The sequence below is a fragment of the Rhodococcus sp. 14-2470-1b genome (assembly GCF_002259415.1).
Classification (GTDB): domain Bacteria; phylum Actinomycetota; class Actinomycetes; order Mycobacteriales; family Mycobacteriaceae; genus Rhodococcoides.
The window spans coordinates 112,619-169,679 of the sequence record NZ_NPFY01000006.1 but is presented as its reverse complement, the minus strand read 5'-3'; the positions used below and the strand labels follow the sequence as shown (position 1 = coordinate 169,679).

Sequence of the window (57,061 nt, the reverse complement as noted above, 5' to 3'; positions counted from 1 at the left end):
AACTGCGGGCTTTCCACACCAAGCACGGCATCGCGACCGAGGCCTGGAGCCCGCTCGGCTCCGGCACGGTTCTCGAAGAGCCGGCTTTGAAGCCGATCGCCGACGCTCACAGCGTCACCCCGGCACAGGTCATTCTGCGCTGGCACATCCAGCTCGGTAACGTCGTGATCCCCAAGTCGGTCACCCCCGAGCGCATCGCGAGCAACTTCGACGTGTTCGGCTTCGAGCTGTCGAACGACGAGATCCAGCAGATCAACGCTCTCGACTCTGCTGACGGCCGCACCGGCCCGGATCCGGACAAGTTCTCGTCCTGATTCCCATTCACACACGCGCGGACGCAGATCCCAGGGTCTGCGTCCGCGCGTGTGTAGGTGGGCCGGCTCTCGGCGCTTATGCTGAGCGGCATGGCACCGCTGACGGGGAAAACGATCGCGCTGACGGCCGAGCGTCGGGCCGACGAGTTCGCGACTCTTCTCGAGCGCCGGGGCGCCCGGACCGTGCACGTTCCCGCGATTCACGTACTTCCCCTCGTCGACGATTCCGATCTGCGCGAGAAGACCGAAGGCATCATCGCGAACCCGCCGGAGCTGGTCGTCATCAGCACCGGTATCGGTTTCCGCGGCTGGCTCGACGCCGCGGAGACGTGGGATTCTCGTGACGCGCTGCTGAACGCCCTCGGGAATTCCCGCATCATTGCACGAGGCCCCAAGGCGCGCGGCGCGATTCGCGGCGCCGGACTCCGCGAAGTCTGGTCCCCGACCACCGAGGCGTCGCAGGAAGTAGCCGATCACCTCGAGTCCGAGGGGATCGCGGGCGTGGATGTCGCAGTGCAGCTTCACGGCACCATCACCGAATGGGAGCCGACGATTCATCTGAGCGACGCCCTCGAGCGGCTCGGTGCCGACGTGCGCGCCATCCCTGTGTACCGCTGGATTCGCCCACTCGATCAACAGCCGCTAATCGACCTGCTCGCCAAGATCCTGAACCACGAGGTCGACGCCGTCACGTTCACCAGCGCACCGGCGGTCGCTTCGCTTCTGTCGACGGCCAAGGACAACGGACTGCTCGACGAGTTTCTCACCGCTCTGCGCGGTCCTGTCGCTGCGATCTGCGTCGGGCCGGTCACGTCGGCGCCGCTGGATGCTCTGGATGTTCCGACGCGTATGCCGGAACGGGCGAGGTTGGGTTCGCTGGCGAAGTACGTGGTCGACGTCCTCCGTTGTGAGTGAAAATGTAGGCCCTGGGCCACATTTCCACTCACGTGTCGAAGAGTGAGGTCAGAGCCGGGGCCACGTCCCGGTAGGTGCTGACCGTTCGAATCCGGCCGTGGCCGAGACGAGCGAGATCGCGGCCGAGTTCGACGTCGTTCTCACCGGACATGTCCAGCAGAACATCGAGCCTGGGGATCGTCGCGGCGACGTACCGCGGATCCGGTCCGGCGTTGTGTACGCAGTCCGAGAGCAACAACACTCGCTTGTCCGGCGCGGACACTCCGCGCAGCAGCGTCGCTGCGGTGTCCAGCGCGAACTGCACGTTCGTCAGTCCACGAGCCGGGATGCTCAGCACGGTGTCGAGAATCCCGAGCGGGGTCGTCGGATCGCCGAACCGGGCGAGCACGGCGGCGTCGGACCAGAAGGCGACGACAGCTAGATCGTCCGCGTTCAGCTCACCCGCCACCGCACCCACCGTCGCCGCCGCGGTACGTACCCGTTCCCCCTTCATCGATCCCGAGATGTCGACGACGAGAACGATCGACCTCTTGGTGTGCAGCCGCTCGCGTACGACGATGTCGTCGTCCTCGGGATACGGGTTGGCTGCGAGCACGTCGATCGTTCGGTCCATGTCGAGTTCGTCGGAGCCGTCGCGGTAGCGTAGCGACGTCAGTTCGCCGATTCCGCGTCGGGCGCGGACGTCGCGTCGCGGACGTCGAACCGCCAAGCGCGCTGCGATCTTCCGGGCTCTGGCCCGCGTCGCCGCGTCGACGGTCGTATCCTCGCTTGCTTCGCGCAACGTGACGATCTCGGCGGACTCGTCGGTGAAGCCCGGAGCCGACGGATTGTTCTCACCGGCAGCGTGTCCGGGGCGACCGCGGCCGTCGGCGACGAGAACGGCTCCACCGGCGCCCGGGCGGAACAACGACGGTGATTCGGTGAGCTGTTTGGGTTTGCGGCGCAACGGCTTCAGCGCCGAGGTCTTCGAGCTCGGTCGACGGACGGGCGAATCAGCCGGTACTGCTCTTCAACCCGGAGCGGCGGCGGCAGGCCGGAGCAGGAAATGGTCTTCCCATATGCGGTGCAGGATCGTTTCCGGCGTGGCGTCGGCGGTGTCGTCGACGTGGATACGCCCGGACAGGGCGACGTAGACGGCGTCGAGCATCACTTGTCGGTAGTTGTCGGGTAGGTCGCGCGGGGGATCGATGTCGGTGACGTCGGGGACCGTCACCTCGCGCAACGACGCCAGTTGCCAGGCCACGAGCGTCAGATCGATCGCTCCTCGAACGCTGCTGCCCTGGGTGATGTCCTCGTGTTCACGAGTCGCCCGGGTGATGGCGACGGCGTCTGCGATCAGTCTCAGCGAGTCCGATTCGGTTCTCAGGGCTACGATTCCGCGCTCGGCCTCGGCGTCCTGGTATCCGATGGCCAAGCGGCACAACCGGTCGTGCACGCTGGTGGAGAGTCGAGTGGTGCCGACGTTGTCGTACGGGTTCATCGACGCCACCACTCGGAACGACGGCAGTGCGGACACGGTTCCGACGCGGGGGATGGTGATTCTGCGTTCGGCCATGGCCGTCAGCAGAGTGTTGAGCGTGTCCTCGGGGGCGCGATTGAACTCCTCGACGTACAGGAAACCGCCGGTACGCATGGCCTCGACCAGTGGTCCCGGTATGAAGTTGTCCTCACTGTAGTCCTCCCGGAGAACCCGAGAAGGATTGTGATGCCCGACGATTCGAGCCGGCGTCAGGTCTGCGTTGCCCTCGACGAACAGCAGCGGGATGCCCCAGTCCGCCGTGATGGCACCGAGCAGTGTGGATTTGCTGGTGCCGGGCGGGCCCTCGATCAGCAGGTCCCGTCCGGCGGCCACAGCAGCCAGCAGCAGGTCGAGTTCACGGTCCCGCCCGACGATGTGCGCCGCGATCCGGCGGCGCACATCGATGATCGACGTCAGAAGCGTCATTTGTTGTCGACGGCGATGATGTCTGCGCCTTCCTCGGCGAGCCGGAGTGCGTGGCTGCGGCCTTGGTTTCGTGCAGCTCCGGTGATGAAAGCGACCTTGCCTTCGAGTGTTCCGGTCATTTGATCACCGATCCGGCGTCGACGGGCAACTGGACGCCGGTGATGTAGCGAGCGTCGTCGGACACCAGGAAGGCGATGGCATTGGAGATGTCGACGGGTTCGACCCACTCGATCGGGAGTGCGTTGAGCGTTTTGAACGCGGCGCCCGCATCTTCTTTGGTGGGGTTCGGAGTGTCCGGCATGAACAGGTTGTACGTTTCGGAGTTGTGGATCATGTCGGTGTTCACCGAGGTGGGATGCACCGAGTTCACGCGAATGTCGAACGGTGCCAGTTCGTTTGCGAAGGTCTTGACCAGGCCTACCACTCCATGTTTGGCGGCGACGTAGTGCGCGAGGTTGGCCAGGCCCTTGATTCCGGCGGTGGAACTGGTCAGCACGATCGCGCCCCCGTTTCCGCCCGCCTTGAGGTGCGGCACGGCGGCGCGGACGGTCTTGAACACGCCGGTGAGATTGATCGCGATCATCTCGTCCCAGACGTCGTCCGTCAGGTCTTCGAGCGGTGCGAACGTGGCGATGCCTGCATTTGCGAGAACGATGTCGAGACGGCCCAGTTCGGCCACGCCGTCGTCGACGGCCTTCGTGACCTGCGCAGTGTCACGGACATCGGCTTTGGTGGCGACGATCCGTCGATCCAAGGCTTCGACCTGGCGGACCGTCTCGGCGAGGTCCTCCTCGGTGGCGAGCGGATATCCGACGGAGCCGACCTGCTCGCAGATGTCGATCGCGATGATGTCGGCACCTTCCTGGGCCAGTTTCAGCGCGTGGCTTCTGCCCTGGCCGCGTGCGGCCCCGGTGATGAATGCAACTTTCCCGTCGAGCTTTCCCATGTGCGAACTTCCTTGTTCGTGTGAGGTGAAAACCTGTGCGAGCGCTGAACGTTCACGCACCGAGGCGGTACGTTCCGCGGCAGGACGCCCAAGATGGAGGGCATGCAAAGAAACCTATCCGACACTCAGTGCAGAAGTGGGCGATTTGCTTGAATTTTCTACGTGTAACCGGCGGTTTCGTGTAACAACCGGATCCGGAACGGCACTACCGACTTCGAATTCGCACTTGTGCAGATCGAATCGGCAGAATCACCAGCACAAGTGCGAACTCGGCGACCTATCCGCTGCTGAGGGTGTCGAGGAGTTCGGTCACTGCGGCTCGGCCGGCGCGGTTGGCGCCGATGGTGCTGGCGGAGGGACCGTAGCCGAGGAGGTGGACGCGGTGGTTGGCTGCGACGCGGGTGGCGAGGCGTCCGTCCATGACGATACCGCCGCCGTGGCCGCGGAGTCGCAGGGGTGCCAGATGGTCGAGTGCGCTGCGGAAGCCGGTGGCCCAGAGGATGACGTCGGCGTCGACGAAGGAGCCGTCGGCCCAGCGCACTCCGGCGGGTTCGATGGCGCTGAACATCGGTAGCCGGTGGAGGGCGCCACGGTCGCGTGCTGCCTTCAGTCTATCGGTCAGCAGGAGACCGGTGACGGAGACGACGGATCCCGGTGGCAGCCCGGCGCGGACGCGGTCTTCCACCATCGCGACGGCAGCGCGTCCTGCGTCGGGTCCGAAGTCGCTGTCGCGGAACTCGGGTTCGCGCCGGGTCACCCAGGTCGTGGAGGTGACGAGGGAGATCTCGTCGAGCAGTTGGACGGCGGAGATGCCGCCGCCGACGACAACGACGTGCTTGCCGGCGAACTCGTCGGCCGTGCGGTAGTCCTTGGTGTGGAGTTGGCGTCCGGTGAACGTCTCGGCGCCGGGGTAGCGGGGGACGAAGGGTTTCTCCCAGGTTCCGGTTGCGTTGATCAGCCCGCGAGCCGAGAGCACGATGTCCTCCGACTCGACTCGGAAACGAGGGTCGCGGTCGCAGACCACGGTGACGGTGACCGGTCGTCGAACCTGCAGGTCGAACTTCTCTTCGTAGACCTCGTAGTAGCGCGGAACGGCTTCGGCGGCGATCACTCCGTCCGGGTTTTCGTCGGTCAGTACCTCGGCGAACTCCATGCCTGGCAGGTCGTGAACTCGGTTGACGGTGCTGAGGGTCAGCGACGGCCACCGGTACTGCCATGCGCCCCCGGCGGCGGGAGATCTGTCGAGCATGACGAATCCTTCGCCGGCCGCCATGCCGGCTCGGCGGAGGTGATAGCCGGCGGACAGGCCCGCTTGGCCGGCTCCGATGACGGCCACATCTGTTTCGATCACGTTCACCAGTAGATCAGCCCGCAGTCGGCGCTCACATCTACCCATGAGTAACGTCTGATCTCATGATCGGACAGACTCGTGACGGAGATGTCGTCACCCTCGAGCTCCAACGCCCCGAGCGTCGCAACGCTCTGAACACCCAGCTGTGCGTGGCACTTCGTGAGGGGATCGAGAAGGCCGTCGCCGACGATGCCCGCGTCATCGTCATCACCGGCCAGGGCACCAGCTTCTGTGCGGGTGCGGACCTGGACGGCGACGATTTCGCGAAGGCGTTTCCGGAGGCTCTCGAATCCCTGCTCAGAGCGGTCGACGGCGCACCCGTCCCCGTCATCGCAGCGATCAACGGACCGGCCGTCGGTGCGGGAACGCAGCTCGCGATCGCGAGTGATCTGCGGGTCGTGGCCGACGGTGCGTTCTTCGAGATCCCGTCGACGCGGCTCGGCATTGCCGTCAACAACTGGACGATCAAGCGGCTTGCGTCGCTCGCCGGCGGCAGCGTCGCCCGAACGATCCTGATGGGCGGCGAGCGGCTCGACGCCGACCGCGCCTACACCAGCGGTCTCGCGAACAAGCGCGGCGACCTCGCGGTGGCGATGGAGTGGGCGTCGGCGATCACCGAACTCGCGCCGCTGGCATTGAAGCACCTCAAGCTCGTCTTCAACGACGACGGCACGCACGACGAGCCGACGCGGGAACAGTGGGACGCGTTCGGTGCTGCGTGGACGAGCGAGGACATGAAGGAAGCGCGGCGCGCCCGCACCGAGAAGCGCAAGCCGAAATTCCAGGGCCGTTGAGGTGCCAGGGCCGGTGACACTCGGCGCACCCGACACGGGTGACACCGCCTGGCTGCTCGTTTGCACCGCGATGGTGCTGTTGATGACGCCGGGGCTCGCGTTCTTCTACGGCGGCATGGTGCGCGCCAAGAGTGTGCTGAACATGATGATGATGAGCCTGTCGGCCATCGCCGTCGTGTGGGTGCTGTGGTTGCTGTTCGGGTTCGGAATGGTGTTCGGTGACGGTGTGCTGGGCGGCTGGATCGGCAATCCGCTGCAGTTCGTCGGGCTCGGTGATCTGCTGGGCGGAACGTATTCCGGTGATGCCGTGTCGATTCCGCTCGTCGGGACCGTCCCTGGCTTGGTGTTCGCGGCGTTCCAGGCGGGGTTCGCGATGGTCACGGTCGCGCTCATTTCCGGCGCCGTCGCGGACAGGATGCGGTTCGTGCCATGGGTTCTGTTCGCAGGACTGTGGGCGACGCTCGTGTACTTCCCGGTGGCGCACTGGGTGTTCTCTCTCGACGGACTGGTCGCCGAGACCGGCGGGTGGATTTCGAACGCCCTGGGAGCGGTCGACTTCGCGGGAGGGACCGCCGTCGAGATCAACGCGGGTATGGCGGGTCTGGTTCTCGCACTCGTCGTCGGCAACCGTCGGGGATGGCCGCGAGAAGCGATGCGGCCGCACAATCTTCCCGCCGTCATGCTCGGTGCGGGGTTGCTGTGGTTCGGGTGGTTCGGCTTCAATGCAGGCTCGGCGCTGGCAGCGGACGGTGTCGCTGCCGTCGCGTTGGTCAACACGCTCGGGGCGGGCGCGATGTCCATGGCGGCGTGGCTCGTGGTCGAGAAGATCCGCGACGGCAAGGCCACCTCCTTCGGTGCTGCATCAGGAGTCGTCGCGGGACTCGTGGCGATCACGCCGTCCTGTACGGCGGTGACGCCGATCGGTGCCGCGGGTATCGGTATCGCAGCGGGAGCATTGTGTGCGCTTGCAATCGGCCTGAAGTACCGCTTCGGTTACGACGATTCGCTCGACGTCGTCGGTGTGCATCTCGTCGGCGGAATCGTCGGCACTCTGATGATCGGATTGCTGGCGAGCGCAGACATGCCGGCAGGCGTCGACGGCCTGTTCTACGGCGGCGGACTGCATCAGCTGTGGGTTCAGTTCGTTGCGGTGGTCGCGGTGATGGCCTACACCGGCGTCGTGACCGCCCTGATTGCACTCGGAATCAAAGCCGTCATGGGTGTCCGTGCCGACGCCCAACACGAAGCCGACGGGTTGGACGAACACGAGCACGCGGAGTCGGCGTACGACTTCGCCGTCGGTCACGGTGGGTCCAATGGGCCGGGCTTGTTCGGCAAGAAATAGGATGGCGATTACCGGCCCTTGAATCTACGAAATCCGTTCTGTCCCTTTGAGGTAGAGCTGATCTACTGTTAACGCTATGGATGCGCTCCGTCTCTCTGCCGTCCAGTATGCGGACTCGCTCCGCGCCGTAGCTTTGCGCCGCACCCAGAAGGGGTGTGTGGAGCAGACATCGGAAGACGGGGAACATGAAGATCGGTAGATTCGCAGCAACGTCGGCATTGGTCATCGCCGCAATGACGACCGCAATGGGGACGTCCTACGCGGACCCGGCGCCCGCTCCCGCGCCCGTGGGGTGGAACGTCACCGCACAGGGGGATCAGGTGCTGGTCGACACCTCCGCAGGCACCCTGAGCAACGAGAACAATCACCTGGTCGTCCGCGACGCAGGCGGAGCCCTCGTCGATTCGGTGCCGCTGTCCATCGCGTTCGAGGGACTCGCGCACCCCGTTGCCGCGGAGATCGACGGCAACCACGCCGTGCTCACCGCCGACGCGTCGCCCGCGGCCGCGACGCCGGTGTCGACGCAGATTCCGGGCCTGCAGCAGGTCGACCTGCCCGCTGCAGTCGCAGGAGTCAAGGACAACCTGAGCCTGTCGGCGTCCGTCGGTGGATTCCTCGGTGCAGCAACGGGACTCGTCGGTGGCTGCCTGCTCGGCGCAGTCGCCGTCGGCGTCGTCTCGGCACCCGCAGCTCTGCTCTTCGGCGCAGGACCGCTTGCGGGGTGCATCGGCGGAGCACTGCTGCTCGGCTCCACGGCATCGCTCGCCGGAACGGCCATCGGCGGTCTGTCCGCACTCGCCAGCAACGCGGGACCGTTCATCACGCTGCTGAACGCACCGCCCGTCAAGAAGTAACTCCTGCGTCTTGCTCCGGCCCACCGGGCCGGAGCAGGATGTAGCGGTGAATCCTGGGGAGCAGGACGGTGCACGCCTTCGATACGACGCCGACGACGGAACACGTCGGGACGTCGCGCTGACGCCGGAACTCGGCAGGCTGACGCTCGGACGGTCCGTACAGGCGGACGTGTCCTTCCCCGACGACCACGAGGTCTCTCGCCTGCATGCGACGGTCGAGTGGATGGGCGGCCACTGGACCATCGTCGACGACGGGCTTTCGCGCAACGGCACCTTCGTCGGCGGAGACCGGTTGGCAGGGCGGCGGCGGCTCCGACACGGCGACACCATCCGCATCGGCACGTCGCTGCTGACCTTCCACGACTTCTCCGGCGTCGGCGACGAGGCCACGCGCATCGCATCCGACATGCCCAGTACTCGGTCACTCACCGAGACGCAACGGGCTGTCCTCGTCGCACTGTGCAGGCCGTACAAGCACAACGCGACCTTCGCGAACCCGTCGTCGAACCAGGAGATCGCGTCGGAGATATTCCTGAGCGTCGACGCCGTCAAGACGCATCTGAGGGTGCTGTTCGCCAAGTTCGGCGTGGAGGACTTACCCCAGAATCAGAAGCGCGTCCGGCTGGCCGAACGCGCCATGCACAGCGGGGTCATCTCACAACGCGACCTCTAGGACGCGCCTAGCCCCATCGCGACGCGAGGCCGGGTCCGCTTGCGCGACGAGCGTGGCCACGGCGTCGGCGACCTCACCGGCACGTTCCAGGATGACCATGTGACCGGCCTTCTCCACGGTCACCATCCGCGCCGCGGGCAGGAAGTCGGCGATGACGCGAGAATGGCGTATCGGCGTCATCAGGTCGTCGGACCCGCACAGGACCAGCGTCGGGACCACGGCGAGAGCCGGCAGGTTCTCCGATTCGTCGAATTCGTGCAGCGATCCGAGGAATCCCGCCATGGTCACCACCGACGTTTCGTTCAACATCGCCGACGCCAAGGCGACCACCCGCGGGCTGACCCGTCGCGATCCGCAGCCTGCTGCCCGCACGATGGGCGCGCAGATTCCCCTGCTCAGGCGCTTCGACGCGGCCATGGCGCTCGGTGCGCGTCGGACAGCGGTGCGGAACATCGACACGACGGGGTGGGCGAGACAGGCACCGAGGCCCTCCTCGGCGATGCCGTTCGCGGCGGAGGCGATCAAACCGACGCCGACGAGGCGACTGCCCAGCTCGGCGAGGTGCTGGCGGGCGTAGGACATCGCTGTCATTCCGCCCATCGAATGGCCGATCACGACGTATCGGCCGGTGGGCACCATCGCCCGAATCACGGCGCCGAGGTCGCGTCCGAGTTGTTCGATCGTGTACGTCGACGCATCGGCAGCCGCCGACGAGCCATGCCCACGGTGGTCGTAGAACACCATCCGCACTTCGTCGGCCCAGGTCTTCCGCAGCTGGTCGCGGACGTCGAACCACGATTCTTTCGCGAGACAGTGGCCGTGAACGAACACCACGGTGAGCGGTGCATCGCGGCGGCCGGTCTCGTACACCGAGAGCGCAGTGCCGTCGTCCGTCACGACGGTGCTTCGTCCGTACGTTCGTTCGCTCATGTTGGTCTCCGTTTCCGGCCGCTGTGTAGGGCTATTCGCCGACGCGTGACGTGCTGTTACTTCCTTGTTCATCGTGCGTTTCTCCACGCGGAAACACAGCAACCCGGAGAGGTGAGCAGCTGACCCTCAGGGATGGGCTCTCCTCACCCTGGGGTGGGTATCGACCAAGCCGCATCCGCCGCAGGATCGAACTACACACAAGGCGCTTCGGTGAGTCAGGGAGGACTTCGACGATGACGAACGACATCGTGGACATGCTCGAATCGCGGGTTCCGCTGGCGGTCGGCGGCGATCGACGAGCCCTCGAGGATGTCATTGCGCTGGTCAGGCCCAGGCTTGCTCGTTACTGTGCAACACGTTTGGGGAATCTGGATGTGGCGGCGGACGACGTGGTGCAAGATGTGTGTCTGGCATTGGTGACGGCAATTCCCAAGTACCGCGACATGGGCAAGCCGTTCATGGCCTTCGTCTACGGCATCGCTGCGCACAAACTTGCCGACGCCGGCCGCAAAGCCACTCTGCGACGGTCGTATTCGCTGGACTCGGTGCTCGACGAGCCGTCCACCGACGACACGCCGGAAGAGCATGCGATCGAAGGCGAATTCCGCAGCGAAGCAATGGCATTGATGGCAACGCTGCCTCCCCGTCACCGCAAGATCATTCTGATGCGGGTGGTGTGGGGCATGACCGCTCCGCAAACGGGTCGAGCGCTCGGTATGAGCGCCGGTGCGGTACGCGTTGCCCAGCACCGGGCCATGAATCAACTTCGAGCTGAAATGGCGAACTTCGTACTGCTCAGTGCGTGACGGTCTTCCGTATGGTTGCCTACTGGGCATGACACAGGGGGACGAAGTACGGAAACGTCGACCGACACCGGCGCAATACGTGGTGGCAGGCAGTGTCGTCGCCTTCGCTGTCGCGGTCTTTCTGCGGCATGCGCTGACCGAGACAGGCGCTGCTCAGACCGCGGCGTTCTACGTCGGCATTCCTGCGGTGGTAGCGGTCATCGTGGTGTTGTCCGCTCCGAGTCGAAGCGCCGTCGGCATCACGATGAAGGTCATCACCGTCCTGCTTCTGATGTCGATGATGCTGCTGGGTGAGGGCTTCATCTGCGTCATCTTCGCGGCCCCGATCTTCTACCTGATCGGCGGACTCGTCGCCATCGTCGTCGAGAAGATCGCCAAGTCCGGGCCGGGAGAGGGCAAGGTGCACGCGGTTGCCGTCCCCGCGCTCGTCCTCGTCGCCGTCGCAGCGTCGGAGGGTATCGTGCCCGCGACGACGTTCGACGGTGCGACCACGGTGTCCGCATCTCGAATCCTGAACGCAGACGTGCCCGACGTCGTCGCAGCGTGGGAGCGACCACTGGACTTCGGTGGGACACCCCTCCCGGGAGTTCTGTCGTGGGGTTTTCCGGAGCCGCTCGCGGACAGCGGTGGATCGCTCGAGGTGGGTGCTCGTCGAACCGTCACGTTCACCGGAGCGCACCACCGGCCATTGCTGGTGTCCGAGCACCACTGGGGCGAGCACACGACCGAGCTCACCTTCGAGGTCGTGTCGCGCACATACGATTCCGCGCGCCTCGCGGTCGTCGGTGACACCACGCCCATCTCGTCGTGGCTGACGTGGAATGTCGCCGACATTACCTGGAGCGCAGTGGATTCGACGCACACTGCGGTGGATCTGGAGCTTTCCTACACGCGTGAGCTGGCGCCCGCGTGGTACTTCGGTCCCATCGAGGAGTACGTCACCGAACGCGCCGCGGGGTGGCTGCTGGACAGCCTGAACCAGTGAACATCGACACCGGTCTGTCAGTGGCTGCGCTGCGTTCCTGCGCAGTACTGCTGCCGGTGCTGCTGGTCGGTGCGTTCTGGGTGGCCTCGTCCGCACGGGTTCGCGGCGCCGCGTTTCTCGCGATGCTCTGGAACTTCATGGCGCTGCTTCTCGTGAACGCGGTTGCTGTGCAGGTCGGGTGGTGGAGCTTCGGGACCACGGGCACCATGTGGTCGTCGGTGCCCGTCGACGTCGTGCTCGGGTGGTCCGCTTTGTGGGGTGCGTTACCGATCCTCCTGGCACGGTGGGTGAATGCGGCGGTAACCGCCGGCGTCCTGATCGTCGCGGACGTACTGGCCATGGGGAGTCTGCGCCCGCTGGTGATGCTCGAACAGGCATGGTGGTGGGGTGAAGTCCTCGCGGTGGTGATCGCGCTCCTTCCCGGACTGCTGCTCGGAATGCTGACGACGAACGAGCTGGCGCTCAGGACGCGCGCGGGCATGCAGGTCGTGCTGTTCGGGACTGTTCTCGTGTTCGGCCTTCCGACAGTGTCTTTCGAACTCTCCCGAAGCGTCGGATGGTCCGAGTCCGGATGGTCGACCATCGGGAACCGGGTTGCAGCGGACAGTGGTGGTCTGGTCGATTCCCTGCTGCTTCAACTTGCCCTCGTCGTCGTCGTGATCGCCCTGCGCGCGGTCGCCGATTTCGCGGTGATCGGCGGCGGCACGCCGTTCCCGTGGGACCCGCCGGTTCGATTGGTCACGACTGGGCCCTACGCCTACGTTGCAAATCCGATGCAGGCGTCGGCCGTTGTGCTTCTGCTGATTCTCGCGGGTCTCTTTCGTGAGCCGTTTCTCGCTGCGGCGGCTGTGCTCGCGGGCGCGTTCGGTGCCGGCCTCGCCGCGTGGCACGAGAAGGAGGACCTCGTGTCGAGGTTCGGGTCGGACTGGGCCGAGTATCGACGATGCACGAGGGACTGGATGCCCCGGTGGACACCCACCCGCATTCCGTCGGCGACGCTCTTCGCGTCGGTGACGTGCGACCCGTGCTCGACCGTCGGACCGTGGTTCGCTCGTCGACGTCCGGTGGCGCTTCGGATCGCGGCCGCCGAGGATCATGCGGAGACCCTGACACGCGTGCGCTACGAGGGAGCGGAGACGCTGACCGGGACCAGAGCGATCGCGGCAGCGCTCGAACACGTCTCGTTGGGATGGGCAGTGCTGGGCTGGATTCTGCGCGCGCCGATCCTCGGGTGGTTCCTGCAGATGCTCGTCGACGCTGCCGGGGGAGCTCCGCGCACCGTCAAGGTGCCCGATTAGTCAGGTTTGCGGCTCTGCGTAACAGCATCTGTACTTCGCGTGACGTGGGCGACACGTAGCGCTTCTACCTTCCTTGCATGACCGCTGTGCAGCCTGCGCCGACAGATTCGGCACTGAAGGAAACGCTGGAGGACTACACGCTGCGCTTTGCGCCGCGTAGCTACCGCAAGTGGGGGACCGGTGTCGTCGCCACGTCCGCACTGGGCGGCATCGCGTACCTCGCCGACTTCGCGATCGGCGCGAACATCGGAATCTCCTACGGAACCGGAAACGCGCTGTGGGGAATTCTGGTGTTCGCCGTCGTCATCTTCCTGACGGGTCTGCCGCTCGCCTACTATGCAGCGCGATACAACATCGACCTCGATTTGATCACGCGCGGAAGTGGCTTCGGGTACTACGGGTCCGTCGTCACCAACGTCATCTTCGCGACGTTCACCTTCATCTTCTTCGCGCTCGAGGGTTCCATCATGGCGCAGGGCCTCGAGCTCGGCCTGAGCATCCCGCTGCCCATCGGATACGCCGTGTCGACATTGATGGTGATTCCGCTGGTCATCTACGGCATGAAAGCGCTTGCCAAACTTCAGGTCTGGACGACGCCGCTCTGGCTTGTCCTGATGGTGTTGCCGTTCGTCTACCTCGTCGTCAGCCACCCTGATTCCGTCGGCGAGTTCTTCGCGTTCGGTGGCCAGGACGGCGCGGACGGCAAGGGCGTCAACTTCGGTTCGGTCATGCTCGCGGCCGGAGTGTGCTTGTCTCTCATCGCGCAGATCGCCGAGCAGATCGACTACCTGCGTTTCATGCCGCCCAAGACGCCCGAGAATTCTCGCCGCTGGTGGACTGCAGTGCTTCTCGCCGGGCCGGGTTGGGTTATCTTCGGCGCTCTCAAACAGGTCGTCGGACTGTTCCTCGCCGTCTACCTCATCGCGAACGTCGCCGACGGCGCATCGATCGCCAACGAACCGGTGCATCAGTTCCTGGAGATCTACGAGAACTTCATGCCCGGATGGCTCGCCATGACCCTTGCAGTCATCCTCGTGGTCATCAGCCAGATCAAGATCAACGTCACCAATGCGTACTCAGGATCGCTTGCGTGGACCAACTCCTACACGCGCATCACCAAGACGTACCCGGGCCGAATGGTGTTCGTGCTGTTCAACCTTGCGATCGCGCTGATTCTCATGGAAGCCAACATGTTCAGCTTCCTCAACGACATCCTGGGCTTCTACGCCAATTGCGGGATCGCGTGGATCGCGGTCGTCGCCTCGGACATCGTGTTCAACAAGTACATCCTGAAGCTCTCGCCCAAGGTGCCGGAGTTCCGCCGCGGCATGCTGTACAACTTCAATCCGGTCGGGTTCGTATCCATGCTCGTTGCGGCAGGATTGTCCATCCTCGTGTTCTTCGGTGTCTTCGGTGACGCGATCAAGCCGTATTCGCCGATGGTCGCGCTGGTCCTCGCGATTGTTCTACCGCCGATCATCGCGGTCGCAACCAAGGGCAAATACTACCTGCGGCGCGTCGACGACGGTATCGACCTGCCGATGTTCGACGAGCACGGGAATCCGTCGGACGAGACCCTGCTGTGTCATGTGTCCGGCATGGAGTTCGAGCGGCCGGACATGATCCGCTCCAACAAGGTCGGACCGGAGGGCGAGATTCTCTACATCAGTTCGCTGTCGCTCAGCACCGACAAAACGGGCGAACACATTCTGCCGGAACAGAAGTGAGCGCTCAGTGGCCCGAGAATTTCGGGTCACGTCGACTGAGCATTGCGTCGACTGCCTCCTCGTGGTCGGCAGTCGTGTGGGCGATGGCCTGATACGCGGCGGACAGCTCCAGTAGGGACTCCAGGCTCTGGTGCTGACCTTCGCGCAGTAACTTCTTGGTCATGCGCAGTACCTGAGGGGGATTGGCGGCGACGCGGTCTGCCAGCGTGTGGGCGGCGTCGAGTAGGTCGCCAGGCTCGACGACCTGCGACACCAAACCCCATTCGAGAGCGGTGGCAGCGTCGATCGCCTCGCCGGTGAACGCCATCTCGCTGGCACGCGCCATACCGATGGCGCGCGGAAGAAGCCAGGCTCCGCCGTCGCCGGGGATGATGCCCACCTTGACGAAGCTTTCGGCGAACTTCGCCGTCGTGGACGCAACGCGGAGATCGCACATCAGCGCCAGATCACACCCAGCGCCGATCGCAGCGCCGTTGACTGCGGCGATCGTCGGGATCTCGCAGTGATACAACGCTTTCGGGATGCGCTGGATGCCGTGTCGGTAGCCTTGTCTCAGCTCGGCCGGGCTGCCGCCGAACATTCCTTGCTTGTCTCGCATGTGCTTGACGTTGCCGCCGGAGGAGAACGCGGAACCTGCGCCGGTGAGAATCGCGACCCGAACGCTCGGGTCGCGATTCGCCTCGGAGACGGCGTCCTCGATCGCCGCCACGGTCTCGATCTCGGAGATCGGATTGCGGGACTCGGGGTTGTTCAGCGTCCAGACGACGACGTCGCCCCGGCGCTCGATCAAGAGTGGTTCGGTCATACCTACAGTGCAACACGCTCCGGTTCCGTCTCCGACGAGGCGCGCACCGTGCTTGCGCCCGCGGTCTTGATCTTTCGGTGCCCGACCGCAGTGAACGCGAGTCCCGCGACGATCCACGCGATCAGTACCAGCCATGGCTGGGCGGTCGACGCGTCGGGGAAGTACGACAGGGTGCGAAGCAGGGTCGATCCGGCTCCCGGTGGGAAGAACTGTCCGATGGTCCCCCACGCCCCGGGTAGGAATTGCGAGGGGGCTGCCGCTCCGGAGATCGGGTTGCCGATGAACATCATCAGCACTGCCGCGATCCCGATTCCGGCTGGGCCGACGATCGATGTCAAGCCGACGATGAGCGCGGTGATCGCCAGAATTGCCGCGGTCACTGCCGCGACGTTCACGACGATCGCGCCCTGCAGGATCCCGAACCAGCCCTGCGTGACGGCGACGACGACGATGCCGGCCGCCACGCCGTAGACCACAGTGGACAGAAGTCGACGTGAGGTGCCTCGAACCAGCATCGAGATGATCACCCCGCCGATGATTCCGCCGATGACGAGCGGGAAGGACATCCCGGACAGGCCGGCCCCTCGAGCGTCGGAGCTCGAGAAGGGTACGACGTCGACGGCGGTGGTGTTCATCTGTGCGGCGATCTGACCGAACATCTGACTGACAGCCGTGCCGTTCGCCGATGCGGTCAACACTTCTGGCTGTTGGCCGATGACGACGGCGCCGTAGACCTCGCGTGTTTCGATCGCCCTGATGGCGGCTTCACGGGTAGCGGCGGTCGATACCTCGAATTGGCCGGCGAGCTGGTCGGTGACGGCCGGGTTGTCTCCGACAACCGCAATGGGAATTCCCTGCACCGTCGAGGTGACGGACGGCCACAGAAATGCCAGAACGACGACCGTGAGTGCCGCCGCCGCACCGAGTGCGACGACGACGGCTCGCGGCCAGGCGGTGATCTTCATGCGTGGTCTCCTCTTCGAAAACGAATAATCGTTCTTTATCTTGGGTGGCAGTCACGAGCTTGTCAAGAACGAGTGTTCGTTTTTAATATGGCGTAGTGCCCAAAGTGAGCGAGAGTCATCGCGAGGAACAGAAACGCCGGATCATCGGCGCGGCTATGGCGTGCTTTGCTCGATCGGGCTTCGAGGGAACGTCGATGGCTGACATCATCACCGAATCCGGAATGTCCGCCGGCGCGATCTACAGCTATTTCAAGAACAAGCAGGATCTGATCCTGCACGTCACTCGCGACGTGCTGAAGAGCCGAGCCGAGGACCTCGACGGACTGGAGAAGCAGGATCCACTGCCTCCGCCCGCGGCGGTGATCCGCCTGTTCCTGGCCGGCATGACGAAGGACGTGGGCAATCCGAGCATTCTGGTGCAGATTTGGGCTGCGGCCGCCGGTGAGGCCGACGAGTCCACGTCGGTGGAGTCGGTTGTCACGGAACTGCGGGCCCTGTACGAGGGCTACCTACGAGTCTGGTTCAGACGCAACGGAGCAAGCGGCTCCGATGCCGATGCGCGGGCGCAGTCGATGGCTCCGTTGGTGGTCGGCCTGTGTCAGGGGTTCATCCTGCAGTCGGCTTTGGTACCCGACTTCGATCCGGAAGGGTATCTGAACGCCCTGGATCAGCTTTCCTTGTGAGCGGAAATGTAGCGTTCCCTGGTCGCTCCGCAGGCTCCGCTCCTGACCCAGGGCCTACATTTCCGCTCACGTGCGGCGGAGCCGCCTAGACGGTTCTGGTCAACCGATCCGCCAGCAGACGAGAGAACTTCGCCGGATCCTTCAACTCGGTGCCTTCGGCGAGAAGAGCCGTTGCGTAGAGCAATTCGGCGGTCTCGGCGAGGGACGCGTCATCGCTGCGCTCCTCGCGTGCCTTCTTGAGCCCCGTCACCAAATCGTGCGTCGGGTTGAGTTCGAGGATGCGCTTGGAGGTCGGAACGAACTGTCCCGACGCCTTGTACATCTTCTCGAGCTGTGGCGAGAAGCTGAATTCGTCACCGACGACGCATGCGGGGGAGGTGGTCAGGCGGGTCGAGAGGCGAACCTCCTTGACGTCCTCGGACAAGGTCTCGGTGAGCCACTTCAGCAGCTCCTCGAATTCCTTGTCCTGCTCCTCGCGCTTGGCCTCGGCGTCCTTCTTCTCCTCCTCCGTGTCGAGATCGACCTCGCCCTTGGAGATGGACTGGAAGGACTTGCCGTCGAACTCGGGGACGTTGCCGACCCACACCTCGTCGACGGAGTCGGTCAGCAGCAGCACCTCGATGCCGCGAGCCTTGAACGCCTCCATGTGCGGCGAGCTCTCGATCTGCTGACGGGATTCGCCCGTCATGTAGTAGATCTGCTCCTGTCCGCCCTTCATCCGGTCGACGTACTCGGCGAGGGTGGTCAGACCCTCCTCGGAGTTGGTGGACGCGAACGACGACACCGACAGCAGCGTCTCGCGGTTGTCGGCGTCGGAGATGAGGCCTTCCTTGAGCGCGCGACCGAACTGCGACCAGAACGTCTGGTACTTCTCGGCGTTCTCGCTCTGCATCTCCTTGACGGTGGAGAGGACCTTGCGCGTCAAGCGACGACGGATCGCGCGGATCTGGCGGTCCTGCTGCAAGATTTCACGAGAGACGTTGAGCGAGAGGTCCTGTGCGTCGACTACACCCTTGACGAAGCGTAGGTACTCCGGCAGCAGCTCCTCCGAGTCGTCCATGATGAACACGCGCTTGACGTACAGGTGCACGCCCGACTTGCCCTCGCGCATGAACAGATCGAACGGTGCCTGCGACGGAATGAACAGCAGCGCTTGGTATTCGAACGTGCCCTCGGCCTTGAACGGGATGACCTCGAGCGGCTCGTCCCAGGCGTGCGAGACGTGCTTGTAGAACTCCTTGTATTCCTCGTCGGACACTTCGTCCTTCGGGCGAGTCCACAGAGCCTTCTGGGAGTTGATCGTCTGCGTCTCGATTTCGACGGTGTCCTCGGCGCCCTCTTCGGTTGCCTTGACCGTCTTCTCGACGTCGATGCGGATCGGCCACGCGATGAAGTCCGAGTACTTCTTGACGAGCTGTTTGATCTTCGATTCCGACGCGTAGTCGTAGAGGTGATCCTCTTCGTCGGTCGGCTTGAGGTGCAGCGTGATCGAGCTGCCCTGCGGTGCGCCGTCGACGTCGGAGATCTCGTAGGTGCCCTCGCCGGTCGACTCCCAGCGGGTGGCGCTGGCTTCGCCGGCCTTGCGGGTCAGCAGCGTGACCTTCTCCGCGACCATGAACGTCGAGTAGAAGCCGATGCCGAACTGGCCGATCAACTCCTCCGACGCCGCGGCGTCCTTGGCTTCCTTGAGCTTCTTGCGTACCTCGGCGGTGCCGGACTTGGCGAGCGTGCCGATGAGGTCGATGACCTCGTCACGCGTCATGCCGATGCCGTTGTCACGGATCGTGAGCGTCCGGGCCTCTTTGTCGATGTCCAACTCGATGTGGAGATCGGAGGTGTCGACGTCGAGGTCCTTGTTGCGGTAGGACTCGAGCCGCAGCTTGTCGAGGGCGTCGGATGCGTTGGAGATCAGCTCCCTGAGGAAGCTGTCCTTGTTGGAGTAGATGGAGTGAACCATCAGGTCCAAGAGCTGGCGCGTCTCGGCCTGAAATTCCCGCTGTTCGGTGGTCATGAGTGTGTGCGATCTCCTTCTAGAGCAAAACCGTCGCGAGCATTCTACTTACGAGCCGCATCGCCGAGTTGCGGGACTATTTCGTTCAACGCCCAATCCAGACTGAGCGGCGACGGGAACGCGATCGATTGTGCCTGCGTGGGCGAGAGAGGCACGAACGCACCCCGTCGAACGGCGGACAGGGACTGAACGGCGGGCTGGGCGGCGAGTTCGTCGACCGAACCTGGCAGACCGGTCGCGATGATGACGTCCGCGTCCGTCTCCGACAGGTAGTCGTAGCTGATCTGCGCACGGCCCGGGATGGTGCTGACGGGTTGGGCGGTGGCGAACTCCGTCGGGGCCATGCCGAGCTGTCCCAGCAAGCTGGCGCCCGCGTCGTCCGACGAGTTGACGATGTAGACCGCGCCGTCGCTCGGCCCGACGAAGAACGTGAAGGTCTTTCCGTCCAGCTCGGGGAATTGCGCGGCCGCGTCGGCGATGCGGGCCTCGGTGTCGGCGATCACCTGCTCGCCCTTCTCGGGAACCCCGAGAGCCGACGCCACCGTCGCGGTCGCGCTCTGCCAGGTTTCCGACGACGGGGTGTCGGCGAAATGGACGACCGGCGCGATCTCCGTCAGCTGGTCGTACGCGCGCGCCAGGGTGAAGGACTTGGTGGCGACGATCAGATCGGGTTGCAGCGCGGCGATCTCCTCGATGGGGATCGTGGCTCCGCTCGCTTCCCACACGGGAGGGGTCTGCGGCACTGCGTTCTCGAACCACGGTTGATAGCCGGAGTCCGTTTGAGCCTTCGCCACGGAAATCGGCGTTACGCCCAGGGAGAACACGATGTCCGCGTCGGTCCACGTCAAGGCAACGACGCGTTCGGGCTTGTCCGGCACGTCGGCGGTGCCCAGGGCGCCGGCAACCGAGACCGGAAAAGCGCTGTTCGACGCCGTTTCCTGGGCCGGTTCGCCGTCGTCGGCCGAGGAGCATGCGACGAGAGTCAGGGCTGCGGTGGCGGTGACCAGCGTCATGGCCAGTGTGCGTCCGAAAGGCATGAGGTGAGGCTAGCCAATGACTGCGTGTCCTGTTCGCCGGGTTCGGCTCACCTATCCTCGCGGGGGTGACGAAACAGCGGATCGTGCCGATCGCCCTCGGCATCGCAGGTGCAGCGTGGGTGGCCCGAGCAGCGTGGGGACTCCCGGCCCAGATCGGTGCGACGACAGGCAAGATCGCGCCCTATGCGGCAGGATCGGCTCGCTACCGCGACCGCCGATTCCACAACACCGAACCCAGCTCCAGCTTCTCCGGCGGTGGCGACGAGTCGATTCTGGTGTCCTTCCTCAGGCGCCGCGCGCAGGGGAAGCCGCAGCAACCGATTCCCCTCGCACCCCAGGTCGCTCCCGTCGACGCCGGCGAGATCGCCGTCACCTGGTACGGACACTCGTCCGTGCTGGTCGAACTGGACGGCAAGCGCATCCTCGCCGACCCGGTGTGGAGCAACCGAGTGTCGCCATCTCGCACCGTCGGGCCGTCGCGGCTGCATCCGACGCCGGTTGCCCTCGACGCGCTGCCCGCCGTCGATGCGATCGTCATCTCCCACGACCACTACGACCACCTCGACAAGGCGACCATCGTGCGTCTCGCTAGCCTGCAGACGGCGCCGTTCGTCGTTCCGCTGGGCATCGGAGCACACCTTCGCCACTGGCGCATCCCGGAGGACCGGATCGTCGAATTGGACTGGGACGACCAGACCGAGGTCGCCGGCATCACGATCACCTGCACCGAAGCCAGGCATTTCTCGGGCCGAGGACTCAAGCGCGATCTGACGCAGTGGGCGTCCTGGGCGTTCGCGGGCCCGAAGCATCGAGTGTTCTTCGGCGGCGACACCGGTTACACGGTCAAGTTCGCGGAGATCGGCGCCAAGTACGGCCCGTTCGACCTGACGTTGCTGCCTGTCGGTGCCTATGACCCACGCTGGGCGGACATCCACATGAACCCGGAAGAAGCCGTGCGGGCACACGGAGACCTGGGCGGAAATGTGCTTGTTCCGGTGCACTGGGCGACGTTCAATCTGGCGTTCCATCCGTGGTCGGAACCCATCGTTCGGCTGAAGGCCGCAGCCGACAGCGTCGGTGTCCCCACCGTCGTCCCGATGCCGGGCCAAAGGATCGATGCATCGAGGGGGTCACAGGACGATCGGTGGTGGGCGAGGCTCGGTTGACCCCAACTAGTCTGTGTCCATGTCGATCGAGACGGACGCGCAGTGGGAACGCGGGCTCACCGAAGCGGAAGTAGCGCAACTCAGAGCGGACGGGAAATCCAACGACGTTCCGGCGCGTGCGAGTCGTTCGGTCAAGGACATCGTCCGCGGCAATGTCTTCACGCGGATCAATGCGATTCTGGGTGTTCTGCTGATCATCGTGCTGTCGACGGGATCGATCGTCGACGGCATGTTCGGACTTCTGATCGTCGCCAACAGTGGTATCGGCATCATTCAGGAGATCCGGGCCAAGAGGACGCTCGACGAGCTCGCGATCGTCGGCCAGAGCAAACCGGTTGTTCGACGGGACGGTGTCGCGCGTGAGGTTGCCCCGGACGAGGTGGTTCTCGGTGACGTCATCGAGTTGGGCCCGGGCGATCAGATCGTCGTCGACGGCAGTGTGGTCGAAGCGTCGTCGCTGGAGGTCGACGAGTCGCTGCTCACCGGTGAAGCGGACGCGGTGCACAAGGAGATCGAGGCGCCGATCCTGTCCGGTAGTTTCGTCGTAGCCGGTAGCGGTGCCTACCGCGCAACGAAGGTCGGACGTGATGCGTACGCCGCCAAGCTGGCCGAGGAAGCGAGCAAGTTCACCCTGGTGCACTCCGAGCTGCGGAGCGGCATCGACAAGATCCTGAAGTTCATCACCTACCTGATGATTCCGGCCGGTGCGCTCATCATCTACAACCAGCTGTTCTCGTCGGGGCAGTCGTTGGGTCCTGCGCTCAACGGTATGGTCGCGGCCCTCGTTCCGATGGTGCCCGAGGGTTTGGTGCTGATGACGTCGATCGCGTTCGCCGTCGGTGTCGTTCGGCTCGGGCAACGGAAGTGTCTCGTCCAGGAGCTTCCCGCAATCGAGGGGCTCGCTCGCGTCGACGTGGTGTGTGCGGACAAGACGGGCACGTTGACCGAGAACGGTATGCGCCTCGCGGAGCTTCGTGTGGTGGAAGAAGGCGATACCGCCGCGCTGCCTCGGGTCCTGGCCGCGCTCGCACACGACGATCCTCGACCGAACGCAAGTGTTCTCGCGATCGCCGAAGCGTTCCCGGATGATCCGGGGTGGACCGAGACCGCGGTCGCGCCGTTCTCGTCGGCGAAGAAGTGGAGTGGACTGTCCTACGGGGACGACGGCAACTGGCTTCTCGGAGCGCCCGACGTGTTGCTGGACCCGAACAGCGACATCGCCCGCCAGGCAGAGGAAGTCGGCTCGTCGGGACTGCGTGTTCTGCTGCTCGCCAGCAGTGATCTCCCGGTCGACGACGACGCGGCCCCCGGTGTGGTCACCCCGCGGGCGCTGGTGATCCTGGAACAGAAGGTGCGGTCCGACGCCCGCGAGACCCTCGAGTACTTCGCGAGCCAATCCGTTGCCGTGAAGGTCATCTCCGGGGACAACGCAGTGTCGGTGGGGGCCGTCGCAGGATCCCTCGGCCTCGCCGGCAGCCCCATCGACGCACGCAATCTGCCCGAGCGCACCGAGGACCTCGCCGACACCGTCGAGAATTCCACCACGTTCGGACGGGTGCGCCCCGATCAGAAGCGTCAGATGGTCGGTGCACTGCAGTCCCGCGGCCACACCGTGGCGATGACCGGGGACGGCGTCAACGACGTGCTCGCACTCAAGGACGCCGACATCGGTGTCGCCATGGGCTCGGGCAGTGCCGCGACGCGCGCCGTCGCGCAGATCGTGCTCTTGGACAACAAGTTCGCGACGTTGCCGTACGTCGTGGGTGAAGGCCGACGCGTCATCGGAAACATCGAACGCGTCTCGAACCTGTTTCTCACCAAGACCGTGTACTCGGTTCTGTTGGCGTTCCTCATCGGGCTGTCCGGGGTGCTGTCGCAGATCTTCCACTTCGAGCCGATTCCGTATCCGTTCCTGCCGCGTCACGTCACCATCGCCGCGTGGTTCACGATCGGCATCCCCGCATTCATCCTGTCGCTCGCCCCCAACAACGAGCGCGCGCGGTCCGGGTTCGTCCCGCGCGTGATGCGCCTGGCGGTGCCGTCGGGCCTGATCGTCGGCGTCGCGACGTTCGTGTCGTATCTACTTGCCTACCAGGGCCCGCAGGCGACCGAGGAGCAGGTGACCCAGGCGAGTACGACGGCATTGATCACGCTGATCATGATCGCCGTGTGGGTGCTCGCCGTCGTCGCTCGGCCGTACGTCTGGTGGAAGATCGTGCTGCTCGCCGGTTCGGTGTTGGGCTACCTGGCGCTGTTCACCATCCCGTTCTGCCGCACGTTCTTCAAGCTCGATCCGTCGAACATCGCGCTGACGACCTCGGCGTTCGTGATCGGCGCCATCGGAATCGTGCTCGTCGAGGTGTCCTGGCGCGTCAGCGCGGCCCTGCAACGACACCGTTCCGCGAAGTAAGCTTCATCCCGCCAGCACAAACACACGCGAATGGGAGTGGTCATGGGTTTCGCAGACAACCTCAAGGGCTTCGTCGACAAGGGCAAAGAGCTCGCCGCCGAGAACTCCGACAAGATCGAGGACGTCGTCGACAAGGCGGGCGATTTCATCGACGACAAGACCGGTGGCAAGTACGCCGACAAGGTCGACAAGGTGCAGGAAGCGGCGAAGAAGGCCATCCCGGACAAGCCGTGAACGAATGATCGTGTGCGAGTCGGCTGCGCGAGGCAGCGCAGCTGACGGCATGATCTAGCTGTGGACGGACCAGTACTTCTTCTCGTCGTGATCGCGGCCGTCGCGGTGGCGGGTTTCGCCAAGCGCTTCGACCTTCAGGTGCCGCTGGTGCTCGTCGCGGTCGGGTCGGTGGCGTCGTTCGTTCCAGGAGTCCCTCAGCTGACTCTGTCACCCGAGCTGATCCTCGGCGTGGTGTTGCCTCCACTGTTGTATTCGGCTGCGCTCGACTTCTCGTTCGTCAGCTTCCGCAAAAACTTGGGCCACATTCTCCGGCTCGGCATCGTCATGGTCATCGTGACCGCGGTGGCCGTGGGATATTTCGCCAACTGGCTGGTACCGGAACTCACTCTCGGCGCCGCACTGGTCCTGGGCGCTGTGGTGGCGCCTCCCGACGCCGTAGCCGCGATCGCTGTCGGCCGCAAACTCGGTCTGCCCTCCCGCATGATGGCGATCCTGACCGGGGAAAGCCTTGTCAACGACGCGGCCGCCCTGACTCTGTTCACCCTCGCCGTCGCGTCGGTGACGGGCAAGAAGATCGAGATCGACTCGCCCGTCCTGTTCTTCGCGTACGAGATCGCGGGCGGAGTGATCGTCGGCTACGTGCTCGCCCGCATCGTCCGTTTCGTTCGTTCGCGCATTCGCGATTCCTCGTTGGAAACCGTTCTGGGACTTGTGCTTCCGTTCACCGCATACCTGGCTGCCGAGGAGATCCACGCGTCGGGAGTGCTGGCCGTCGTGACCGCGGGATTCGTGCTCGGCAGGGTCACCGCGGACGTCGCGGTCCCAACGCGAATTCAGGAACGCCAGGTCTGGCCGTTGATGGACCTGCTGCTCGAGGCATTCGTGTTCGCCTACATGGGATTGCAGCTGAAATCGGTCATGCAGGAAGTGCAGCGTGACGGACTGCCGGTGCACCACATCTTCGCCTATGCCCTGCTCGTTCTGCTGGTCGTCATCGTCGTCCGGCCTGCCTGGATCTTCGTCAACACCTCCAGACGTTCCGTGGTGCGCAAACTTCTGCGCAGGAAGGCGTCGGAGACGTCCGACGCACTCGGCCTGACGTGGCGACAGAATCTCGTCCTGTCCTGGGCGGGAATGCGAGGCGTGGTGACGCTGGCCGCGGCGTCGGGTGTGCCGCTCGCCACCGTGGCGGGCGATCCGTTCCCGGGCCGCGCCGTCATTCAAGCCGTCGCATTCGTCGTTGCGGTCGGGACGTTGGTGATCCAGGGGCTGACGCTGCCGATGCTCATCCGGAGACTCGATGTCGCCGACGCCGACGAGCAACGACGAACCGACGAACAGGCGGCTCTCGCACGGTCCATCTCGAGGTCCGCTGCCGAGCAGTATCTTTCCGAGGCCGCGGTGAACGGGATCGCGGGGGCCAGCCGAGAATCCGTCGAGCACGTCCTGGAACGGGTTCGACGATCGGTCCGCGCGCGACTCGACGCCGACGAGACCGAAGACCACGAAGAGCGGATCGCCGCAGCGGGCGCACTGTTCGACACGTTGCGCCGCAACGTCCTCGTCGCACAGCGCGCAGCACTGGTGCATGCTCGTGACGAGGGCGAACTGGACGACGAGGTCCTGCGGACCGTTCTCGACGGCCTCGACGTGGAGGAAGCTGCGGCCGAAGCACGACTGGAACGGAGAAACCGATAGTGCGGCGGTGGCTGGTCGGCGTCCTGGCCCTGACTCTTCTCGCCGGGTGCGGCGGGCCCGAGGCGCAGCCTGCGCTCGATTCGCCTGTGCCCCCCGCTGCACCCGCACCCGTCGGCGACGAACGTGGCGCGATCGTCTCGCAGACGGACATGGGTCATCTCGACCTCGCAGTGCGGTTCCTCGGTGCGTCCGCCACCCGTGTGGTGTACGCGTCCACATCGGGTGACGGCTCGTCGCGGACGGAAGTGTCCGGGGTGATCTTCACCCCGAAAGGGGCGCCGCCGGAGGGCGGTTGGCCCATCGTGTCCGTGGGTCACGGCACGACCGGAGTCACCGACGAGTGCGCCCCGTCGCTGTACCCGAACCTGTTGGGCACCATCGGGACCGTCGCTCCGTTCCTCGAACGAGGCATGGTCGTCGCGGTCACGGACTACGAGGGCATCGGCACTCCCGGTGTGCATCCCTATCTCGACCCGAATGCCGCGGCGTACAACGTCATCGACGCAGTCCGAGCGGCCGCGAACGTCGTACCCGGCACCGGTGATCGGTGGGGGGCGATCGGTAACTCGCAAGGTGGACAGGCAGTGTGGGCGGCAGCAGAGCATGCGGATTACGCGGACGGGTTGGAGCTCGTCGGCAGTGCCGCGCTGTCGCCCGTCCTCGATCTCGCGCCCATGTTCGACGCGGGGCATGTGAACACCCTTCCGCAGATTCTGCTGACACCGTTTCTGGTCGACGGCCTGCAGTACCGGGATCCGGAGGTGACCGGAACCGAGTTCGTCCGGGGCGCGCTCGAGGCCGACAGGCGCGCGCTGACCGCGTGCACGGACCTCCTGGGCGTGCAGAAGGCGGAAGCCGCTGGGCGTCTGACGCCGTCGGACGCGACGCCGGATACCGAGGCGTCACGTCTGAAAATGGTGGAGTGGTTGACGTCCGTCGCACTGCCGCGCACACGGACGGATGTGCCGTTGCTGGCCGTCGTCGGGCAGCAGGATCAATTGATCGACCCGAAATGGACACGCGACGCCGTAGCGCGGGCATGCTCGATGGGAGACGTCGTGTCCATCCGGGAAGAGCCCGGCCAGGGGCATTCGGACCAGGCGGCCGTCGCCGACGGGGTGGCGTGGTTGACCGACAGATTCGCCGGCGTACCACCGCCCGACACCTGCGCAGGAGGATGACATGGACCCGAACCCACTGACGATGGTGCGGGCGCTGTGCCTGGCGCTTCCCGAGGCCACCGAGCGCACCAGCCACGGCGAACCGTCCTGGTTCGTCCGCAAGTCACCACAGTTCGCGATGTTTTCCGACCATCATCACGACGACCGTGTCGGTTTCGTCGCCGCTGCCCCGGCCGGGGCACAGCAAGCGTGGGTCGCGAAGGACAGCACCCGCTTCTACGTACCCCCGTACTTCGGCGGGCGAGGGTGGATCGGCGTCTACCTCGACGTGCCGCAGGACTGGGAGGACATCGCCGACATCGTGGAGGATGCGTACCGGACGGTGGCGCCCAAGACGCTGCTGACCCAACTCGATGCCGAGCGCCAACCCGAATGACCTCTGCTCTGATGTGGTTCGCGGTCATCGTGGCCTGCGCGATCGTCGCCGTCGCTGTGATCAGTCTGCGGGGACGCCGGGATCTGACGACGCCCGAGGAACGCGCGGTCCACGCGACACTGCACACTGCGTCGCTGGCGGCTCGCCCGCTCCGACGGGGCCTGGACACCGAGTCCGCGGCCGAGGCCGCGCCTCATCTTCGCGCGCTCACCGGTGGTGACGCGCTGGGCGTCGCCGATGCCGACGCGCACCTGCTGGCGTGGAACGGCCCCCACGAGGAGGTCGTCGGGCAGTTCCGTGAGGCGGCCGCACGGGCAGTCCGCGGGCAGCGCCGCATTCTGATCACCGCGCCTGCCGGTGCGACGTGGCGCACCGTGGTGGTCCAGCCGTTGCTCGTCGAGGACGTCGGAGTCGTGGGAGTTCTGGGCGTCGTGACGACGTCGACGCCGGGGCCAGGCATGCTCGGGGCCGTCGGCGAGGTTGCCCGGTACGCCTGCGGACAGATCGAGTTGGCCGAACTCGACGCCTCGCGCGCCCGCCTCGACCGCGCGGAAGTCCGAGCACTGCGAGCCCAGATCAGCCCGCACTTCATCTACAACGCGCTCGGTACGGTTGCGTCGTTCGTCCGTACCGATCCCGACAGGGCACGAGAGCTGGTGCTGGAGTTCGCGGATTTCACCCGCTACTCCTTCCGTAACTCCGGTGAGTTCACCGTCCTGTCCGACGAGCTACGCAACATCGATCGGTACCTGACGCTCGAGCGGGCGCGCTTCGGCGACACTCTGCAGGTCACGTTGCAGGTCGCGCCCGAGGTGCTGAACGTCGCGTTACCGTTCCTCGCGCTCCAACCCCTGGTCGAGAACGCGGTGCGGCACGGGATCGCCGGTCGTGCAGGCGGCGGCACCATCACCATCGTCGCCGCCGACGAGGGAACCGACTGCCTCATCAGCGTCGAGGACGACGGCGTCGGGATGGATCCGGAGCTGCTGCGCTCGGGAACGCTGGATTCCGACGAGGCCGCGCACGTGGGTCTGTCGAATGTGGACGATCGACTGCGCGCGGCATTCGGGAACGACTACGGTCTCGTCGTGGACACGGGCGTGGGTGCCGGAACGAAGGTCAGCATGCGGGTTCCCAAGTTCAAAGCGGGGATTCGGGCATGACCGTCGTGCTCGGCAGCGTTGGATGTCTGGGATGATGCGGTGATGACCGGTCTTGTTGTGCTTGCAGTCGACGACGAGAAGCCGGCGCTCGACGAGTTGGCGTTTCTGCTGGACAGGCAGGAATCGGTGGCCGAGGTCTTCGTGGCGTCGGACGCCACCACGGCGTTACGCCGTCTGCAGCACCCGGTCGACGCCTCCTACCCGGCGATCGACGCGGTGTTCCTCGACATCAACATGCCGGGGCTCGACGGGTTGGAATTGGCCGGAATCCTCTCGAATTTCGTGCATCCACCGGCGGTCGTGTTCGTCACGGCCCACGACGACCGAGCGCTGGCCGCCTTCGACCTGGGTGCTGTCGACTACCTGCTCAAACCGTTGCGCGAGGATCGTCTTGCGGAATCCCTGCGTCGGATCACCGCCGCCGGCCGACGCCCGGAGACGCAGGAACAGAGCGCGGGCGACGAGATCATCCCGGTCGAACTCGGCGGGACGACGACCCTCGTGCAGCGTGCGAGCGTGGGATGGGTGGAGGCGGACGGCGACTACGCCCGGCTGCACACCACCACGGGTTCTCACCTCGTGCGCATTCCCATCTCCACCCTCGAAAATCGTTGGGCCGAAGTCGGTTTCCTTCGGGTGCACCGGTCCTACCTGGTGTCCCTGTCGTTGGTGACGGGCATCAAGAGCGTCGGATCGGGGCTCGTGGTGTGCCTTCGTCGCCACGGCGACCTCGCTGCCGTCGAACTCCCGGTGAGCAGGCGCCACACCCGGGCACTGAAGGATCGCCTCGTCCGCGGGCCGCTGCAATCCTGGTCGAATCGGTGACCGAGCCGGCTCGGACGCCGCGTGAACGGGTGGTGCTCGCTCGCAGGCGCGGCGCCCGGATTGTCAGAACACGGGTGGAAGTGCAGGAACACACCGAGGTCGGCGACGCCATGGTGCGTGGCCTCGTTCGAGCCCAACTGCTGTTGTCGATCAGGCTCGCCGTGGTGACGCTCGCCGTACTGTTCTCGATTCCGTTGCTGGGCCTGCTCGTTCCCGCGTTCTCCGACGCCGTGGTGTTCGGAGTTCGGTTGCCGTGGGTCGTGCTCGGGGTTGCGGTGTACCCATTGCTGCTGGGTGTCGGCTGGATCTACGTCCGTCGCTCCGAGCGCATCGAGCAGCAGTTTCTCGACCTGGTGGACGATTGATCATGACGGGTGTGCCGTGGTTGACGGTGGGAGCGTTGCTGATCGCCGCGTTCGCGACCGTCGCCATCGGTGTGTACGGCGTGCGCCTGGCCCGTACGACCTCGGACTTCCTGGTCGCGTCACGCACTGTGGGGCCGAAGTGGAACGCGGCCGCTATTTCCGGTGAATACCTTTCGGCTGCATCGTTTCTCGGGGTCGCCGGCCTCATCGCGAAGTACGGTGCCGACGCCCTGTGGTATCCGATCGGTTTCACCGCCGGGTATCTCGGTCTACTGCTGTTCGTCGCGGCGCCGCTTCGACGCAGCGGGGCGTACACCGTTCCGGATTTCGCCGAGTTCCGGCTTGGTTCGCAGCGATTGCGCACACTCGCGATGTTCGTCGTCGTGGTCATCTGCGCCCTGTACCTCGTCCCACAGTTCCAGGGTGCGGGGCTCACGCTCAACATCCTGCTGGGAGTTCCAGGGTGGGTGGGCGCGGCAATCGTCGGGTTCATCGTCATCGCCAACGTCGTCGGTGGAGGAATGCGCTCCATCACGTTCGTGCAGGCCTTCCAGTACTGGTTGAAGCTGACGGCCGTCGCCGTCCCCGCCCTCGTGCTGTCCGTGCACTTCTTCTCCGACGATCGCGCGGTCGGCAGCCCTGCGCCACCGACGGTGGATCGGGCGACGACGGTCGAGATCAACACCGACGTTCTCGTTCAAGTGGATTCACCGATAGGCGCGCTCATCAGCGGCACTCTCGACGGCGACAGCGTCGACGGCGCCGTGGTGCTGGGTGCAGGCACGCACGAGTTGTCCGAGGGAACGTCCCTGGTGCTCGACGCGGGTTCGGCCGTTCCCGTCGTGGCGGGCGCACCGACGACGGACCTTCAGTGGGCGATGCCCGGGGGTGGTCTCGGCGGCATGCATCCGCTGTACCAGGTGTATTCGCTCATTCTGGCGACATTCCTCGGCACCCTCGGTTTGCCCCACGTGCTCGTGCGGTTCTACACGAACCCCGACGGTCGTGCGGCGCGGTTGACGTCGCTGACGGTCCTCGGTCTGCTCGGCTTGTTCTATCTCTTCCCGACTCTGCTGGGAGTCTTCGCGCGTCTGTACGTTCCGCAATTGTTGATCACCGGGAACTCCGACGCGGCGGTGCTGCTGTTGCCCGGGTCGGTGCTGTCCGGTGTGGGAGGCCAACTCCTGGCCGCTCTCGTCGCCGCCGGGGCCATCGCCGCGTTCCTGTCGACGTCGTCGGGTCTGTTGGTGAGCATCGCCGGTGTGCTCAGCACCGATGTCCTGCGCGGCCGCGTCCGAGACTTCCGCATCGCAGCGGTGCTCGCGGGAGCCGTGCCGTTGGCGATGTCCCTCGGGCTCGCGTCGCTCGATCTGTCCCGCACGGTGGGGCTGGTGTTCGCGGTTGCCGCGTCGACGCTGTGCCCCCTCCTCGTGCTGGGCATCTGGTGGCGCGGACTGACCGCGGTCGGTGCAGCAGCCGGGCTGATCGGCGGCGGAACCGTCTCGCTCGTGGCGGCATCGCTGTCGGTGTTCGGAATACCGGAGGCATGGGTCGGGGGATGGGCGGCGACGATCCTCGGGTACCCCGCCGCGGTCAGCGTGCCGCTCGCCTTCGGGTCGATGTACCTGGTCAGCAAGGCCACATCACGGACGATTCCCGTCGACATCGGAGGCATTTTCACCCGGTTGCACGCTCCCGAACGCCTGGGAGTCGGCAAAGACCGCGAGGGCGAGCTCTGACACGACGCCCGTTTGTCGCGGCGAGACAACCGTTCGGCGCAGACCTACGCAGCTGAACGTGTGACCGACGCCACCACGTTCTTTTGTGATCTCCATCTCACTACTCTCAGTCCAGATCTTCCGTCACACCCCGTGACGCCACGACGAGGGAGCAACTTTCGTGACAACACCGGACACATCTCCACCACCGGACGAGCAGGCGTTCATCGACATGCAGGCAAGCCCTGAATTCCAGGAACTGCGACGACGCCTGCGCAGCTTCGTGTTCCCGATGACCGCGTTCTTCCTGATCTGGTACATCGTCTACGTGCTGCTGAGCAACTACGCGCAGGACTTCATGTCCACCCCTGTCTGGGGCAACGTCAACGTCGGCCTGCTCCTCGGACTCGGGCAGTTCGTCACCACCTTCGCGATCACGGGCATCTACGTTCGCTTCGCAAACCGTGAACTCGACCCGCGCGCCGAGGCACTGCGCAACGACATGATCGCGTCCCAGGAGGCCAAGCGATGACCTCGAGCCAGATTCCGATTCCTTCCGCAGGCACTCACTTCCTGGCGCAAGCCGCAGACACCACCGTCGGAGAACCACTCGTCAACATCGCGATCTTCGGCGCGTTCGTCGCCGTCACGATGTTCGTCGTCATCCGCGCCTCCAAGAAGAACGCGACCGCATCCGAGTTCTTCACCGCCGGTGGCGGATTCTCCGGACCGCAGAACGGCGTCGCCATCGCAGGCGACTATCTCTCCGCGGCAAGCTTCCTCGGTATCGCGGGCGCCATCGCCGTCTACGGCTACGACGGCTTCCTGTACTCCATCGGCTTCCTCGTCGCCTGGCTGGTCGCACTGCTGCTGGTAGCCGAGTTGCTCCGCAACACAGGAAAGTTCACGATGGCCGACGTGCTGAGCTTCCGTCTCAAGCAACGTCCGGTGCGCACCGCGGCCGCGCTGTCGACACTGACGGTGTCGCTGTTCTACCTCCTCGCACAGATGGCGGGCGCAGGCGGACTCGTCGCACTGCTGCTCGACATCTCCGACCGCACCGGGCAGTCCATCGTCATCGCCGTCGTCGGCGTGTTGATGATCGTCTACGTCCTCGTCGGTGGCATGAAGGGCACCACCTGGGTCCAGATCATCAAGGCAGTTCTGCTGATCGCCGGTGCGCTGTTCATGACAGTGCTCGTCCTCGCGAAGTTCGGTTTCAACATCTCCGAGCTGCTCGGCAGCGCCCAGGAAACCATCGCCGGTTCGGCCGATCCGACCGTCGCGGCCCGTGAGGTACTCGAGCCGGGTGCGCAGTACGGCGGCAGCAACATGTCCAAGCTGAACTTCCTGTCGCTCGGCATCGCACTCGTGCTCGGAACTGCCGGTCTCCCACACGTTCTCATGCGCTTCTACACGGTCCCCACCGCCAAGGAAGCCCGTCGCAGCGTCGTCTGGGCCATCGCACTCATCGGTGCTTTCTACCTCTTCACCCTGGTGCTCGGCTACGGTGCCGCAGCAATTGTCGGACCGGACCGCATCCTGGCGTCGGCAGGCGGACAGAACTCCGCGGCACCGCTGCTGGCCTTCGAGCTCGGCGGCGTCATCCTGCTCGGTGTCATCTCGGCGGTCGCCTTCGCGACGATTCTCGCCGTGGTCGCCGGCCTGACCATCACCGCGTCGGCGTCGTTCGCTCACGACATCTATGCCAGCGTCATCAAGAAGGGTGACGTCGACGAGAAGAAGCAGGTCAAGGTCTCGCGCATCACCGCCGTCGTGATCGGTGCACTGGCCATCGGCCTCGGCATCCTGGCGAACGGTCAGAACATCGCGTTCCTCGTCGCACTCGCCTTCGCGGTTGCTGCCGCGGCGAACCTGCCGACCATCGTGTACTCGCTGTTCTGGCGTCGTTTCAACACCACCGGCGCACTGTGCAGCATGTACGGCGGCCTGATCTCGACGCTCGTGCTCATCGTCTTCTCCCCGGCCGTGTCCGGATCGAAGACCGCGATGATCCCCGGCTCGGACTTCGCCTGGTTCCCGTTGTCCAACCCCGGAATCGTCTCCATCCCACTCGCATTCGTGCTCGGCATCGTCGGAACGCTGCTGTCGAAGGACAGTGAGAGCCGTGCCAAGCAAGCCGAGATGGAGGTTCGTTCGCTCACCGGCATCGGTGCGGAGAAGGCCACCGCGCACTGAGGGTTCCATCGCTGTCTTCTCGCACACCTTCCAGTCCCTCGCACAGGTTGCAGCCTGTGCGGGGGACTGCGGCGTGTGCGGGGGAGGAACTGGTAGCTATCACAACTCCGCGGGCCCCGGTGAGGTCTGCCTCACACATCGGGGTTGACGGGTTTGGTTACGATCCCTTCCGTGGCCAAGCTGAAGGTAACCGTCAACGTCCCGCTCGACCCCGAGACCGCGTGGACTCATGCGTCCGATCTGTCCGACTACGACAAGTGGTTGTCCATCCACGAAGGTTGGCGCTGTGACCTGCCGGATCAGCTGTCGGTGGGTACTACGTTGGAGTCCGTCGCGTCGGTGAAAGGCATGCGTAACCGCGTCCGGTGGACCATCGAGAGCTACGACCCGCCGAAGAAGCTGAAGCTGAAGGGCAGCGGCAAGGGCGGAGTGAAGATCGGGCTGGTGCTGTCGGTCGCGGAGGGCAAGAGCGGCGGCTCCGACTTGACGCTGGACGTCGAGCTCGGGGGTGCTCCGCTGTTCGGTCCGATCGGATCCGGCGTCGCTCGGGCGCTGAAAGGCGACATCGAGAATTCGATGAAGACTTTCGAATCGCTGTACGCCTGACAACGGAGAGGCCTTTCCATGCCCGGCAGACACAGTGCCCCTGGTAGACACAGTGCCCCCGCGTCGGGTGCGAGCGCCGTTCCGGCGGTGAAGTACGGGATCATCGCCGTCGTTCTCCTACTCGTCGTCGGAGGTGGCGTGTTCGCCGCGCAGAAGGCCTTCGGTTCCGACTGCGAGGATCCGGCCACGTACTCCTTGGCCGCCGATCCGGCTATTGCCGGTGTGATTCAGCAGGTCGTCGACGACACCTCGGCCGAGGACCTCGGGTGCGCGACGGTCGAGGTCACTGCGACCGATTCCGGAACGGCGTCGGCTGCGGTGTCGATGGGTTCCGACGCCCCGTCGCTGTGGATCCCGGATTCGGCACTGTGGGTGGGAAAGGCCGTGCGTGCGACTGGCTCGCTGGTGGACGTGGCGAGCCAGTCGGTGGCGAGTTCCCCGGCGGTGATCGCCGCACGTAAGGACGAGGTTCCGTTCTTCGATTCCTGGCTGACGGCTCTGCAGCTGAAAAGCTTGCGCATCGGAAATCCGTTGACCAACACAATTTCCGACGCCGCCATTCTCGGGGCGCTCTCGGAGGCAGGGTCCGACGCGGACGCCGTGGATTCGGTGTCGGCCGCTCTCGTGCCGATCGCACAGGCGCAGGCCGCTACACGTGGTGAAGCCGACCCGGCCGTGCGCTTGCAGGAGATGGTCGACGACGGTGGAGTGTCGGTGGTGTCGGAGCAGTCGTACCTCGATTTTCAGCAGTCCACCGGTGCCGAGCTCGGGCTGACGACGCCTCCCACGGGTAGTTTCTTCTTGAACTTTCCTCTGGCCGTGACCGAACAGGCCGACGACCGCGTCGAGGGTGCGAAGGCTGCAGGACTGGCCGTCGCGGAGGCCCTGGCGTCGGAGACCGGGTTGCAAGCGCTGTCCGACGCCGGATTCCGCGCACCCGACGGCACTCCGCTCAGCGACGGCCGGGGTGTCGGGGACATCGAGGCGTTGACCATCGCCGATCAGCAGACCGCCGAGGAGACTCTGCGTCGCTACCAGGTTCTGGCCCTGCCGTCGCGCACCCTCGTGATGGAGGACGTATCGGGGTCGATGGGGTACAGCGCGGGCGCGGACACACGTATCGGACTGACTGTGCAGGCCAGTGATACCGGCAATGCGCTGTTCCCGAACAATGCCGCGCTGGGGCTGTGGGCGTTCTCGATCGGGCTCGGTGGCGGAGACCAGGACTACCGCGAGTTGGTACCGATTCGGCGTCTGGACGAGGACGTGAACGGCACGTCGCAGCGTGACCTCCTGCTGCAGGCGACGCGAACGCTCCCAGGTCTCGTAGGCGGCGGAACAGGCCTGTACGACACAGCGCTCGCGGCGTTCCGCCAGGTCAAAGAGGGGTACGACCCCGACTACATCAACAGCGTCATCATTCTCACCGACGGTTCCAACGAGGACCCGGGCAGCATCTCGCTCGACGAACTCCTGTCGACGTTGCGCGCCGAGCAGGATCCGAGCAAGCCTGTCGTCATCGTCACGATCGGTATCACCGACGACGCCGACGCCGGTGTCCTTCAGCAGATCTCCGCGGCGACCGGCGGAACCAGCTTTCTGGCCAGAAATCCGGCGGAAATCCCCAACGTTTTTGTGAATGCTCTCAAGAGCCGCGCAGGACGCTGATTTTCCCGCTATTTTTGGGTTTGCCGTTTGCTCGGCGCGCTTTGTCGTGCATGATGCAGCGTGCAACGGAAGCTGACTGTTTGGGGGAACACGGGGATGTCGGGGCGTCACGGAACGGGAACGCGCAGCAATCCGCTGTACGTGTGGGGCGCGATCGTCGTCACGGCGGTAGTGGTCGTCGTCGGGGGTTATTTCGGAGTGCAGGCTGTTCGCGCAGGCGGGGCCGAGTGCGACACCGTCGAGCAGGTGTCCGTTGCAGTCGATCCCACCGTCGCCCCGGTCGTCACGGACGTGTTGTCCACGGTGGAACCCGTGGACCGAGGGTGCACCGATTTCGACATCAGGGCCGAGGCGCCGACGGACACGGCCACCGAACTCGCCGGCAACAACGAGAACCGCCCGGACCTGTGGATCCCCGATTCGACTCTGTGGCTGCTGAAGACTCTCCGGTCGACCGGGGCGCTTCCCGAGGTGGCGAAGTCTTCGGTGGTCAACACCATGCCCGTCGTCGTCACCCGTCCGGGTGAGTCGGTTCCGGTGAACACCTGGCTGGAGGTGCTGCAGAATCCGGGCCAGCGAATCGGTGATCCACTGGACAGCAGCGCATCGCTCGCCTCGATACTCGGAGCTCTGGCGGAATCCGAGGTGGCGATCTCCGACGCCAAGGCCGTCTCCGCCGCACTGGTCCCCAAAGCTCAGGACTACGGCCGCATCGCGAACCTTCCGCACGGGACGATGGACCTCGTCGAGCAGGTTGCTGCCGACGGTGGAACATCCGTTGCAACCGAGCAGAGCGTGGTCACGTACAACACCGCGCATCCCGACGCCCCGCTCGAAGCATCCGTCCCGCCGACGGGTAGCTATTTCTTGAACTATCCGCTCGCGGTGACGGCCGCGGCCGGTCCGGACTACGACCGCGTCAAGGATGCGGGCACCGCATTGGCGTCGGCGTTGTCGACCGCCTCGGCCACCGAAGTCCTGACGGCGGCCGGGTTCAGGCAGGCCAGCGGTGTGCCACTGGCCGACGGCAGCGGGGTCGGTTCGGTGGCGTCGCTGGAGTTGAAGAACCCGCTGGCAATCGAATCGACGTTGCGTGACTGGTCGGTGTTGGCGCTTCCGCTCCGCACACTCGTGGTCGAGGACGTCTCCGGTTCCATGGCTGCGCGGTCGGGCGACTCGACGCGTATTGCGCTGACCGTGGACGCAAGCCTCGGTGCCAATGCTCTGTTCAGCGACCAGACCGAGATGGGACTGTGGGCCTTCTCCATCGGACTCGGTGGTGGCCAGCAGGACTATCGCGAGTTGGTTCCACTGGGTGCTGTGGACACGATGTTCAACGGACTGCCGCAGCGCGAGGCGATTCTGTCCGCGATCCGTGGCTTACCGACCCTGGTCGGTGGTGGAACCGGTCTGTACGACACCACTCTCGCTGCGTTCCGCCGGGTCAAGGAAGGGTACGACCCGAATTTCGTCAACAGTGTCATCCTGCTGACGGACGGTACGAACGAGGACGAGGGCAGTCCGAGTCTGGATCAGCTGATCGAGACTCTGCAGCGCGAGCAGGATCCGGTTCGTCCCGTCGTCATCGTCACGGTCGGCATTACCACCGACGCCGATCCTGTTGCGCTGCAAAGAATTGCCGCCGCGACGGGTGGTACCAGCTACGTCGCCGAGGATCCGCGTGACATCCCGGACGTGTTCGTGCAGGCGCTGAACAGCCGGACCCAGCGCATCGGCGGTGAGTAGTCCTAGACGAACGTCAGCACGATCCCGGCTGTGCAGCACAGTGCGACGACGGCGAGGGCGAGGGCGTCGGACAGGCCGGGTCGACTCGGATGTGCGGTGATCTGACCGGTGCCGCCGCGAGCGGTGATGGCCTCGCCCATTTCCGTCGCCCGACGGATGGCGATCGACATCGTCGCGGTGATCAGGTCGACGATCGAGTTGTCCGACGCGCTGTTGAGCACCGATTTCGGCCGGAGCTTGCGGGCAGCGATCATCGTGCGCATCTCGTCGATGAGCAGGGGTAGCGACCGCAGGCACAGCGCCAGGGTCGCGGCCCATTCGTCGACCGGCAATTTCAGCTTCTTCAGCGGCGAGACGAGTATGGCGACTGCGGGTGCGATGTCGCTCATCGACGTCGTCCACCCGATCATCATCGAGGCCCCCAGCAGGACGAATGCGAAGACGGTCGAACGGAGGAACAACAGCACCGCATCCAGACCGAGTGGAAGGTTGATGAGTGCGCCGACGAGGAACAGCGCCCAGATCCACCACGGAGGCCGCGGCACGGCGGTCGGCGGAACTCGGCCGATGACCCCCGCGACGACCAGCACTCCGACGACGAGTCCGATGGACGCCCAGGACGGTGCGACGACGATCGTGATGCTGATCAGCAGCACCGCGATCAGTTTCGTGCCCGCCCAGAGTCGATGGATGGGCGAGGAACCGGGCACCTGACGAAGCACGACTGTGGTCATGACGCGACCCTGCCTGCGTCGAGGACGACCGTCCGGTCGCAGATTCGGTCCATACCGTCGACGTCGTGCGAGATCACCACGATGGCAATCCCTTGTCGTCGCAGTGACCCGAGCACGTCGATGATCTCCGTTCGGCCGGGCGGATCCAAGCCGGCGAGTGGCTCGTCGAGCACGAGAATTCGAGGTCTGTTCACGATCAGTCCCGCTATCACGACGCGACGCATCTGCCCGCCGCTGAGCGAGTCGATCTCGCGGCTCGCGAGTGCGCGATCCAGCCCGACGGCGTCCATGGCCACCGACACCTTGGCCGATCCCACCTCCGGGCCTCCTGCGGACTCGATGTCCTCGGCGACCGTCCGTCGCTGCAGTTGCAGACGAGAATGCTGGAAGGCGAGGCCGACGGCACCGACGTCGTCGGCGATATCACGGCCCTCCAACTGCGCGGTGCCTGCCGAGGGTGACGTCAACCCGGCGAGGATCCAGGCCAGCGTCGACTTGCCGGATCCGTTGCCGCCGAGGACGAGGATGCCGTCGCCCTTGGCGATGGACAGGTCGATTCCGTTCAAGGCGTCCTGAGACCACGGCGTCCGGCGGTTGTAGGTGTGGGCGACGCCGGTCAACGTCATGAGGGTCGCACCGGTGCGGAAAGCGTCCGCGGAGTAGGCGAATTGCCCGCGCATCCAATCGGGCGCGTGTGCGACCTGGAACCCGCCGTGCAAATGTACGACGCGATCGGCAGCCACCGTCTCCAATTCCTGATGTGTGACGAGCACGACGGACATCCGGTGCCGCCTCGGGAGTGCCGCAAGCAATGCCACCAGACTTTCGCGGCCCTCCGCGTCGATCATCGCGGTGGCCTCGTCGGCGATGAGAAGGGCGGGACGCCGAGCCAGGGCCGACGCCACGGCAAGTCGTTGCAGCTGGCCGCCGGACAACGACGACGTGTCCCGCTCGCCCAGACCTGCCAGCCCGACTTCGGACAGTACGGATTCGACGTCGATGTCGTAGCCGGGCGGGAGTCCCCACACGACGTCGTCCGCGACGCGGCTGCCCAGCACCTGGCTTTCCGGTCGTTGCAGCACTATGGCTGTTCCTCCGGTCAGTCCGAGTCCGGCTGTGCCCGGGCGTTCCACGGTCCCCGACGTCGGCTCGCGGCCCGCAAGGATGCGTGCGAGCGTCGATTTGCCCGACCCGTTGTGTCCGACGACGGCAACGAACTCGCCGAACTCGATCCGCAGGTCGATGTTGTCCAGTGCTGCGAATGTGCTGTCTGGATAACGGAATCCGACGCTGCGCAGTTGCACTGGGAGAGGCCCGACGGCACCCTCCGTCGCGACGGGCAGTCGGTCGATCACCGGGATGGTGGCGAGGCGATCCAGAACGGCACCCAGGATCAGCCAGGCGAACAGGGCGCCGAAGACGATCGACAGTGTGGTCGTGCCGAGAATCCACCACCACCAGTAATCGAGGATGGTGCCGACGCTGTCCCGCAGAACATTCGCGGGCGTGACGAGGAAGTCGGCCCGAGACATCAAGCGGGCCAGGCCTTCCACGGTGTTCTCGATGGTCCGCAGAAACAGCTCTCGTAGTGGCGACAGAATCAGTAGCAGGCCGACCATGATCGCCCCGATTGCCGGACCCACCACCATCGACGTGGCCAGAACGGACAGCAGTCCCTGCTTCCTTCGTTTGGCCCGGCCGACGAGGCCACCCAGAATTGCGGACATGGCGACGGTGAATGCGGTGGTGGTGCCGGCTGCGACGAACGCCACGAGCACCCCCGCAACCGCGGCTGCCACGAGGGCCCGGGTGCGGTGACGCTGCACCACGACAGCCATCGGCACGGCCGCGACGATCTGAAGAGCTGTGGCCATGGGAACCAGAATCGCTACGACCGACAGGGCGACCGCAAAACTGCTCATCACCGCTGCCGTGGCCAACTCGGTAGGCGAGAGCGCCCCGGACGTGCGAGGCTCGGCGGGGCTGACTGTCACTTGTCCAGTGTGCCAGCAACCGAGATGGGCGTTTCACGCTCGGCGAACGAAAGAGGCACAGCACCGTGATTACAGTCGACGAAGAGGACTGGGAAACCCCCGTCGGCGCGCAATTGCGCGCAGCACAACGCGCCGAACTGGACGCGCGGTACGGCAACAGCAGTCACGAACCCGGCGTCGCTCCGACCTCCGAAGACATCGCGGTGTTCGTCGTCGCACGCGACGACACCCGCGTCGGAATCGGATGCGGAGCCCTGCGGCTGCTCGACGAGGGTGAAGCGGAAATCAAACGGATGTACGTCATCCCACCCGAACGCGGACGCGGCGCATCGGTGGCGATTCTGCGACAGTTGGAAACCAGTGCCCGAAACATGGGGATCCGTGTCCTGAAACTGGAGACCGGATCCGGACAACCCGATGCCGTTCGCTTCTACGAGCGCGAGGGGTACTCCCGCATCGACGGATTCGGGCCCTATATCGACTCGCCGACATCCATCTGTTTCGAACGCACGCTGTAGCCCAGACCTGATCGAGAACACCCGATACACAACAAGAGCACCCGAGAAGGTCGGGTGCTCTTGTTCATGTCATCGGGTCGGTCTGAGTCCGACTACCTGGTTCGTTGGCTCGTGGCCGGGCCTGCGGGCCTGCGACGACGGCCACCGCCTGCAGCGTGCTGCCGCTGATCCGGTTGTCCCTGGCTGGACCGTCCCTGGCTCGGCTGTCCCTGTCCGGAACGCGCCTGACCTGAACGGGTCTGCTGCCCGGACTGCGTGCGGTCACCTTGACCGGCGCCACGAACACTGCCACCGCGAGCGCTGCCACCGCGAGCGCTGCCACCGCGAGCGCTGCCACCGCGAGCGCTGCCGCCGCGGGGTGCGCCGTTGCGTGGCCGAGGGGTTCCCTGACGCTGCGGCTGCGGGGCTGCCTTCGGTGCAGGCTCGACGTAGCGAGCCTGCTCACCGACGAGTTCGGCAACCTGCGGTGAATCTGCCGTGACGCGTACGGGAGTCACCGTGATCGCGGCCTTGCGAAGCAGCACGGCAGTGTCCTTGCGCTGCTCGGGAAGGACGACGGTGACGACGTCGCCTGCGCTTCCGGCACGGGCGGTACGGCCCGAGCGGTGCAGGTAGGCCTTGTGCTCGGCAGGCGGGTCGACGTGCACGACGAGCTGAACGTCGTCGACGTGCACTCCGCGAGCCGCGACGTCGGTAGCGACGAGAACTCGAGCGGTGCCCGACGAGAACGCGAGCAGGTTACGGTCACGGGCAGCCTGAGACAGGTTGCCGTGGAGGTCCACCGACGGGATACCTGCCTCGGTGAGCTGCTTGGCAAGCTTGCGTGCCTGGTGCTTGGTGCGCATGAACAGGATCCGGCGGCCGGTGCCCGACGCCAACTGCTGCACGAGCTTCTTCTTCGCCTCGACGCCGTCGACCTCGAACACGCTGTGGGTCATGGCTTCGACGTGCGACGTTGCTTCGTCGACGGAGTGTGTGACCTGGTCGGTGAGGAATCGCTTGACGAGCTTGTCGACTCCGTTGTCCAGCGTCGCGGAGAACAGCAACCGCTGTCCCTTCTGCGGTGTGGCAGCGAGGATCCGGGTCACGACGGGAAGAAAGCCGAGATCGGCCATGTGGTCGGCCTCGTCGAGGACGGTGATCTGCACGCCGTCGAGGCTGACGTGGCGCTGCTTCATCAGGTCTTCGAGGCGTCCCGGGCAGGCGACGACGATGTCGACTCCGGCGTTCAAGGCGGATACCTGGCGGCCCTGGGACACACCGCCGAAGATCGTGGTGACCTTCAGCTTGTAGGCGGCCGCCAGCGGCTCGATGGCGACGGCGATCTGGGTCGCGAGTTCACGAGTGGGGGCCAGGATCAGTCCGCGCGGACGACCGGGCTTGCGGTTTCCCGCGAGCTGGCCGGCGAGGCGAGCGACCATGGGAATGGAGAACGCGAGGGTCTTGCCACTTCCGGTCTTTCCACGTCCGAGCACGTCGCGTCCGGCGAGGGTGTCGGGAAGAGTGTCGGCCTGGATGGGGAAGGGCTCGGTCTTGCCTTGTGCTGCAAGTGCCTCGGCGAGTGCATTCGGCACACCGAGTGAAGCAAAGGTAGTCATAGTGATGGGTTGCGCCTTTCGGGCATGGTGCTGCACCGCAAGGTTCACTGCTGTGACCTGTGAGTGCAAGGTTGGCGAGACTGCCGGTGGGCAATTTCGATCGCCGTAAGAAAAGCCTGTGCAGGGTGCACATGGACAACACGGCCGAAGCCGGGCGGAAGTTGAAGCATTCCACGACGTCTGGCGTGCAGCTACACACACCGTTGCCCAGTGTAACCGCTGAACCCTCCATCGCCTTCCCGGAGTGACGTATCAGGCAGCTCTGTGGATCGTCGCCAGCAGTTTTGCCGCGTATTCCTCGGCGAACTCGTGTTCGACGAACGAGCAATACCGTCGGGCGACCGGCATCGGGGGCGCCTGAGAGCTGTACCTGTGCCCGGTTGGAGTCTCGAAGTCGTAGACATGGATCGCCCGCGGCTCCGCTCGCTTCGGTGTGGACGTCCACCCGTCGGCTTCTTTGGCGTAGTTGCACGCGGCGCACAATCCCGCTCCGTTGTGCGCACTGGTTGCACCGCCGTGTGCGTGCGAACGAATGTGGTCGCGGTGACGTATCGGGGCGTCGCACCACGGTGTGCGGCACGTTCGGTCACGCACGTCGATCAGCGTGGCCAACGCTGTGGGAAAGCTCCGCGCCTTGGATTCCATCGCGGTCAGAGCGCCGGAGAGTGGTTCCGCGTACAGCTTGCGCAGCTCGGTGCGCACGGGTGATGCGGCGGCGTCGGCGACGAGCTTGCGTGCGATCGACGCGGGGATCTCGCCGTAGCCGCTCAGATGAGCCGGCTTCGAGTCGTGTCCGAACAGCGTCTCGTCGGAGATGACGAGGTTGACCGACACCGCGGCCCCCGAGGCTGCGCGCGCTGTACCGGTGATGCGCTCGAACGCGAGGTCGGCCATGATCTGATCGCGGGTGCGACGTTCGTCCCCCACACCGACCAAGGAGTCGGCGTCTCTTCGTAGAGTTGCCCACATCGAGACACCTCTGTCCATCGATGTCATCACCTTGAACTCGCACATGAAGTCGGGATGCGGCCGAGTGCTCGCGCGGCGTTGTTCGAACGCCCTTGCTTTCCTCCTTGCCACGGAGGCGGGGTCCAGTTCAGCTGCAAGTGCCCGGGCTCGACGCTCGATCGCGTTGTCTCCCAGGTTCTTCAAGGTTGCCGAGTCGGAGCACAGTTGCTCGTCGATCAACCGCCTGTCCTCTGCGGTCAAGCATGCAGTTTCTCTGGCGATCAGAGTTGCTCGCCACTCGTTCAGCTCACCGGAACGCAGGCGTGCGTGGGTATGGGGCATTTCGTGGACGAGGGCCCGGGCGAGGCCCAACAGCCGGCCTCCCCTGTTCGGTGATTCACGACGGGCGAGGCCGATCTGCGACGCGACTCCCTTGCGCCACTCTGCCTTCGGTCGACCCTTCGCCCTACGTTCTGCGGCAATGCTGTTCGCCACGGCATCCGTGACGGTGGCTTGGTGCGCGGAGCCGGCATTCTTCAAGTCCTCCAGCGCGGAGATGAGGTCGATTCCGGCTGCTGCGTCGTCGTCGAACTCGCCGGTGCGCAGACGGGCCACGAAATTGAGTTCTTCTGAAGCGTTCACGAGTCCCCCAAGGAATGCATTCGAACGTATGTTCTACAGTAACCGCCTCGGGCCCACGCCGCAACCACGTGCTTTCCTCAGCGGCGAACGGCTTGATATCGTTCGCGCATCGACACATATTCTCTGTGAACCAGGCCTCTCACTACGGCTGTGTACGCCGCGCACGCGCGGTGGTGATTCCGTGCGCCACGGGAGGAACCCGATCGAGGGTTCCCAGCTCCCGTCCCGTACCGAAACACCATTCATCGGAGTTCTTTCACCATGTCGTCGACACCTCTTCCCTTCACGTCCGCCATCGGCTCCCGCGCTGAACTGCGGGCAGACTGCAGCAACTGTTTTGCCCTGTGCTGCACAGCTTTAGGATTCTCTCGATCGGCGGATTTCGCCGAGGACAAGGCAGTCGGTGCACCGTGTCGACACCTCGGGTCGGATCACTCCTGCACTGTTCACGACAGTCTTCGCAGCCGCGGTTTTCGTGGGTGCACGGTATTCGACTGCTTCGGCGCAGGGCAGGCTGTGTCGCAACGTCTTTTCGGCGGTGTCGGCTGGTGTGATCGACCGGACACGCGTCAGTCGATGTTCGCGGCGTTCACGACCGTCAAGCTACTGCACGAAATGCTCTGGTACTTGGCCGAAGTGGGGGAGCGCACGTACGACTCGAATCATGTGGACGAGGCACGCAGCCTCACTAACATGATCACCGCGCTGACGGCATCAGGTCCCGAGGAGGTGCTCGCCGCCGATGTCGAGAGCCTTCATTCCACCGTGAGGGTGCTTCTGATGGATTTCAGCGAGGAAATTCGGTCTCGCTACTTCGCCGAAGGGGATCACCAGGATGCACGGCTGACACCGGGCGCGGACCTGGCTGAAATCGACCTGCGAGGACTGCCCCTGTGCGGAGCCGATCTTCGTGGCGCGTGCCTTATCGCGGCGGACCTTCGACACTGCGATCTCACGGGCGTCGACCTGCTCGGAGCAGACCTGCGTGACGCACGGGTCGAGGGAGCAGATTTCTCGGGTGCTCTGTTTTTGACCCAGTCGCAGGTGAACTCCGCGCAGGGTGACGAACGAACACGCCTACCGGCCGAGATCGGCCGCCCACGGCACTGGAACGCGAAGTGACCGAAGTGCCCTCGGCAGGATTCGAACCTGCGACCTACCCTTTAGGAGAGGGTTGCTCTATCCCCTGAGCTACGAAGGCGAGTTGTGCACGTGCGAGTGTACCGGCTCCCTTGGGGGAGGTGAATTCGTGCCCGCTACGCCAGATCGAGGGGTGGTGAACGCGAGAAGCCGCCCACACGAATGTGGGCGGCTCCGCTGACAGTGTCCGCCAGTGCGCCTCTCGGCAAGAGGCCGCTCGAAGCGGCAATGTGTTGGTACCCGGGGCATGGATCGAACACTGTCGATCGGTTCAACTCATGCCGGTGGAAAATGATTCCCCGCAGGCACGTCCTGGAAGCAGAAGCGGAGCCGACGGAGCTTTATGCTGCGCCTTGGGCTGCTTCCAGCCTGCGGGCGACGAGCGCTGCCTGCAGGTGACGGATGCCCGACGGCCTGGTCGGGTCGAACCCGGTGAGCTGCGCGATCCTCTTCAGGCGGTAATCGACGGTGTTGGTGTGCAAGTGGAGTTGCCGCGCGGACCGCTGACGATTGAGGTCGTGCGAGATGTGGATCTCGAGGGTCTCCAACAGTTCCGGTGATGCGTCGAGCGGTTCGAGGATCTGCCGGAGGTGGCGTCGTCCCGGACCTGGGCGCGTCAGCTGGTACTCGAGAACCAGATCGTCCATCCGGTACAGACCCGCCGGGCGGTGGAGTTGGTGTGCGAGTGCAAGGAGTTCGTGGACTTGGTCCGCGGCCGTCGGGATGTCCGCGGTAGCGGCTTGTTCGGCGGTGACGGTGAGCTGCACCTCGGCAGCCGTGCTGAGGCGGTGTACGAGTGCTTCCACCCATTCCTCGTCCTGCACGCCTGGAATGAGGACGGTCCCGCCCTCGGTGCTCAACATCGAGAGAGGGCTGCGGCCGCAGACGGTGGCCAGTTCAGCCTGTACCCGCCGGAGCTTGCGGCGTGCGGCGACGGTGCGTTGTATCGCTGGATCGTTCTCGTCCGGGTGCGGCGGCACGGACAGGGCGAGGACGAGATAGCTGTCCGCGAGTTCGATGCCGGACTGACGAGCGATCGATACTGCGTTGTGTCCGCTGAGGAGCGACGAGACCAGGGTGTGCGCGGCAGTGTGGTGTTCGCTGGCGACGGACTGCAGTTCTTCGACGTAGCTCTTCGACGCGGCGATCGAGACCTTCTCCGACAGCAGGACGAACATCCGTGCCGCTTCGATCAGATCGCTCGTGTCGCCTTCGCCTGCACGCTTGGACACCAGATTCCAGCCGATCTGGATTCCTTCGTGGTACACGGTCAGTACCGATTCGAGCGGTACTCCCTCGCGTGCCCACTGGCTGGCCTTGGCGCGGAGTTCTGCCAGGTCGCTCTCGTTCGGCGGACGTCGTTCGTCGAGCATCTGAACAGCGATGCTGATGCATTTGACAGTGAATTCGGTGACGTCCCCGTGCAGCTGTTCGCCGGGCAACGATCCGCAGGGTGTGTTGGCCGCGAAGTGGCCGACCAGCAATCGCGCGACAGCGCGGAAGTCGCGGAGCGGTGCCGACGCCGGCTGGCCGGCAACCATGATTCCGAGGCTTGTCGTGTTGTGAGCGGTCACAGATCAGCCTTTCGTGTAGGAACTTCAGCTCTGTCCGAAAAAAAGTTACTGATGCGTATTGTTGCGCATCCACGCAAATATGGTTGGAAACTTGACCGAAACCCCGGTGATTCTGAACCCGAAGTTTGTTTTCAGGCGTCTAACAAACTTGATCATAGGATGTTATCAACGCGTTATCCAGTCTTTCGGCGGAGAAATTTGTGAAGGCTCTCAACCTGTCTCGGATTCGGGTTGCGACATTGCCTAAACAATCCGAGGAACCTACGCACAGTGCTGATCGTGGGCTTAGCGTCGTCGTGTGCCGAACGGAGCCTGTGGTCGGCACAGACAATCGGATCCGATCACGAGGGGGTGGGGACAGTGAACGGAGCACCAGGTCGAGCGACCTTGCTTCGAGATCTCGAGCCAGTGATCGAGCAGAGACTCGAGCGTCATCTACGTACCGCGCAGAGGTGGGACCCGAGCGCATACGTTCGGCCGGAACTGTATTGGGGGCAGCGCCGCTCGTCGCTGACCGAGACGGCCAAGGCCGCGCTCATCACCACGCTGCTGACGCACAACAACACTGCGCTCGCCGACCCGGCAAGAGAACTCTCCACGAGTTCACCTGCGTGGGCCGAGTGGAACGCGGTCTGGTCCGATGAGAAGCGTGCACATGCGGATGCGATCCAGCGGTACCTCGTCGACACCAGGAGTGTCGACTCCGTCGCGTTGGACCGAGCGAGGGTGCAGTGCACGACCATCGGGATCGAATCGTCGATGGAAGGCGATAATTTCCTCCGCTCGATCGTCCACTCCACGATCGATGTCATGGCGACGATGGTGAGCCACCGCAACACGGCAGTCGAGTGCGCGGACCCGGTGGCGGAGCACTTGCTGGAACGCATCGTCGCCGATCAGGCGCGGCACGTGGCATTCTTCTCCGACGTCGTCGAGGAGGCCTTGAAGTTCGCGCCGGCGGAGACGCTGAAGGCAATCACCGAAGTACTGATGAATTTTCAGCTACCCGGGAGTGGGCTCGTCGGATTCGAGCGCAGCGCGATGCTGCTCGCCCGCGACGGAATCTACGATCTTCGCCAGCATCTCGACGATGTACTTCTTCCTGCTGTGCGGATGTGGCGCATCTTCGATCGGTCGGTCGTGGATCCTTCGGACCGCAATTGCCGGATCCTGTCCGACTTCCTCGACGACATAGAGGTCCAAGCGACCACCTTCGAGCAACTGCGGATTCGCGCTCGTGCGCGGGACGCAGCAAGACTGCGCGCGTCCTAGAACGCTCGCACCGAGACCCCCGGGGGGTCTGTGGGAAGGCGCCCTCTCTCCGGTTCGTCGATGTTTCCTCTCGGCGCATCGGAGAGAGGGCACTTGCCGTTCGAGAGCCCGCGTGTACGTGCGGTGTCGGCTAGGGTGTGTGGCGGCACAGCGAGCGGAGGCAGCCACGTGAGCAGCAGCACCATCGTCGTCGGAATCGACGGGTCGGAGGCGTCGGATCTGGCAGTCGTGTGGGCCGCACAGACGGCGGCGAGCCGGGATTTCACCCTGCGGATCGTCGCCGCCATCGACGTTCCTTCCTATCTGCCCGAGGGCAACGACATTCGAGCCGTGTTCGGCTCGCGGCTCGTCGCGGCGGAAACCCTTGCGCGTGAAAGCGTCGACGGCTCCGCCTTGTCCATCGTGACCGAGGCACGTGACGGAACGGTCGTCGACGTCCTGCTGTCGGAGTCCGAGAACTGCGCCCTCGTCGCCCTGGGCGCGAGCGGGCTGGGTGAGTCGGAATCGGGTCTGCTCGGATCGGCCGCTGTGGCTCTCACTGCCCACGCGTCCTCGCCGGTCGTCGTAGTTCGCGGTCGCAGGATCGACGGACGTCCGCCCACACTCGGACCTGTCGTCGTCGGAGTCGACGGGTCGGCTGTCGGCCAAGCCGCTGTGGCGGCCGCCTTCGACGAGGCGTCGCACCGCGGCGCGGTCCTGGTTGCCGTCCATGTATGGGCCGACGTTGCCCTTGCGCCGATGTCGGCCGTGCCGCGGCAGTGGGACGACATCGCGTCGTCGGAGGAAGCGCTGCTCGCCGAGAGTCTCGCCGGGTGGCAGGAGAAGTACCCGGATGTAGAGGTGAGGCGGGTCGTCGCCCAGGATCGGCCGGTGCGGGTGCTCGCGCAGCTGTCCGAGCAAGCGTCGTTGATCGTCGTCGGGAGTCGCGGACGCGGTGGTTTCCGTGGAATGTTGCTGGGCTCGACCAGTTACGCCCTCATCCACACCGCGGACTGCCCGGTACTCGTCGCCCGAGGCGATTACTGACGACGAGCATCGGCCGCCGAACTAGACGGCGACCGTCAGCAGGAACGCGACGTCCTCGATGGCCTCGACGCTGTGGCGGGCGTCCGGTATCACCAAGAGGTCGCCCGCGGAGCCCTTCCAGGATTTCTCGCCGCTCACCAAGTTGAGTTGACCGCTGATGACGAGGACGGTCGACTCACCGGACAGGTCGTGCTCGGCCAGTTTGTTCCCGGCGGCCAACGCGACGACCGTCTGGCGCAGGTGACGCTGGTGCCCGCCGTAGACGGTCTGCGAACTGCGGCCACTCGACGTGCCCACGGCGAGCTTCAATTGCTGGCGGGCAAGGGCGGTGAGTGACTTCTTGTCCATGCGCCCCAGTATGGCCCAACCGCAGCCGCAGTGAGGGGCATCGGTGCGAAATCCACTGTGAATCAGGTAGTTCGGTAAGCCTTGCCGTACTGGTTCCAGCGGAAGCGGTGGCCGTTCTTCTCGCTGACGCGCCACTCGCCGAGCGTCGTCGCCCAGCCGTCGGGAATGCGCGGAGCACGAGTTTGTCCCTCGACCGAAAGGTCGATCTCGGTGACTTCCAACCGTGTCGTGAACGGCAGTGCAGCGCGGTAGATTTCGCCGCCGCCGATGATCCAGACCTCACCGTCGACGAGAGCGAGCGCGTCTTCGACACTGTGTGCAGCGTCCGCTCCGTCGGCACGCCAGGTGCGGTCCCGGGTGACGACGATGTTGCGCCGACCGGGGAGTGGCCGAAATCGTTCCGGTAGCGAATCCCAGGTCCTACGACCCATGACGACGGGATGGCCGCGGGTGATCTCGCGGAAGTGAGCCATGTCCTCGGGGATGTGCCACGGGATGGTCGTGCCGTCGCCGATGACTCCGTCGTGGGCCTGCGCCCAGATGGCGCCGACCGTCGTCGGGCTCATACAGCGACCGGCGCCTTGATGGACGGGTGGTGCTGGTACCCGACGACCTCGATGTCCTCGAATTGGTAGTCGAAGATCGAATCCCGCTGCGCAAGATTCAGTTTCGGGTAGGGGAAAGGTTCGCGGCTCAGCTGCTCCGCAACTTGCTCACGGTGGTTGTCGTAGATGTGGCAGTCGCCGCCTGTCCACACGAAATCGCCGACTTCGAGGCCAACCTGCGCGGCGACCATGTGCGTCAGCAGTGCGTAGCTGGCGATGTTGAACGGAACTCCGAGGAACAGATCGGCGCTGCGCTGATAAAGCTGGCAGGACAGTTTGCCGTCGGCGACGTAGAACTGGAAGAAGGCATGGCAGGGCGGCAGCGCCATCTGCGGAATCTCGCCGACGTTCCACGACGAGACGATGTTGCGTCGCGAATCGGGATCCGAGCGCAGAAGGTCCAGAGCAGCCGAGATCTGGTCGATGTGCTCGCCCGCCGGTGTCGGCCACGACCTCCACTGGACCCCGTAGACAGGACCGAGTTCACCGTCGGGCGCCGCCCATTCGTCCCAGATTGTGACGCCGTGCTCCTGCAGCCACGACACGTTGGAATCACCGCGAAGGAACCACAGCAACTCGTAGACGATCGACTTCAGGTGCACCCGTTTGGTGGTGATCAGCGGAAATCCCTCGGCGAGGTCGAACCGCATCTGGTGGCCGAAGATACTGGTCGTGCCCGTCCCGGTGCGGTCGGACTTGGCGGTGCCGGTCGCGAGTACGTGCCGCAGCAGATCCTCGTACGGGGTGGAAACCATGTGGAACATTATGCGCCCCGTTCCATCGGACCACGCCGAGCACCCGTCCAGCATTGTGTCGATAGTGCGAGAGTGTCGACGCCGAGCGCATAATTGCCCCATGCCCGAGTTGCCCGAAGTTGAAGCTCTCGCGGGTTTTCTCCGTGAGCATGCCGTCGGCGCCGTGATCGGTCGTGTCGACATCGCCGCACTGAGCGTGCTCAAGACGTTCGATCCGCCGATCACGGAATTGCAGGGAAGAGACGTGACCGACGCGGCTCGGTTCGGCAAGCACCTGGCTGTACAGGCAGGGGATCTCTGGCTGATCACGCATCTGTCCCGGGGCGGATGGCTTCGGTGGACGGACAATCCGTCGGCGGCTCCGCCGAAACCAGGGAAGGGTCCGCTGGCGCTCCGTGTCCACTTCTTCACGCCGGAGGGGCTGACACCCGCCATCGACCTCACCGAAGCAGGCACGAAAAAACGGTTGGCAGTCTGGGTGGTGCGTGATCCGCAGGAGGTGCCGGGCATTGCTCGCCTCGGTCCCGACGCCTTGGCCGTCACGGAAACGGAATTCGCCGACATCATGAAGGGAACGACGGCTCGACTGAAGACGGTTCTCGTCGACCAGTCGATGTTGGCCGGGATCGGCAACGCCTACTCCGACGAGATCCTCCACGTGGCCAAGCTTTCACCGTTCGCATCGTCGGGCAAGCTCGATCCCGAGTCGGTCGGAGTGCTGTACGCCGCGATGCGCGAGGTGCTGATGGACGCCGTCGACAGGTCGACCGGTCAGGACGCGGCCCGGTTGAAGGGCGAGAAGAGATCGGGAATGCGAGTGCATGCCCGAGCAGGTCTGCCGTGCCCGGTCTGTGGGGATACCGTCCGCGAAGTCTCCTACGCCGAACGCTCGTTTCAGTACTGCGCGACGTGCCAGACGTCCGGCAAGGTCCTGGCGGACCGCCGGATGTCCCGCCTGCTCAAGTAGCGGACGCTTCGGTCTTCTGGCTCGCGTAACCGCGGTAGCCTTCCCAGGCTCGTCGGCGATCGCTGCGAGGGTCCCGCTGGACTCTGGTCCGGGTGTCGAAAATGAGTGTCTCGCGCGCATTCTCGTCGTACTTGGGCCAGCTGGGCAGCGGGGAGCCGGTGCGCGCGAACTCCAGCCAGTGCGACTGGACGTGTTCCGTGACCTCGTGAAAGGCGCGGCGTCCACCGGGAACGGTCATCAACTTACCGAACGAGGTCTCGTTGATTCCGAACACTGCGAACAGTTCGAATCCGTGTGTGGCGTCGAGTCCCAGCCACTTCATCACCCGCGGCGCGAAATCGAATCGATAGCTGTAGGTCGGCGCCCTGCGCGAGTGCGTTTCCGCAACCTCGATCGACGGCTTCCAGAACGTGAAGTCGCCTCCGACGTCGATCGCTGCCGCCTCGTTCGGGTACCCGGGGTACGCCTCGAGAACAACGTCTTTCGCGGCCGGGTCGGTCAACGCGAAAAGTGTGTCGATGCGTGAGGGATTGGTCGGGAGTGCGTCGAGCACCTTGGGGAACAATGTTCCCTCACGTCCGTTGGTGCCGATGATCAGCGGAACCGCATGGGCAGTGCCGTCGGCGCAGGCGTCGAGCGGGTTCTTCGGCAGAAAATCGCCGTCGACGACCGGGCCGAACGGATGGAGACCGGGAGTGCTCTTCACGACCGACAGAGCCAGCTTCGAGCCCGTGCTGCCGAGAGTCTTCACGTCGGCGGTGTCCAGGGTGCTCGCTACGTTGCCTCCGTCGCCGAGGAATTCGACGAACTGGCGCGCCCACTCCGTCGCACGATCCTGCGTGGCGACGAGGCCGGGGGCCGAACTTTCCGCGATGGCCTGCTTGAACAACCCCTTCGCCGCCGGAGTCGCCAGCAGCGTGGTCACCGCGTTTCCTCCGGCGGATTCACCGAAGACGGTGACGTTGTCCGGATCTCCGCCGAACTCGCCGATGTTCGCCTGCACCCATTCGAGAGCCGCAACCTGATCTCGTAGGCCCAGATTGGAGTCGAACTGTCGGGTGGACGTGGAGAACTGGGAGAAATCCAGGTAGCCGAGTGTACCGAGGCGGTAGTTGATGGACACGTAGACGATTCCGTCCCCGTCCTTCAACGCCCGGCGCACCAGAGATCCACCGCCGTACAGCGGGGTGGCCGACGTTCCCAGTGTGTATGCGCCGCCGTGGATGAACACCATGACCGGCAGACGCCCTGCACTTCGGCGCCCGGGAGCCAGAACGTTGAGTGTGAGGCAGTCCTCGCTCGACGGTTGGTACTTGTTCACCGACAGCATGGTGCCGCGTTTGTGCTGGACCGACGCGTTGCCCCACTCCGTTGCGTCACGCACTCCGGTCCACGGCTCCACCGGCTGAGGTGCGCGCAGGCGTAGCGGGCCCACCGGGGGCGCTGCGTACGGAATCCCTCGCCATGTGACGAGGTTGCCTACCTTCTTTCCCTCCAGGGTGCCGTCCGTGGTGGTGACTCTGGTGTTCTCGAGCATGGCCAGGAGTCTACGCGGAGATCTTACCGGCGGGTAAGGATCGGGAGGATGGACAATCGTTCCCATGAACTTCCAGTACCACGCCGACGTGGTGCAACTGCTCGTCTCACCCGCCCACGCGTACTTCGGCCGCGCCAAGGACGGACCGGCGCAGGAGGTGCCGACGCAGTTCCCCGAACAGGTGGACATCGTTGCGCACAAGGGAATTCGCGGTGACCGCTTCTTCGGCGTCAAAGCGCACACCGAAGCCGCGGTGACGTTCCTGGCCGCCGAGGCGTGGGACGCCGTCGGCGACGTACTCGGAATCTCGATGCCCGACACCGCGGTGGCCAGGCGAAACATCGTCGTACGCGGTCTGGAGCTCGATCCGTTGCGCGGAGAGGAATTCGAGCTCGACTCCGGTGACGGTCCGGTGAGATTCCGTGGCGGCAGGCCCGCGCATCCCTGCGTGTGGATGGACACGATGGCGGCCGAGGGTGCGCGCAAGGCCCTGATCGGCCGTGGGGGCCTGCGCGCCGAGCCGCTCACCGACGGGATTCTCCGCGTGGGAACCGTCGTCGTCCGATCGCCCGTCGAACTGCGTGCCGTCGACGCGGCGCGGCAGGTCAAACGGGCTCAGCCACTCCGCGACGGGCGATGAACCCTACGCGCGCCGTGACTCGAGGAGGCGCAGCCAGACTTCGCTGACCGTGGGGTACGACGGTACGGCGTGCCACAGGTCGTCGAGCGTCACCTTGCCGACGACGGCGATGGTGGCGGCGTGGACCAGTTCGTCGACGCCGGGGCCGACGAAGGTGGCGCCGACCACGATGTCCTTCGTTTTGTCGACGACCAACTGTGCGTGCCCGGAGTAGTCGTCCTGCTGAAGCGACGATCCCGCGACCTCGATGTCGACCCCGAGGATCTCGACGTCGATGTCCGCCGAACGCGCTTGCTTCTCGGTAAGACCGACGGACGCGACCTGCAGCGGGGTGAACACCACCTGCGGCACCTGTCCGTGATCGGCCGAGGCGGTGAAGCGCTTGCCGTCCAACGGCTTTCCGTCGGCGCGGGCGGCGATGACGTCGCCGACCACGCGCGCTTGGTACTTGCCCATGTGGGTCAGCGGCGCGCGACCGTTGATGTCGCCTGCCGCATAGAGCCAGGGCGCACCGGGTACCTGGAGGTGGTCGTCGGTTTCGACGTAACCTCGATCGTCGACCCCGATGGACGACAGACCGAGGTCGGCGCTCGCCGGCGTGCGGCCTGCGGCGACCAGGACTTCGTCGACGACGATCGTCTCGCCGTTCACCGTCAATTCTGCTGCGCCACCGTGGATTCTGCCGATTCCCGTGTCCGACGCGTCCGGCCGCGACACGGCCGTGAGGTCGGCGTCGAACAGTATCGTCGCGCCTCGGGATCGAAGCGCGTCGGCGACGAGTTCGCTCGCGAAGGGTTCGGCGCTCGCCAGCAGGGCCGAGCCGCGCACGATCATCGTCACCTCGGCGCCGAACGACAACAGCCACGTCGCCGCTTCCGACGCCACGACACCGCCTCCGATGACGGCGACTCGGCGGGGGATCTCGTGAATGTTGGTGGCGTCGCGGGAAGTCCAGGGGAGGGAGTCACGCAGGCCAGGGGTGCCCGGAACCGACGCGGTGGTCCCGGTCGCGAGGACGACGGCGTGCCGGGCCGTCAAGGTGCGACCGCCGACGTCGACCGTTCGGTCGCCGGTGATGCGGCCGTGGCCGCGGACCACGGAGATCCCGGCGGACTCGGCCCACGACACCTGCGAGGAATCGTCGAGGGAATGTGTGAAGGATTCCCGACGCGCCAGCACGGCGTCGGCATCGAGGCCGCGGTCGCCGACGAGTTCCTTCACCCCCGGCATGTTGCGCGCTGTGGTGAGCACTTCGCTGGGCCGCAGCAACGCCTTGCTGGGCATGCACGCCCAGTAGGAACATTCGCCGCCGACGAGTTCGTGCTCGACGATCACCGCTGTGCGGTCGCTGCCTGCGATGGCGTAGCTCGCGGCGTTCTCGCCGACGGGGCCCCCGCCGATGACGATCACGTCGAATTCGTCAGTAGTGTTCACGGTCATCTTTCAAGAGTGGCATAGGGTCTTCGGGCATGGGGACGATGCGCAACAAGATTCTGATCACCGGTGCGAGTTCGGGGCTCGGTGAAGAGATGGCCAAGCGATTCGCCGCGCAGGGTAAGGATCTGGCCCTGTGTGCCCGACGCCTGGACCGGCTGGAGGCGCTTCGCGACGAGCTGATCGTGGCCAATCCCGGCGTCGCCGTCGCCATCCGAGCGCTGGACGTGACCGACCACGACGCCGTGGGCCGTGTCTTCGGCGAGTTGCACGACGAGCTGGGCGGCCTGGACCGGGTGATCGTCAACGCGGGACTCGGCAAGGGAGCGAAGATCGGTACCGGACGCGCCGACGCCAATCTCGCCACCGCGCGAACCAATTTCGTGGGCGCACTGTCGCAGATCGAGGCGGCGCTGGAGATCTTCCGCAAGCAGAAGTTCGGGCACCTGGTCCTTGTGTCCTCGATCAGTGCCGACCGCGGACTTCCCGGCCCCAAGGCCGTCTATTCTGCGAGCAAGGCGGGCGTCGCGGCTCTCGGTGACGCCCTGGCCACCGAACTTTCCCGCACCGACATCGTCGTCACGACGCTGTTGCCGGGTTTCATCGCGACGGACATGTCCGCCAAAGCTGGGGACAAGAGCGTGCTGACGGCAAGCCTCGACCAAGGCGTGACGGCGATGATCAGCGCAATCGAGAAGGAACCGCGGCGCGCGGCTCTGCCCGGCCTGAAGTGGCGGGGTATCGATGCAGCGCTGCGTTTTCTACCGAATCAGATCACCGACAGGCTCGTCTGATTCGTTCTATTGCAGGTAGTGCTCCACCTGCTCGACGCTCCCTGCCTGTGCGTCGTCCGGGTTCAGCCCCGCGTCCAGACGCGCTCGGCGCTGCCGAAGCAGATCCCAGCACTGGTCGAGTGCGTGCTCGATCTTCGTCAGTTCGGCTTTTTCTTCCGCTGGATCGATGTCGCCTGCCTGGCTGTCCGACCGAAGTTTGTGTTCGGTGGCCACCAGCTGCTGGATCGTCGTGTAGATGTCGTGCTCGCTCATAGCGACCACGGTAGACCTGTACGAGGCGTGACGACCCCCTGCTACCACCAAATTCTCGATAGTTCACCAGGGTGAGGCGCTGAGGCCTCGCCGGGCCAACACGTGCGCGGCGACCTCACCGAGAACGGTCGCGTATCGAGGCTCGGTACCGACGAGTGACAGCGTCGACCGTGAATCGAGGAAGGATACGTAGGCAGAGAGTGCAGTCGTGGTGCGTGCACGGCCGGCCCGCGGGTGAAGAGCGCGCGTTGCGACGCTCGATGCCCGGTGCCTGCCGATCGACGCCACCGCAGGCGGAATGTCGCCGATGTTGGAGCACAGTACCCGAGCAGTTCCCGGCGCCGCCGTCAGCGCAGCTGCGCGGCGATCGGACAGCAGTTGCACCACCTCGGCCGGAAACCCACCGGGCGCACCGGCGGGACGGGCGAACGCGCTCTTGGTCGCCTGCTTGATCTCGTCGACGGTATCGGTCACCGCGAGGTTCAGTGTTGCCATTCCGATGCGGTTCGTACCGCCTCCGGTGGTCCGGAACGGAACGTTGATG

General features: G+C 65.1%; 54 protein-coding genes, 1 tRNA gene and 1 pseudogene (2 of these 56 cut by a window edge). 33 read left to right on the top strand and 23 right to left on the bottom strand.

The window, feature by feature from the left end; genetic code table 11:
* Both CH293_RS04040 and CH293_RS04035 read left to right on the top strand, forming a co-directional pair.
* Nucleotides 1–314, top strand: partial view of an aldo/keto reductase gene (locus tag CH293_RS04040; protein ID WP_094719446.1) — the 3' end only. It extends 535 nt beyond the left edge of the window; 314 of the gene's 849 nt are visible here — the last part of the coding sequence; its start codon lies beyond the left edge, outside the window; its stop codon occupies nt 312–314.
* Nucleotides 315–404: 90 nt separating this feature from the next.
* Nucleotides 405–1,229, top strand: a complete 825-nt coding sequence (locus tag CH293_RS04035; protein ID WP_255122688.1) for a uroporphyrinogen-III synthase — start codon at nt 405–407, stop codon at nt 1,227–1,229.
* A gap of 28 nt (nt 1,230–1,257) precedes the next feature.
* Here CH293_RS04035 and CH293_RS04030 read toward each other — a convergent pair whose 3' ends face one another.
* The 5 genes and pseudogenes from CH293_RS04030 to CH293_RS04010 form a co-directional block, all read right to left on the bottom strand.
* Nucleotides 1,258–2,175, bottom strand: coding sequence for a VWA domain-containing protein (locus CH293_RS04030; RefSeq protein WP_094719444.1), 918 nt, complete (start codon nt 2,173–2,175; stop codon nt 1,258–1,260).
* 63 nt (nt 2,176–2,238) lie between these two features.
* On the bottom strand, nt 2,239–3,174 hold the full coding sequence (locus CH293_RS04025; protein ID WP_094719443.1) for a MoxR family ATPase: 936 nt from the start codon (nt 3,172–3,174) through the stop codon (nt 2,239–2,241).
* A 5-nt stretch (nt 3,175–3,179) separates the two neighbouring features.
* A pseudogene (locus CH293_RS04020) lies at nt 3,180–3,293 on the bottom strand (SDR family mycofactocin-dependent oxidoreductase); the annotation flags it as partial.
* On the bottom strand, nt 3,290–4,120 hold the full coding sequence (locus tag CH293_RS04015; protein ID WP_037103728.1) for a mycofactocin-coupled SDR family oxidoreductase: 831 nt from the start codon (nt 4,118–4,120) through the stop codon (nt 3,290–3,292). The gene CH293_RS04015 and the pseudogene CH293_RS04020, both read right to left, overlap by 4 nt.
* A gap of 277 nt (nt 4,121–4,397) precedes the next feature.
* Nucleotides 4,398–5,516, bottom strand: coding sequence for an NAD(P)-binding domain-containing protein (locus CH293_RS04010; protein ID WP_176459903.1), 1,119 nt, complete (start codon nt 5,514–5,516; stop codon nt 4,398–4,400).
* A gap of 17 nt (nt 5,517–5,533) precedes the next feature.
* Here CH293_RS04010 and CH293_RS04005 point away from each other — a divergent pair, with 17 nt between their 5' ends.
* The 4 genes from CH293_RS04005 (at nt 5,534) to CH293_RS03990 (ending at nt 9,137) form a co-directional block, all read left to right on the top strand.
* Nucleotides 5,534–6,265, top strand: a complete 732-nt coding sequence (locus CH293_RS04005) for an enoyl-CoA hydratase (protein ID WP_037103736.1) — start codon at nt 5,534–5,536, stop codon at nt 6,263–6,265.
* Between the two features lie 13 nt (nt 6,266–6,278).
* Nucleotides 6,279–7,610 (top strand): ammonium transporter, encoded by a 1,332-nt coding sequence (locus tag CH293_RS04000; RefSeq protein ID WP_094719441.1) that lies wholly within the window; start codon nt 6,279–6,281, stop codon nt 7,608–7,610.
* Nucleotides 7,611–7,795: 185 nt separating this feature from the next.
* A complete protein-coding gene (locus tag CH293_RS03995) occupies nt 7,796–8,464 on the top strand; it encodes a hypothetical protein (RefSeq protein ID WP_094719440.1) in 669 nt (222 codons plus the stop codon).
* 46 nt (nt 8,465–8,510) lie between these two features.
* Nucleotides 8,511–9,137 (top strand): FHA domain-containing protein, encoded by a 627-nt coding sequence (locus CH293_RS03990; RefSeq protein WP_094719439.1) that lies wholly within the window; start codon nt 8,511–8,513, stop codon nt 9,135–9,137.
* Here the strand turns inward: CH293_RS03990 and CH293_RS03985 are convergent.
* Nucleotides 9,120–10,067, bottom strand: coding sequence for an alpha/beta fold hydrolase (locus CH293_RS03985; RefSeq protein WP_037103746.1), 948 nt, complete (start codon nt 10,065–10,067; stop codon nt 9,120–9,122). The two genes, CH293_RS03990 and CH293_RS03985, sit on opposite strands and share 18 nt — an antisense overlap.
* 233 nt (nt 10,068–10,300) lie before the next feature.
* Here CH293_RS03985 and shbA point away from each other — a divergent pair, with 233 nt between their 5' ends.
* From shbA to CH293_RS03965, 4 genes are all read left to right on the top strand, one after another.
* Nucleotides 10,301–10,873: an RNA polymerase sigma factor ShbA gene (shbA, locus tag CH293_RS03980; RefSeq protein WP_037103749.1), complete on the top strand. Its 573-nt coding sequence runs from the start codon at nt 10,301–10,303 to the stop codon at nt 10,871–10,873.
* A 28-nt stretch (nt 10,874–10,901) separates the two neighbouring features.
* Nucleotides 10,902–11,858 (top strand): hypothetical protein, encoded by a 957-nt coding sequence (locus CH293_RS03975; protein ID WP_241483566.1) that lies wholly within the window; start codon nt 10,902–10,904, stop codon nt 11,856–11,858.
* Nucleotides 11,855–13,156 carry an isoprenylcysteine carboxylmethyltransferase family protein gene (locus CH293_RS03970; protein WP_094719526.1) on the top strand — a complete coding sequence of 434 codons (1,302 nt, stop codon included), beginning with the start codon at nt 11,855–11,857 and terminating at the stop codon, nt 13,154–13,156. Before CH293_RS03975 ends, CH293_RS03970 begins: the two co-directional genes overlap by 4 nt.
* Before the next feature lie 77 nt (nt 13,157–13,233).
* Entirely contained in the window at nt 13,234–14,883 is a 1,650-nt protein-coding gene (locus tag CH293_RS03965) for a cytosine permease (protein ID WP_037103755.1), read from the top strand.
* Between the two features lie 4 nt (nt 14,884–14,887).
* Here the strand turns inward: CH293_RS03965 and CH293_RS03960 are convergent, their stop codons facing one another.
* Nucleotides 14,888–15,688 carry a crotonase/enoyl-CoA hydratase family protein gene (locus CH293_RS03960; protein ID WP_094626328.1) on the bottom strand — a complete coding sequence of 267 codons (801 nt, stop codon included), beginning with the start codon at nt 15,686–15,688 and terminating at the stop codon, nt 14,888–14,890.
* Nucleotides 15,689–15,690: 2 nt separating this feature from the next.
* Nucleotides 15,691–16,653: a hypothetical protein gene (locus tag CH293_RS03955; protein WP_094719438.1), complete on the bottom strand. Its 963-nt coding sequence runs from the start codon at nt 16,651–16,653 to the stop codon at nt 15,691–15,693.
* A 95-nt stretch (nt 16,654–16,748) separates the two neighbouring features.
* Between CH293_RS03955 and CH293_RS03950 the strand changes: the two genes are divergently transcribed.
* A complete protein-coding gene (locus CH293_RS03950; RefSeq protein ID WP_037103764.1) occupies nt 16,749–17,336 on the top strand; it encodes a TetR/AcrR family transcriptional regulator in 588 nt (195 codons plus the stop codon).
* An 85-nt stretch (nt 17,337–17,421) separates the two neighbouring features.
* Here CH293_RS03950 and htpG read toward each other — a convergent pair whose 3' ends face one another.
* On the bottom strand, nt 17,422–19,347 hold the full coding sequence (gene htpG, locus CH293_RS03945) for a molecular chaperone HtpG (RefSeq protein ID WP_094719437.1): 1,926 nt from the start codon (nt 19,345–19,347) through the stop codon (nt 17,422–17,424).
* Nucleotides 19,348–19,391: 44 nt separating this feature from the next.
* Nucleotides 19,392–20,384: an iron-siderophore ABC transporter substrate-binding protein gene (locus CH293_RS03940; protein ID WP_094719436.1), complete on the bottom strand. Its 993-nt coding sequence runs from the start codon at nt 20,382–20,384 to the stop codon at nt 19,392–19,394.
* A gap of 65 nt (nt 20,385–20,449) precedes the next feature.
* Here CH293_RS03940 and CH293_RS03935 point away from each other — a divergent pair, with 65 nt between their 5' ends.
* The 15 genes from CH293_RS03935 (at nt 20,450) to CH293_RS03865 (ending at nt 37,739) form a co-directional block, all read left to right on the top strand.
* On the top strand, nt 20,450–21,550 hold the full coding sequence (locus tag CH293_RS03935; protein WP_094719435.1) for an MBL fold metallo-hydrolase: 1,101 nt from the start codon (nt 20,450–20,452) through the stop codon (nt 21,548–21,550).
* A 19-nt stretch (nt 21,551–21,569) separates the two neighbouring features.
* The gene (locus CH293_RS03930) at nt 21,570–23,960 is read left to right on the top strand and encodes an HAD-IC family P-type ATPase (RefSeq protein WP_176459902.1); all 2,391 of its coding nucleotides are present in this window, start codon (nt 21,570–21,572) and stop codon (nt 23,958–23,960) included.
* 42 nt (nt 23,961–24,002) lie between these two features.
* Nucleotides 24,003–24,194, top strand: a complete 192-nt coding sequence (locus CH293_RS03925) for an antitoxin (protein ID WP_037103968.1) — start codon at nt 24,003–24,005, stop codon at nt 24,192–24,194.
* Between the two features lie 60 nt (nt 24,195–24,254).
* Nucleotides 24,255–25,892 (top strand): Na+/H+ antiporter, encoded by a 1,638-nt coding sequence (locus tag CH293_RS03920; RefSeq protein ID WP_094719433.1) that lies wholly within the window; start codon nt 24,255–24,257, stop codon nt 25,890–25,892.
* Nucleotides 25,892–27,073 (top strand): lipase family protein, encoded by a 1,182-nt coding sequence (locus CH293_RS03915; RefSeq protein ID WP_094719432.1) that lies wholly within the window; start codon nt 25,892–25,894, stop codon nt 27,071–27,073. The genes CH293_RS03920 and CH293_RS03915 overlap by 1 nt, the downstream gene beginning before the upstream one ends.
* Before the next feature lies 1 nt (nt 27,074).
* On the top strand, nt 27,075–27,449 hold the full coding sequence (locus CH293_RS03910; protein ID WP_037103782.1) for an MmcQ/YjbR family DNA-binding protein: 375 nt from the start codon (nt 27,075–27,077) through the stop codon (nt 27,447–27,449).
* The gene (locus CH293_RS03905; RefSeq protein WP_094719431.1) at nt 27,446–28,612 is read left to right on the top strand and encodes a sensor histidine kinase; all 1,167 of its coding nucleotides are present in this window, start codon (nt 27,446–27,448) and stop codon (nt 28,610–28,612) included. Before CH293_RS03910 ends, CH293_RS03905 begins: the two co-directional genes overlap by 4 nt.
* Nucleotides 28,613–28,654: 42 nt before the next feature.
* Nucleotides 28,655–29,437, top strand: coding sequence for a LytTR family DNA-binding domain-containing protein (locus CH293_RS03900; RefSeq protein ID WP_037103788.1), 783 nt, complete (start codon nt 28,655–28,657; stop codon nt 29,435–29,437).
* Entirely contained in the window at nt 29,434–29,802 is a 369-nt protein-coding gene (locus tag CH293_RS03895) for a membrane protein (RefSeq protein WP_037103791.1), read from the top strand. Before CH293_RS03900 ends, CH293_RS03895 begins: the two co-directional genes overlap by 4 nt.
* 2 nt (nt 29,803–29,804) lie before the next feature.
* Entirely contained in the window at nt 29,805–31,541 is a 1,737-nt protein-coding gene (locus CH293_RS03890; protein ID WP_094719430.1) for a cation acetate symporter, read from the top strand.
* Between the two features lie 211 nt (nt 31,542–31,752).
* Nucleotides 31,753–32,052, top strand: coding sequence for a DUF485 domain-containing protein (locus CH293_RS03885; RefSeq protein WP_052059083.1), 300 nt, complete (start codon nt 31,753–31,755; stop codon nt 32,050–32,052).
* Complete coding sequence (locus CH293_RS03880) at nt 32,049–33,719, top strand: cation acetate symporter (protein ID WP_052059076.1); 1,671 nt, start codon at nt 32,049–32,051, stop codon at nt 33,717–33,719. Before CH293_RS03885 ends, CH293_RS03880 begins: the two co-directional genes overlap by 4 nt.
* 171 nt (nt 33,720–33,890) lie before the next feature.
* Nucleotides 33,891–34,325: an SRPBCC family protein gene (locus tag CH293_RS03875; RefSeq protein ID WP_094719429.1), complete on the top strand. Its 435-nt coding sequence runs from the start codon at nt 33,891–33,893 to the stop codon at nt 34,323–34,325.
* Between the two features lie 102 nt (nt 34,326–34,427).
* Complete coding sequence (locus CH293_RS03870) at nt 34,428–35,993, top strand: substrate-binding domain-containing protein (protein ID WP_176459909.1); 1,566 nt, start codon at nt 34,428–34,430, stop codon at nt 35,991–35,993.
* Between the two features lie 96 nt (nt 35,994–36,089).
* Nucleotides 36,090–37,739, top strand: coding sequence for a substrate-binding domain-containing protein (locus CH293_RS03865; protein ID WP_037103810.1), 1,650 nt, complete (start codon nt 36,090–36,092; stop codon nt 37,737–37,739).
* 2 nt (nt 37,740–37,741) lie between these two features.
* On the opposite strand, the gene CH293_RS03860 is transcribed toward CH293_RS03865, so the two are convergent.
* Nucleotides 37,742–38,473 carry an energy-coupling factor transporter transmembrane protein EcfT gene (locus tag CH293_RS03860; protein WP_037103813.1) on the bottom strand — a complete coding sequence of 244 codons (732 nt, stop codon included), beginning with the start codon at nt 38,471–38,473 and terminating at the stop codon, nt 37,742–37,744.
* Nucleotides 38,470–40,467: a DUF2232 domain-containing protein gene (locus CH293_RS03855; RefSeq protein ID WP_255122687.1), complete on the bottom strand. Its 1,998-nt coding sequence runs from the start codon at nt 40,465–40,467 to the stop codon at nt 38,470–38,472. The genes CH293_RS03860 and CH293_RS03855 overlap by 4 nt, the downstream gene beginning before the upstream one ends.
* A 65-nt stretch (nt 40,468–40,532) precedes the next feature.
* Here CH293_RS03855 and CH293_RS03850 point away from each other — a divergent pair, with 65 nt between their 5' ends.
* Complete coding sequence (locus tag CH293_RS03850) at nt 40,533–40,985, top strand: GNAT family N-acetyltransferase (protein WP_037103817.1); 453 nt, start codon at nt 40,533–40,535, stop codon at nt 40,983–40,985.
* 92 nt (nt 40,986–41,077) lie between these two features.
* Here the strand turns inward: CH293_RS03850 and CH293_RS03845 are convergent, their stop codons facing one another.
* Nucleotides 41,078–42,583, bottom strand: coding sequence for a DEAD/DEAH box helicase (locus tag CH293_RS03845; protein WP_094719428.1), 1,506 nt, complete (start codon nt 42,581–42,583; stop codon nt 41,078–41,080).
* Nucleotides 42,584–42,835: 252 nt separating this feature from the next.
* The gene (locus CH293_RS03840) at nt 42,836–44,173 is read right to left on the bottom strand and encodes an HNH endonuclease signature motif containing protein (protein WP_094719427.1); all 1,338 of its coding nucleotides are present in this window, start codon (nt 44,171–44,173) and stop codon (nt 42,836–42,838) included.
* A 516-nt stretch (nt 44,174–44,689) separates the two neighbouring features.
* On the opposite strand from CH293_RS03840, the gene CH293_RS03835 reads away from it, so the two are divergent.
* Complete coding sequence (locus CH293_RS03835; protein WP_094719426.1) at nt 44,690–45,295, top strand: pentapeptide repeat-containing protein; 606 nt, start codon at nt 44,690–44,692, stop codon at nt 45,293–45,295.
* A 6-nt stretch (nt 45,296–45,301) separates the two neighbouring features.
* Here CH293_RS03835 and CH293_RS03830 read toward each other — a convergent pair.
* Together CH293_RS03830 and CH293_RS03825 are read right to left on the bottom strand one after the other, a co-directional pair.
* Nucleotides 45,302–45,374, bottom strand: a tRNA-Arg gene (locus CH293_RS03830).
* 280 nt (nt 45,375–45,654) lie between these two features.
* Nucleotides 45,655–46,887: a CdaR family transcriptional regulator gene (locus CH293_RS03825; RefSeq protein WP_019664443.1), complete on the bottom strand. Its 1,233-nt coding sequence runs from the start codon at nt 46,885–46,887 to the stop codon at nt 45,655–45,657.
* Between the two features lie 360 nt (nt 46,888–47,247).
* Between CH293_RS03825 and CH293_RS03820 the strand changes: the two genes are divergently transcribed.
* Nucleotides 47,248–48,159 (top strand): acyl-ACP desaturase, encoded by a 912-nt coding sequence (locus CH293_RS03820; protein WP_094719523.1) that lies wholly within the window; start codon nt 47,248–47,250, stop codon nt 48,157–48,159.
* Between the two features lie 168 nt (nt 48,160–48,327).
* Nucleotides 48,328–49,185, top strand: a complete 858-nt coding sequence (locus CH293_RS03815; RefSeq protein ID WP_094719522.1) for a universal stress protein — start codon at nt 48,328–48,330, stop codon at nt 49,183–49,185.
* A gap of 21 nt (nt 49,186–49,206) precedes the next feature.
* Here CH293_RS03815 and CH293_RS03810 read toward each other — a convergent pair whose 3' ends face one another.
* The 3 genes from CH293_RS03810 to CH293_RS03800 all read right to left on the bottom strand — a co-directional run bounded on the left by CH293_RS03810 (nt 49,207) and on the right by CH293_RS03800 (nt 50,902).
* Nucleotides 49,207–49,533, bottom strand: coding sequence for a cupin domain-containing protein (locus CH293_RS03810; RefSeq protein ID WP_037103826.1), 327 nt, complete (start codon nt 49,531–49,533; stop codon nt 49,207–49,209).
* Nucleotides 49,534–49,595: 62 nt separating this feature from the next.
* Nucleotides 49,596–50,099 carry a dihydrofolate reductase gene (locus tag CH293_RS03805; protein WP_094719425.1) on the bottom strand — a complete coding sequence of 168 codons (504 nt, stop codon included), beginning with the start codon at nt 50,097–50,099 and terminating at the stop codon, nt 49,596–49,598.
* Nucleotides 50,096–50,902, bottom strand: coding sequence for a thymidylate synthase (locus tag CH293_RS03800; protein ID WP_094719424.1), 807 nt, complete (start codon nt 50,900–50,902; stop codon nt 50,096–50,098). Before CH293_RS03800 ends, CH293_RS03805 begins: the two co-directional genes overlap by 4 nt.
* Nucleotides 50,903–50,993: 91 nt before the next feature.
* Between CH293_RS03800 and CH293_RS03795 the strand changes: the two genes are divergently transcribed.
* A complete protein-coding gene (locus CH293_RS03795; protein ID WP_094719423.1) occupies nt 50,994–51,860 on the top strand; it encodes an Fpg/Nei family DNA glycosylase in 867 nt (288 codons plus the stop codon).
* Here the strand turns inward: CH293_RS03795 and CH293_RS03790 are convergent.
* Nucleotides 51,853–53,397, bottom strand: coding sequence for a carboxylesterase/lipase family protein (locus CH293_RS03790; protein WP_094719422.1), 1,545 nt, complete (start codon nt 53,395–53,397; stop codon nt 51,853–51,855). The two genes, CH293_RS03795 and CH293_RS03790, sit on opposite strands and share 8 nt — an antisense overlap.
* A gap of 64 nt (nt 53,398–53,461) precedes the next feature.
* On the opposite strand from CH293_RS03790, the gene CH293_RS03785 reads away from it, so the two are divergent.
* Entirely contained in the window at nt 53,462–54,037 is a 576-nt protein-coding gene (locus CH293_RS03785) for a molybdenum cofactor biosysynthesis protein (protein ID WP_094719421.1), read from the top strand.
* A gap of 3 nt (nt 54,038–54,040) precedes the next feature.
* Here the strand turns inward: CH293_RS03785 and CH293_RS03780 are convergent, their stop codons facing one another.
* Nucleotides 54,041–55,477, bottom strand: a complete 1,437-nt coding sequence (locus CH293_RS03780; protein WP_094719420.1) for an NAD(P)/FAD-dependent oxidoreductase — start codon at nt 55,475–55,477, stop codon at nt 54,041–54,043.
* Between the two features lie 29 nt (nt 55,478–55,506).
* On the opposite strand from CH293_RS03780, the gene CH293_RS03775 reads away from it, so the two are divergent.
* Nucleotides 55,507–56,265, top strand: coding sequence for an SDR family oxidoreductase (locus CH293_RS03775; protein WP_094719419.1), 759 nt, complete (start codon nt 55,507–55,509; stop codon nt 56,263–56,265).
* 6 nt (nt 56,266–56,271) lie between these two features.
* Here the strand turns inward: CH293_RS03775 and CH293_RS03770 are convergent, their stop codons facing one another.
* Both CH293_RS03770 and CH293_RS03765 read right to left on the bottom strand, forming a co-directional pair.
* Nucleotides 56,272–56,517, bottom strand: coding sequence for a DUF2630 family protein (locus CH293_RS03770; protein ID WP_037103837.1), 246 nt, complete (start codon nt 56,515–56,517; stop codon nt 56,272–56,274).
* A 63-nt stretch (nt 56,518–56,580) separates the two neighbouring features.
* A protein-coding gene (locus CH293_RS03765; protein ID WP_094719418.1) for a hypothetical protein crosses the window boundary here: on the bottom strand, nt 56,581–57,061 show its final stretch. The gene runs 728 nt beyond the window's last position; 481 of the gene's 1,209 nt are visible here — the last part of the coding sequence; the start codon falls outside the window, past its right edge — the gene reads right to left on this strand; its stop codon occupies nt 56,581–56,583.

Excerpts from the sequence above, each read along its gene's own strand:
- CH293_RS04035 (WP_255122688.1), top strand. The coding sequence starts at position 405 with ATGGCACCGCTGACGGGGAAAACGATCGCGCTGACGGCCGAGCGTCGG.
- CH293_RS03985 (WP_037103746.1), bottom strand. The coding sequence starts at position 10,067 with ATGAGCGAACGAACGTACGGACGAAGCACCGTCGTGACGGACGACGGC.
- CH293_RS04025 (WP_094719443.1), bottom strand. The coding sequence starts at position 3,174 with ATGACGCTTCTGACGTCGATCATCGATGTGCGCCGCCGGATCGCGGCG.
- CH293_RS03805 (WP_094719425.1), bottom strand. The coding sequence starts at position 50,099 with ATGAGCCCGACGACGGTCGGCGCCATCTGGGCGCAGGCCCACGACGGA.
- CH293_RS03940 (WP_094719436.1), bottom strand. The coding sequence starts at position 20,384 with ATGCCTTTCGGACGCACACTGGCCATGACGCTGGTCACCGCCACCGCA.
- CH293_RS03880 (WP_052059076.1), top strand. The coding sequence starts at position 32,049 with ATGACCTCGAGCCAGATTCCGATTCCTTCCGCAGGCACTCACTTCCTG.
- shbA (WP_037103749.1), top strand. The coding sequence starts at position 10,301 with ATGACGAACGACATCGTGGACATGCTCGAATCGCGGGTTCCGCTGGCG.
- CH293_RS03770 (WP_037103837.1), bottom strand. The coding sequence starts at position 56,517 with ATGAGCGAGCACGACATCTACACGACGATCCAGCAGCTGGTGGCCACC.
- CH293_RS04015 (WP_037103728.1), bottom strand. The coding sequence starts at position 4,120 with ATGGGAAAGCTCGACGGGAAAGTTGCATTCATCACCGGGGCCGCACGC.
- CH293_RS03900 (WP_037103788.1), top strand. The coding sequence starts at position 28,655 with ATGACCGGTCTTGTTGTGCTTGCAGTCGACGACGAGAAGCCGGCGCTC.
- CH293_RS04005 (WP_037103736.1), top strand. The coding sequence starts at position 5,534 with ATGATCGGACAGACTCGTGACGGAGATGTCGTCACCCTCGAGCTCCAA.
- CH293_RS04010 (WP_176459903.1), bottom strand. The coding sequence starts at position 5,516 with ATGGGTAGATGTGAGCGCCGACTGCGGGCTGATCTACTGGTGAACGTG.
- htpG (WP_094719437.1), bottom strand. The coding sequence starts at position 19,347 with ATGACCACCGAACAGCGGGAATTTCAGGCCGAGACGCGCCAGCTCTTG.
- CH293_RS03800 (WP_094719424.1), bottom strand. The coding sequence starts at position 50,902 with ATGTTCCACATGGTTTCCACCCCGTACGAGGATCTGCTGCGGCACGTA.
- CH293_RS03975 (WP_241483566.1), top strand. The coding sequence starts at position 10,902 with ATGACACAGGGGGACGAAGTACGGAAACGTCGACCGACACCGGCGCAA.
- CH293_RS03860 (WP_037103813.1), bottom strand. The coding sequence starts at position 38,473 with ATGACCACAGTCGTGCTTCGTCAGGTGCCCGGTTCCTCGCCCATCCAT.
- CH293_RS03960 (WP_094626328.1), bottom strand. The coding sequence starts at position 15,688 with ATGACCGAACCACTCTTGATCGAGCGCCGGGGCGACGTCGTCGTCTGG.
- CH293_RS03955 (WP_094719438.1), bottom strand. The coding sequence starts at position 16,653 with ATGAAGATCACCGCCTGGCCGCGAGCCGTCGTCGTCGCACTCGGTGCG.
- CH293_RS03905 (WP_094719431.1), top strand. The coding sequence starts at position 27,446 with ATGACCTCTGCTCTGATGTGGTTCGCGGTCATCGTGGCCTGCGCGATC.
- CH293_RS03965 (WP_037103755.1), top strand. The coding sequence starts at position 13,234 with ATGACCGCTGTGCAGCCTGCGCCGACAGATTCGGCACTGAAGGAAACG.
- CH293_RS03890 (WP_094719430.1), top strand. The coding sequence starts at position 29,805 with ATGACGGGTGTGCCGTGGTTGACGGTGGGAGCGTTGCTGATCGCCGCG.
- CH293_RS03930 (WP_176459902.1), top strand. The coding sequence starts at position 21,570 with ATGTCGATCGAGACGGACGCGCAGTGGGAACGCGGGCTCACCGAAGCG.
- CH293_RS03995 (WP_094719440.1), top strand. The coding sequence starts at position 7,796 with ATGAAGATCGGTAGATTCGCAGCAACGTCGGCATTGGTCATCGCCGCA.
- CH293_RS03795 (WP_094719423.1), top strand. The coding sequence starts at position 50,994 with ATGCCCGAGTTGCCCGAAGTTGAAGCTCTCGCGGGTTTTCTCCGTGAG.
- CH293_RS03910 (WP_037103782.1), top strand. The coding sequence starts at position 27,075 with ATGGACCCGAACCCACTGACGATGGTGCGGGCGCTGTGCCTGGCGCTT.
- CH293_RS03845 (WP_094719428.1), bottom strand. The coding sequence starts at position 42,583 with ATGACTACCTTTGCTTCACTCGGTGTGCCGAATGCACTCGCCGAGGCA.
- CH293_RS03780 (WP_094719420.1), bottom strand. The coding sequence starts at position 55,477 with ATGACCGTGAACACTACTGACGAATTCGACGTGATCGTCATCGGCGGG.
- CH293_RS03790 (WP_094719422.1), bottom strand. The coding sequence starts at position 53,397 with ATGCTCGAGAACACCAGAGTCACCACCACGGACGGCACCCTGGAGGGA.
- CH293_RS03785 (WP_094719421.1), top strand. The coding sequence starts at position 53,462 with ATGAACTTCCAGTACCACGCCGACGTGGTGCAACTGCTCGTCTCACCC.
- CH293_RS03775 (WP_094719419.1), top strand. The coding sequence starts at position 55,507 with ATGGGGACGATGCGCAACAAGATTCTGATCACCGGTGCGAGTTCGGGG.
- CH293_RS03885 (WP_052059083.1), top strand. The coding sequence starts at position 31,753 with ATGCAGGCAAGCCCTGAATTCCAGGAACTGCGACGACGCCTGCGCAGC.
- CH293_RS03810 (WP_037103826.1), bottom strand. The coding sequence starts at position 49,533 with ATGGACAAGAAGTCACTCACCGCCCTTGCCCGCCAGCAATTGAAGCTC.
- CH293_RS03925 (WP_037103968.1), top strand. The coding sequence starts at position 24,003 with ATGGGTTTCGCAGACAACCTCAAGGGCTTCGTCGACAAGGGCAAAGAG.
- CH293_RS03865 (WP_037103810.1), top strand. The coding sequence starts at position 36,090 with ATGTCGGGGCGTCACGGAACGGGAACGCGCAGCAATCCGCTGTACGTG.